The organism is Streptomyces sp. NPDC050988 (assembly GCF_044456225.1).
Classification (GTDB): Bacteria; Actinomycetota; Actinomycetes; order Streptomycetales; family Streptomycetaceae; genus Streptomyces.
Genome location: NZ_JBITFQ010000002.1, coordinates 340,478 through 398,148 on the forward strand (window position 1 = coordinate 340,478; position 57,671 = coordinate 398,148).

At 68.4% G+C, this 57,671-nt stretch carries 47 protein-coding genes and 2 pseudogenes (2 of these 49 running past the window's edge); 29 read left to right on the forward strand and 20 right to left on the reverse strand.

Annotated features, from left to right (window positions below; genetic code table 11):
- The 3 genes from ACIBEI_RS06355 to ACIBEI_RS06365 form a co-directional block, all read left to right on the forward strand.
- Nucleotides 1–694, forward strand: the 3' portion of a protein-coding gene (locus ACIBEI_RS06355) for an RNA polymerase sigma-70 factor (RefSeq protein ID WP_398885637.1). It extends 203 nt beyond the left edge of the window; the window shows 694 of its 897 coding nt (coding positions 204–897); the start codon falls outside the window, past its left edge; the stop codon is at nt 692–694.
- A gap of 281 nt (nt 695–975) precedes the next feature.
- Entirely contained in the window at nt 976–2,676 is a 1,701-nt protein-coding gene (locus ACIBEI_RS06360) for an L-aspartate oxidase (protein ID WP_398886311.1), read from the forward strand.
- A gap of 58 nt (nt 2,677–2,734) precedes the next feature.
- Nucleotides 2,735–3,475 carry an RNA polymerase subunit sigma gene (locus ACIBEI_RS06365; RefSeq protein WP_398885639.1) on the forward strand — a complete coding sequence of 247 codons (741 nt, stop codon included), beginning with the start codon at nt 2,735–2,737 and terminating at the stop codon, nt 3,473–3,475.
- 31 nt (nt 3,476–3,506) lie between these two features.
- On the opposite strand, the gene ACIBEI_RS06370 is transcribed toward ACIBEI_RS06365, so the two are convergent.
- Nucleotides 3,507–4,409, reverse strand: a complete 903-nt coding sequence (locus tag ACIBEI_RS06370; RefSeq protein WP_398885641.1) for a helix-turn-helix transcriptional regulator — start codon at nt 4,407–4,409, stop codon at nt 3,507–3,509.
- A 198-nt stretch (nt 4,410–4,607) separates the two neighbouring features.
- On the opposite strand from ACIBEI_RS06370, the gene ACIBEI_RS06375 reads away from it, so the two are divergent.
- A complete protein-coding gene (locus ACIBEI_RS06375) occupies nt 4,608–5,435 on the forward strand; it encodes an SDR family NAD(P)-dependent oxidoreductase (protein WP_398885643.1) in 828 nt (275 codons plus the stop codon).
- A gap of 117 nt (nt 5,436–5,552) precedes the next feature.
- On the opposite strand, the gene ACIBEI_RS06380 is transcribed toward ACIBEI_RS06375, so the two are convergent.
- From ACIBEI_RS06380 to ACIBEI_RS06395, 4 genes are all read right to left on the reverse strand, one after another.
- Complete coding sequence (locus ACIBEI_RS06380) at nt 5,553–6,011, reverse strand: SRPBCC family protein (protein ID WP_398885645.1); 459 nt, start codon at nt 6,009–6,011, stop codon at nt 5,553–5,555.
- 253 nt (nt 6,012–6,264) lie between these two features.
- Nucleotides 6,265–8,148, reverse strand: a complete 1,884-nt coding sequence (locus ACIBEI_RS06385; protein ID WP_398885647.1) for an ABC transporter ATP-binding protein — start codon at nt 8,146–8,148, stop codon at nt 6,265–6,267.
- Nucleotides 8,149–8,385: 237 nt separating this feature from the next.
- Nucleotides 8,386–9,516 carry an ABC transporter substrate-binding protein gene (locus ACIBEI_RS06390; protein WP_398885649.1) on the reverse strand — a complete coding sequence of 377 codons (1,131 nt, stop codon included), beginning with the start codon at nt 9,514–9,516 and terminating at the stop codon, nt 8,386–8,388.
- 83 nt (nt 9,517–9,599) lie between these two features.
- Entirely contained in the window at nt 9,600–10,187 is a 588-nt protein-coding gene (locus tag ACIBEI_RS06395; protein WP_398885651.1) for a helix-turn-helix domain-containing protein, read from the reverse strand.
- Nucleotides 10,188–10,320: 133 nt separating this feature from the next.
- Here ACIBEI_RS06395 and ACIBEI_RS06400 point away from each other — a divergent pair, with 133 nt between their 5' ends.
- Both ACIBEI_RS06400 and ACIBEI_RS06405 read left to right on the forward strand, forming a co-directional pair.
- Entirely contained in the window at nt 10,321–11,013 is a 693-nt protein-coding gene (locus ACIBEI_RS06400) for a class I SAM-dependent methyltransferase (RefSeq protein WP_398885653.1), read from the forward strand.
- A gap of 54 nt (nt 11,014–11,067) precedes the next feature.
- Nucleotides 11,068–11,577 carry a DinB family protein gene (locus tag ACIBEI_RS06405; RefSeq protein WP_398885655.1) on the forward strand — a complete coding sequence of 170 codons (510 nt, stop codon included), beginning with the start codon at nt 11,068–11,070 and terminating at the stop codon, nt 11,575–11,577.
- 26 nt (nt 11,578–11,603) lie between these two features.
- On the opposite strand, the gene ACIBEI_RS06410 is transcribed toward ACIBEI_RS06405, so the two are convergent.
- Nucleotides 11,604–11,927 (reverse strand): LysR substrate-binding domain-containing protein, encoded by a 324-nt coding sequence (locus tag ACIBEI_RS06410; protein WP_398886313.1) that lies wholly within the window; start codon nt 11,925–11,927, stop codon nt 11,604–11,606.
- Between the two features lie 130 nt (nt 11,928–12,057).
- Between ACIBEI_RS06410 and ACIBEI_RS06415 the strand changes: the two genes are divergently transcribed.
- Nucleotides 12,058–12,648 (forward strand): hypothetical protein, encoded by a 591-nt coding sequence (locus ACIBEI_RS06415; protein ID WP_398885657.1) that lies wholly within the window; start codon nt 12,058–12,060, stop codon nt 12,646–12,648.
- Between the two features lie 7 nt (nt 12,649–12,655).
- Here the strand turns inward: ACIBEI_RS06415 and ACIBEI_RS06420 are convergent, their stop codons facing one another.
- Together ACIBEI_RS06420 and ACIBEI_RS06425 are read right to left on the reverse strand one after the other, a co-directional pair.
- Nucleotides 12,656–12,967 (reverse strand): hypothetical protein, encoded by a 312-nt coding sequence (locus tag ACIBEI_RS06420; protein WP_200393642.1) that lies wholly within the window; start codon nt 12,965–12,967, stop codon nt 12,656–12,658.
- Nucleotides 12,964–13,149 (reverse strand): hypothetical protein, encoded by a 186-nt coding sequence (locus ACIBEI_RS06425; protein WP_143642668.1) that lies wholly within the window; start codon nt 13,147–13,149, stop codon nt 12,964–12,966. Before ACIBEI_RS06425 ends, ACIBEI_RS06420 begins: the two co-directional genes overlap by 4 nt.
- Before the next feature lie 179 nt (nt 13,150–13,328).
- On the opposite strand from ACIBEI_RS06425, the gene ACIBEI_RS06430 reads away from it, so the two are divergent.
- The 6 genes from ACIBEI_RS06430 (at nt 13,329) to ACIBEI_RS06455 (ending at nt 23,743) form a co-directional block, all read left to right on the forward strand.
- The gene (locus ACIBEI_RS06430; protein WP_398885660.1) at nt 13,329–14,333 is read left to right on the forward strand and encodes a LacI family DNA-binding transcriptional regulator; all 1,005 of its coding nucleotides are present in this window, start codon (nt 13,329–13,331) and stop codon (nt 14,331–14,333) included.
- A gap of 302 nt (nt 14,334–14,635) precedes the next feature.
- Entirely contained in the window at nt 14,636–15,970 is a 1,335-nt protein-coding gene (locus ACIBEI_RS06435) for an ABC transporter substrate-binding protein (protein WP_398885662.1), read from the forward strand.
- Between the two features lie 216 nt (nt 15,971–16,186).
- Complete coding sequence (locus tag ACIBEI_RS06440) at nt 16,187–17,044, forward strand: carbohydrate ABC transporter permease (protein ID WP_398886315.1); 858 nt, start codon at nt 16,187–16,189, stop codon at nt 17,042–17,044.
- A gap of 47 nt (nt 17,045–17,091) precedes the next feature.
- Complete coding sequence (locus ACIBEI_RS06445; protein ID WP_386666873.1) at nt 17,092–17,898, forward strand: carbohydrate ABC transporter permease; 807 nt, start codon at nt 17,092–17,094, stop codon at nt 17,896–17,898.
- Between the two features lie 59 nt (nt 17,899–17,957).
- Complete coding sequence (locus tag ACIBEI_RS06450; protein ID WP_398885664.1) at nt 17,958–20,693, forward strand: alpha-mannosidase; 2,736 nt, start codon at nt 17,958–17,960, stop codon at nt 20,691–20,693.
- A gap of 68 nt (nt 20,694–20,761) precedes the next feature.
- Nucleotides 20,762–23,743, forward strand: coding sequence for a glycoside hydrolase family 2 TIM barrel-domain containing protein (locus ACIBEI_RS06455; RefSeq protein ID WP_398885666.1), 2,982 nt, complete (start codon nt 20,762–20,764; stop codon nt 23,741–23,743).
- Nucleotides 23,744–23,868: 125 nt separating this feature from the next.
- On the opposite strand, the gene ACIBEI_RS06460 is transcribed toward ACIBEI_RS06455, so the two are convergent.
- Nucleotides 23,869–24,699 carry an alpha/beta fold hydrolase gene (locus ACIBEI_RS06460; protein ID WP_398885669.1) on the reverse strand — a complete coding sequence of 277 codons (831 nt, stop codon included), beginning with the start codon at nt 24,697–24,699 and terminating at the stop codon, nt 23,869–23,871.
- A gap of 899 nt (nt 24,700–25,598) precedes the next feature.
- Between ACIBEI_RS06460 and ACIBEI_RS06465 the strand changes: the two are divergent.
- A pseudogene (locus tag ACIBEI_RS06465) lies at nt 25,599–26,641 on the forward strand (alpha/beta fold hydrolase).
- An 11-nt stretch (nt 26,642–26,652) separates the two neighbouring features.
- On the opposite strand, the pseudogene ACIBEI_RS06470 reads toward ACIBEI_RS06465, so the two are convergent.
- The 3 genes and pseudogenes from ACIBEI_RS06470 to ACIBEI_RS06480 all read right to left on the reverse strand — a co-directional run.
- A pseudogene (locus tag ACIBEI_RS06470) lies at nt 26,653–26,814 on the reverse strand (IS5/IS1182 family transposase); the annotation flags it as partial.
- 95 nt (nt 26,815–26,909) lie between these two features.
- Nucleotides 26,910–27,332 (reverse strand): hypothetical protein, encoded by a 423-nt coding sequence (locus ACIBEI_RS06475; RefSeq protein ID WP_398885671.1) that lies wholly within the window; start codon nt 27,330–27,332, stop codon nt 26,910–26,912.
- 170 nt (nt 27,333–27,502) lie between these two features.
- A complete protein-coding gene (locus ACIBEI_RS06480; protein ID WP_398885673.1) occupies nt 27,503–29,638 on the reverse strand; it encodes a glycoside hydrolase family 36 protein in 2,136 nt (711 codons plus the stop codon).
- Between the two features lie 106 nt (nt 29,639–29,744).
- Here ACIBEI_RS06480 and ACIBEI_RS06485 point away from each other — a divergent pair, with 106 nt between their 5' ends.
- The 6 genes from ACIBEI_RS06485 to ACIBEI_RS06510 all read left to right on the forward strand — a co-directional run bounded on the left by ACIBEI_RS06485 (nt 29,745) and on the right by ACIBEI_RS06510 (nt 37,192).
- Nucleotides 29,745–30,791, forward strand: a complete 1,047-nt coding sequence (locus ACIBEI_RS06485) for a LacI family DNA-binding transcriptional regulator (RefSeq protein WP_398885675.1) — start codon at nt 29,745–29,747, stop codon at nt 30,789–30,791.
- 109 nt (nt 30,792–30,900) lie between these two features.
- Nucleotides 30,901–32,235, forward strand: coding sequence for an ABC transporter substrate-binding protein (locus ACIBEI_RS06490; RefSeq protein ID WP_398885677.1), 1,335 nt, complete (start codon nt 30,901–30,903; stop codon nt 32,233–32,235).
- Between the two features lie 54 nt (nt 32,236–32,289).
- A complete protein-coding gene (locus ACIBEI_RS06495) occupies nt 32,290–33,219 on the forward strand; it encodes a carbohydrate ABC transporter permease (RefSeq protein WP_398885680.1) in 930 nt (309 codons plus the stop codon).
- 62 nt (nt 33,220–33,281) lie between these two features.
- Nucleotides 33,282–34,106: a carbohydrate ABC transporter permease gene (locus ACIBEI_RS06500; RefSeq protein ID WP_398886318.1), complete on the forward strand. Its 825-nt coding sequence runs from the start codon at nt 33,282–33,284 to the stop codon at nt 34,104–34,106.
- Between the two features lie 100 nt (nt 34,107–34,206).
- Complete coding sequence (locus tag ACIBEI_RS06505; protein WP_398885682.1) at nt 34,207–36,678, forward strand: CBM35 domain-containing protein; 2,472 nt, start codon at nt 34,207–34,209, stop codon at nt 36,676–36,678.
- Nucleotides 36,679–36,931: 253 nt separating this feature from the next.
- Nucleotides 36,932–37,192, forward strand: a complete 261-nt coding sequence (locus ACIBEI_RS06510; RefSeq protein WP_398885684.1) for a hypothetical protein — start codon at nt 36,932–36,934, stop codon at nt 37,190–37,192.
- Between the two features lie 108 nt (nt 37,193–37,300).
- Here ACIBEI_RS06510 and ACIBEI_RS06515 read toward each other — a convergent pair whose 3' ends face one another.
- Nucleotides 37,301–38,473 (reverse strand): MFS transporter, encoded by a 1,173-nt coding sequence (locus ACIBEI_RS06515; protein WP_398885686.1) that lies wholly within the window; start codon nt 38,471–38,473, stop codon nt 37,301–37,303.
- A gap of 120 nt (nt 38,474–38,593) precedes the next feature.
- Between ACIBEI_RS06515 and ACIBEI_RS06520 the strand changes: the two genes are divergently transcribed.
- Nucleotides 38,594–39,361 carry an AraC family transcriptional regulator gene (locus tag ACIBEI_RS06520; protein ID WP_398886319.1) on the forward strand — a complete coding sequence of 256 codons (768 nt, stop codon included), beginning with the start codon at nt 38,594–38,596 and terminating at the stop codon, nt 39,359–39,361.
- A gap of 29 nt (nt 39,362–39,390) precedes the next feature.
- On the opposite strand, the gene ACIBEI_RS06525 is transcribed toward ACIBEI_RS06520, so the two are convergent.
- Nucleotides 39,391–39,966 carry a CGNR zinc finger domain-containing protein gene (locus ACIBEI_RS06525; RefSeq protein ID WP_398885688.1) on the reverse strand — a complete coding sequence of 192 codons (576 nt, stop codon included), beginning with the start codon at nt 39,964–39,966 and terminating at the stop codon, nt 39,391–39,393.
- A gap of 193 nt (nt 39,967–40,159) precedes the next feature.
- Between ACIBEI_RS06525 and ACIBEI_RS06530 the strand changes: the two genes are divergently transcribed.
- Both ACIBEI_RS06530 and ACIBEI_RS06535 read left to right on the forward strand, forming a co-directional pair.
- The gene (locus ACIBEI_RS06530) at nt 40,160–41,344 is read left to right on the forward strand and encodes an epoxide hydrolase (protein WP_398885690.1); all 1,185 of its coding nucleotides are present in this window, start codon (nt 40,160–40,162) and stop codon (nt 41,342–41,344) included.
- Between the two features lie 510 nt (nt 41,345–41,854).
- Nucleotides 41,855–42,235, forward strand: coding sequence for a hypothetical protein (locus tag ACIBEI_RS06535; protein ID WP_398885692.1), 381 nt, complete (start codon nt 41,855–41,857; stop codon nt 42,233–42,235).
- Nucleotides 42,236–42,578: 343 nt separating this feature from the next.
- On the opposite strand, the gene ACIBEI_RS06540 is transcribed toward ACIBEI_RS06535, so the two are convergent.
- Together ACIBEI_RS06540 and ACIBEI_RS06545 are read right to left on the reverse strand one after the other, a co-directional pair.
- A complete protein-coding gene (locus ACIBEI_RS06540) occupies nt 42,579–44,435 on the reverse strand; it encodes a right-handed parallel beta-helix repeat-containing protein (RefSeq protein ID WP_398885694.1) in 1,857 nt (618 codons plus the stop codon).
- Between the two features lie 109 nt (nt 44,436–44,544).
- On the reverse strand, nt 44,545–45,567 hold the full coding sequence (locus ACIBEI_RS06545; protein ID WP_398885696.1) for a LacI family DNA-binding transcriptional regulator: 1,023 nt from the start codon (nt 45,565–45,567) through the stop codon (nt 44,545–44,547).
- A gap of 199 nt (nt 45,568–45,766) precedes the next feature.
- Between ACIBEI_RS06545 and ACIBEI_RS06550 the strand changes: the two genes are divergently transcribed.
- The 4 genes from ACIBEI_RS06550 (at nt 45,767) to ACIBEI_RS06565 (ending at nt 51,273) form a co-directional block, all read left to right on the forward strand.
- Nucleotides 45,767–47,737, forward strand: coding sequence for a hypothetical protein (locus ACIBEI_RS06550; RefSeq protein WP_398885698.1), 1,971 nt, complete (start codon nt 45,767–45,769; stop codon nt 47,735–47,737).
- A gap of 295 nt (nt 47,738–48,032) precedes the next feature.
- Complete coding sequence (locus ACIBEI_RS06555) at nt 48,033–49,718, forward strand: ribonuclease J (protein ID WP_398885700.1); 1,686 nt, start codon at nt 48,033–48,035, stop codon at nt 49,716–49,718.
- A gap of 142 nt (nt 49,719–49,860) precedes the next feature.
- Nucleotides 49,861–50,637: a spermidine synthase gene (locus ACIBEI_RS06560; protein ID WP_398885702.1), complete on the forward strand. Its 777-nt coding sequence runs from the start codon at nt 49,861–49,863 to the stop codon at nt 50,635–50,637.
- A 147-nt stretch (nt 50,638–50,784) separates the two neighbouring features.
- Nucleotides 50,785–51,273: a polyketide cyclase gene (locus tag ACIBEI_RS06565; protein WP_398885704.1), complete on the forward strand. Its 489-nt coding sequence runs from the start codon at nt 50,785–50,787 to the stop codon at nt 51,271–51,273.
- 13 nt (nt 51,274–51,286) lie between these two features.
- On the opposite strand, the gene ACIBEI_RS06570 is transcribed toward ACIBEI_RS06565, so the two are convergent.
- The 3 genes from ACIBEI_RS06570 to ACIBEI_RS06580 form a co-directional block, all read right to left on the reverse strand.
- Nucleotides 51,287–52,270, reverse strand: coding sequence for a serine hydrolase domain-containing protein (locus ACIBEI_RS06570; RefSeq protein ID WP_398885706.1), 984 nt, complete (start codon nt 52,268–52,270; stop codon nt 51,287–51,289).
- 120 nt (nt 52,271–52,390) lie between these two features.
- Nucleotides 52,391–53,902 (reverse strand): sensor histidine kinase, encoded by a 1,512-nt coding sequence (locus ACIBEI_RS06575; protein WP_398885708.1) that lies wholly within the window; start codon nt 53,900–53,902, stop codon nt 52,391–52,393.
- Nucleotides 53,889–54,569 (reverse strand): response regulator transcription factor, encoded by a 681-nt coding sequence (locus ACIBEI_RS06580; RefSeq protein WP_398885710.1) that lies wholly within the window; start codon nt 54,567–54,569, stop codon nt 53,889–53,891. The genes ACIBEI_RS06575 and ACIBEI_RS06580 overlap by 14 nt, the downstream gene beginning before the upstream one ends.
- 128 nt (nt 54,570–54,697) lie before the next feature.
- Here ACIBEI_RS06580 and ACIBEI_RS06585 point away from each other — a divergent pair, with 128 nt between their 5' ends.
- Nucleotides 54,698–56,224, forward strand: a complete 1,527-nt coding sequence (locus ACIBEI_RS06585) for a hypothetical protein (RefSeq protein WP_398885712.1) — start codon at nt 54,698–54,700, stop codon at nt 56,222–56,224.
- 179 nt (nt 56,225–56,403) lie between these two features.
- On the opposite strand, the gene ACIBEI_RS06590 is transcribed toward ACIBEI_RS06585, so the two are convergent.
- On the reverse strand, nt 56,404–56,850 hold the full coding sequence (locus ACIBEI_RS06590) for a hypothetical protein (RefSeq protein ID WP_398885714.1): 447 nt from the start codon (nt 56,848–56,850) through the stop codon (nt 56,404–56,406).
- A 610-nt stretch (nt 56,851–57,460) separates the two neighbouring features.
- Between ACIBEI_RS06590 and ACIBEI_RS06595 the strand changes: the two genes are divergently transcribed.
- On the forward strand, nt 57,461–57,671 hold the 5' end (the start) of the coding sequence (locus tag ACIBEI_RS06595; RefSeq protein ID WP_398885716.1) for a LacI family DNA-binding transcriptional regulator. It continues 887 nt past the right edge of the window; only the first 211 of its 1,098 coding nucleotides appear in the window; it begins with the start codon at nt 57,461–57,463; its stop codon lies off the right edge, out of view.

The window sequence follows — 57,671 nt, forward strand, 5'->3', positions numbered from 1 at the left end:
CGCCCGGCTCGCGATCAACCTGGCGCAGTCCGCCCGGATGCGGCGCGAGGCATACGTGGGCCCGTGGCTCCCCGAGCCGGTCGACACCAGCCAGGACCCGAACGTGGGTGCGGAACGCGCCGAGGCGGTCGAGATGGCGGTCCTTCTCGTCCTCGAGAAGTTGAACCCGGTGGAGCGGGCCGCCTACGTCCTGCGGCAGGCGTTCGACTACCCCTACCCGCAGATCGCGGAGATCGTGGACACCAGTGAGGCCAACGCCCGGCAGTTGGTGAGCCGGGCGCGCAAGCACCTGGCCGCCGAACGGCGGGAGCCGGTCGACCGGGCGGAGCACCAGCGCCTGCTGAAGGTGTTTCTCACCGCGGCACAGACGGGTGATCTGGCCACGCTCGAACACGTCCTCTCCGAGGACGTCGTCAGCTACGCCGACGGGGGCGGCATCCGGGGCGCGTCGAAGATCCCGGTTGTGGGGCGTCAGCGTGTTTCCCGGTACCTCGAGGCGTTCGCCCCGCGCTTCTGGCCCGGGTCGGAGATCAGCTGGGTCGAGGCCAACGACCGGCCTGCGGTCCTGGTCTCCTCCGGCGGCAACCCGGTCGCACTGCTGTGCGTCGACGCGTCGCCCCGCGGCCTCGAACGCATCATGTGGGTGATGAATCCGGCCAAGCTGGCGCCCTATGTGGCCTCGCTGGCCGCCTGATCGTCGTCCGAGATCCGCAGGACCGGCTCGCGGTACGACCGCAGCCGGGGTGAACCATGACCCCTGCGCCTGCCCTCAAGCCACCTCGGCCGGTGCGAAAATAGTGGGGCGCGAGTGGCCAGGTCGGACTGGGCATGCCGCGCGGATGCGGCAGAAACGCCTGATCAGGTGCGGGAGTCATGGGCCCGATGTCACAAACGGCGGGATCAACCGGTCGTACTCAGTGACGAACCAAGTGATCGGAGCGGAACGTGGCTATCACCGAGCAACGCCTGTCCACCATGGTGTTGGTGATCGGAACGGGCGGAGCGGGACTACGGGCGTCCATCGAGCTGGCCGAGGCAGGCATGGACGTCCTGGCCGTCGGCAAGCGTCCCAAGGAGGACGCGCACACGGCCCTGGCGGCGGGGGGCATCAACGCGGCTCTGGCCACCATGGACCCCGAGGACAGCTGGCAGCAGCACGCCGCGGACACGCTCAAGGAGAGCTATCTCCTCGCCGATCCCCGCACCGTCGAGATCGTCACCCAGGGGGCCGCCCTGGGCATCGACGACCTGGAGCGCTACGGCATGGCTTTCGCCCGGGAGGAGGACGGCCGCATCTCCCAGCGCTTCTTCGGCGCGCACAAGTTCCGGCGCACCGCCTTCGCGGGTGACTACACCGGTCTGGAGATCCAGCGCACGCTGGTCAGGCGCGCGAGCCAGTTGCGGGTCCGCATGCTCGACAGCGTCTACATCACCCGGCTCCTGGTGCACGACGGTGCGGTGTTCGGCGCCTACGGCTTCGATCTCAACGACGGGACGCGCTACCTGATCCACGCCGACGCCGTCATTCTCGCGGCGGGCGGTCACACCCGAATCTGGCGACGTACGTCCTCGCGGCGCGACGAGAACACCGGAGACTCGTTCCGGCTGGCAGTGGAGGCCGGTGGCCGTCTGCGCGACCCCGAACTGGTGCAGTTCCACCCCTCGGGAATCATCGAGCCCGAGAACGCGGCCGGCACCCTGGTCAGCGAGGCTGCCCGCGGTGAGGGCGGCATCCTGCGCAACGCGCTCGGTGAGCGGTTCATGTCCCGGTACGACCCCGAGCGCATGGAACTGTCCACGCGTGACCGCGTCGCCCTCGCCTCCTACACGGAGATCCGGGAGGGCCGTGGCACGTCCAAGGGCGGTGTGTGGCTCGACGTGTCCCACCTGCCCCGACAGACGATCATGAGCCGCCTGCCGAGGGTGTACCAGACGCTGCTGGACCTGCAGATGCTGGACATCACCCGCGATCCGATCGAGATCGCGCCGACCGCTCACTACTCGATGGGCGGGGTGTGGGTCAGTCCCGACGACCACAGCACCGACGTACGCGGCCTGTACGCCATCGGCGAGGCCTCCAGTGGCCTGCACGGCGCCAATCGCCTCGGTGGCAACAGTCTGATCGAGCTGCTGGTCTTCGGCCGTATCGCAGGACAGGCCGCGGCCGCCTACTCGAAGGGGCTCACGGCACAGCCGCGGTCGGCGGCCGCGGAGGCCGAGGCCCGGCTCGAGATCGACGCCCTGCTCGCCGCGGACGGCCCCGAGAACGTGCGTGCCCTCCAGCGCGCCATCCGCAACACCATGACCGAGCACGCTGGTGTCGTCCGCGACGAGGAAGGACTGCGCGCCGGTCTGGTGGAGCTGGCCGAGATCGACGCGCGCATGGAGAACGTCGGGATCCACCCGGACATCGCCGGTTTCCAGGATCTCGCGCACGCCTTCGACCTCAAGTCCGCGGCCCTCGCCGCGCGCGCCACGATCGAAGCGGCGATCGAGCGCCGCGAGTCCCGGGGCTGCCACAACCGCAGCGACTACCCGGACATGGATCCGGCACTGCAGGTCAACCTCGTCTGGTCCCCGAAGACGGGAATCACGCGCGAGAGCATCGCACCCGTCCCGGACGAGATCGCGACAGTGATGGAAGAGGTGTCCACCGAAGGCAAGCTCGTGGAGTGACCGGCCCATCGGGGCGGTCGCCTGTTCCGTGCGGTGCCGTGCGAGTGGAGGACGCCGTATGAACGATGCAGGTGATTCGGTGTCGATCGCCGATCTGCTCGACGAACGGCGGCATCTCCTGGACGTCGCGCACGGGATGCTCGGCAGCCGCCGCGAGGCGGAGGATGTCATCGCCGAGACCTACCGGCGGTGGTACGAGCTGTCCAGCGCGACGCGGGCGCGGATCACGACCCCTCGGGCCTGGCTCGAGGAGGTCGTGGGCAGAATCTGCTGCCAGGCTCGGCCGAACCCGCCGGATTCGGTGTCCACGGCCGTGGACACCGCGGGACGGACAGGGCCGGAGTACGCCGAACCGGCCGACCGCGCGCTGCACAGTCTGCGGGCCATGCGCTCGCGTCCCACCACACCGCGGCAGCACGACGCCGTGGTCGGTACTGTCCGGCAGGCTTGCGTCACCGAGGACGCGCCTCTTCTGTCCTCTCTGCTGGCACGCGACGTGACGGCGTTCTTCGACGGCGGCGGCAAGGTGCGCGCGCCGACCGGGCCCGTCCACGGCAACCTGCACGTCGCCCGCAGCCTGCTGGCCCTGGTCGCCCTGCGCCCGCTCATCACCTTGCACACCCACTCGGTCAACGGCCGCACCGGAATCGTCGTGCGCTACGACCGTCAGGTCGCCGTCGTCATCAGCCTCGACATCGATGCTCGCCATGTCGTACAGGTCTGGGTCACCCTCAACCCGGACAAGCTCCGCTCCTGGAACCAGTCACGGAACAGGGGCGGCCCCGGTCACGGGAGTTGAGCGACTCCCGCCTTGGCGACGGCTGTCTGCGTCACCCGTACGGCGTTGCCCTCGGTGTCTGTGAGGTGTCGGGTGTCGAGCGAGCGGCGCGGGCATGGTCGGCGGCCCATGCGGAGAGCACCGTCAGGGCCTCGTCCGACGGTGATCCGGGGTCGGCGAGGAAGGTGAACAGGGTCTGGTCGGGGTCGCCGGGGAAGGTCAGTGCCTCGGTGCGGAGGGTGAGACGGCCGGCGATCGGGTGGTGGAGGGTCTTGGTGCCGTGGCTGGGCTCGACGACCTGCTGTCCGGCCCACCAGCGCAGGAAGCGGTCGCTCTTCATGGACAGCTCCCCCACCAGTTCGGCGGTCCGTGTGTCGTCGGGGTGGCGGGCGGCATCCATCCGCAGCGTCCCGACGAACATGGAGGCGGCCTTCTCCCAGTCCTGTGCGAAGAGCGACCGCGCGGCCTCGTCGAGGATGACCCAGCGCACGGCGTTCCGGTCCCGGACCGGCATCGCGCCGAAGTCGGCGAGCAGGGCGCGGGCCATCCGGTTGCTCGCCAGGATGTCGGTACGGCGCCCCAGTACGAAGGCCGGGGTGTCCCCGAGACGCGCGAGCAGCGCATGCACACCGGGACGTACCTTCTGCACGGTACGGGGTGTGCGGCGCCGGCTCGTGGCGGGCCGACGCGCCACCGCGTGCAGATAGCTGCGTTCCGCCGGATCGAGCTGCAGAGCGTCCGCGAGCGCGTCCAGGACGGCTTCCGAGGGCGTGATGGGCCTGCCCTGTTCCAGGCGCGTGTAGTAGTCCACGCTGACGCCCGCCAGCGCGGCCAGTTCCTCCCTGCGCAGCCCGGGGACCCTGCGCGGGGCCACGTCACGGATACCGAACTGCTGCGGATCCAGTGCCGCGCGCCGGGCGCGCAGGAAATCACCGAGTCCCTCGTTGCGCTCCATGACCCCATGGTCGCCGGTGCCGGCCCGCCGTGTCCCGGCAAAGGTGGCCCTGCGGATCCCAGGAAGGAGCGGGCCAATCCCGTGGCCGCCGTACGCCTGTCTCGGCGGCTGGCTGGAGAGCGGCACACCACAGCGGTGCTCCCGTCCCGTGCACCGGACCGTACGTCCGACGCACGGCCCACCACAGAAAGTCTCGCCATGCCTTCCACCTGGCTCATCACCGGCGCGACCTCCGGCTTCGGCCGCCTGGTCGCCGAACGCGCGCTCGCCGGCGGCGCCCACGTGATCGCGGTCGGCCGACGCAGCGACCGGCTCGCCGAACTCGCCGAGAGCGCCCCGCGCGGACGGGTCACCCCGGTCGCCCTCGACATCACCGCGCCCGATGCACAGGACGTCCTGGCCGAGGCCGTGCGTTCCGCGGGAGGCCTGGACGTCCTGCTGAACAACGCCGGCTACGGACTGTTCGGCTCCGTCGAACAGGTCGACGCGGATGCGGCGCGCGCGATCTTCGACACCAACGTGCTGGCCAACCTCGCCGTCCTGCGCGCCACACTCCACGCCCTGCGGGCCGCCCGAGGCCGGATTCTGCAGACCTCCTCGCTCATCGGCCAGTTAGCCTGGCCCTCCTCGGGCCTCTACTCGGCGTCCAAGGGTGCCGTGGAACTGATCAGCGAGGCCCTGGCCCACGAACTGGCCCCCACCGGCGTCAAGGTCACCATCGTCGAACCGGGCACCTACGCCACCGAGTTCTCCACCAGCCTCCAGGTCATCGCCCCGAACGACGTCTACCTGCCGACCGTCGGACAGTTCCTCACCGACTTCTCCGCGCTGCCGCCCGAGGCGTTCGGCGACCCCGCCACCGTCGCGGACGCCATCATGGCGGTCGCGGAACTGGACGAGCCGCCCCTGCGCCTGGCCGTCGGCGCGGACGCCGTCGAACACATCCGGGCCTCGCTCCGCTCCCGCCTGGCCGAACTCGACCGCTGGGAGTCCTTCCCGCGCGTACCGGTGGGCGAACGGGCCTGACCAACCCATACCACGGCACACGAGCCGGGCCCCTCTTGTTGCGGGCCCGGCGGTGTGCTGACGCGTGCGGCCGACGCCGACTGGAGCCAAGCAGCGGACAGGAGCCTCTGCTCGGCGTCAGCGCGGGCTGATCGCCGCTTCGGCCGCCGTCTTGATCCGGGAACCGAAACCGTCGGCGTCCTTGCGGGCGGCGGCCAGTGCCAGGCCGACGAGGAGCTTGCCCAGCCCGTGGCCTTCCAGGACGTTGAAGATACGGACCCGGGTCCTGCCGTCCGCCAGCGACTCCAGGTCGTAGCCGCCTTCGCGTGCCGTCACGCTGTTCTTCGTCACCTCGGCCCACCGGATCCTCACCGGGGCTTCGAGGGTGGTGATGCGGAACTCCCTGGCGGTCTTCATCCCTGCGTCCTTGACGGTGCTCCGGAAGACGGTGCCCTCGGCCGTGGGGGTGTCGGGAATCCGTTCGATCTTCAGTACCCGGGGGCTGAACTGCGGGTCGTTGCGTCCGTCGGCGAGGTAGGCGAACACCTCTTCCACGGGCCGATCGACCTCGACCGTCGCTTCGAACTGTCCTGACATCGGCACTCCTGATAGGTCGAGCCGCTCCGCGCCGACGCGCCCCTTCGGCAGACGTCCGCCGGACCGCCGTGCCGCGCGGGAACCACCTCGCCCACACGCAAGGGAACGTGAGGCTCGCGCCGTACCGCCCGTCCTGTCGTGGCGGCACCGCGACCCTACGGGACCACCGGGCATTTCGCGCGGTAAGCGGCACAACCACGAGCAGGAGGAAGCCGGCCCCGCCTCGGCTTGAAGGGGGCAACCGAGGGACCCCTCAGCGGTCCTGCGAGAGTGCGAGGAGTTCGGCGAAGGTGCCGCCGGCGTGTACGAGGTCCTCGTACACGCCCTGTTCCGTGATGCGGCCCTGCTCCATGACCACGATGTGGTCGGCCGTCCTGGTGTTCTCGAGTCGGTGGGTGACGACGATCGTGATGCGGTCGGGGGCGATGGTCCTGATCCTTTCGAAGATCCCGTGTTCACCCCTCGGGTCCATCTGGGAGGTCGGCTCGTCCAGGATCAGCAGCTGGGGGCGGCGGTACAGGGCCCTGGAACAGGCCAGGCGCTGCCACTGGCCGCCGGACAGTTCGGCTCCGCCGAAGACCTCGCGGGCGAGGAGCGTGTCGAGGGCGGCGGGGAGGCCTTCGACGGCCTCGCGCATGCCGACCGCGTCGACCGCTTCCCACACCTGCGCGTCGTCCAGGCTGCGGGGCTGGCCCAGTGTCACGTTCTCCCGGACCCGCAGTGGCCACTGGGCGAAGATCTGCGGTACCAGCCCGATGCAGTTCCAGACGGTGGCCGGGTCGACATGGGCGAGGTCCTTGCCGTTCCACGTGACGTGTCCTTTGTCCGCCAGGTAGATGCCAGTGATCAGACGTGTCAGCGTGCTCTTGCCGGAGCCGTTCACTCCGACGATGGCGAGGATCTCTCCCCTGCGCAGTGTCAGGGTTACGTCGTCGACGGCCGGCCTGTCCTTCCCGGGGTACGTGTACGTGACCTCGTCCAGCCGGATCTCGTCCACCGGCGCACCGACTGTCAGTTCACCGCGTTGGGGAGCCCGTTCGCCCGCGTCGTCGAGGAACGCCTGCATGTCGCTCAGGTAGAGGCTCGTGTGGAACACCGCGGCCCCGTTGATGACGACCTGGGACAGCGCGGCCAGGGTCGTCTGGACCGCGAGTACCGCCGTGGCCGCGATGGCGAGCGCGATCCGTCCGGTCACGGCCAGCCAGGCGAGGACCGCCCAGGTGACGAGGAGAAGACCGCCACCGGCGAGAGACGACAGCAGCGCGATGCGCAGTGTCCGGGGTGCGGCGGCCAGGGTGCGTTTGTCGACTCGCTCGGACAGCGCCCGGTTCCAGTACAGGAGGTAGTCCGTCATGCCGTTCGCGCGGACCTCGTCACCGTACTTGGGGGTCGTGGACCACCACCGCATCATGCCGCGGACATTGCGGTCGGCGACGTTGGCGTAGTGGATCTCGTAGTCGACGCGGGCGGTGAGCACCGCTCCGACGCCGGCCGGGAGCACGGCCAGGAGAAGCAACGGCAGCATCAGGGGATTCAGTACCGAAAGGACACCGCTGGCCGTGACCATCCTGACGAGTGCCGACATGAAGCGCTGTGCGTCCGTGACCATGACGTGCGTGCGGATCACCCCCATCTCGGCGGCTTCCTGCCGGTCCGCGAAGCCGTCGACCGCGTACGCCGCTGCCTCGACCCGGCAGACGGCCTCGACGAGGGCGGTGTCGGTCGCGGTCGTCAGCCTGGGGGTGATGCGCCGCTCGGCGTACGTGGACACGGCCCCCGACCCACGGGCGAGCGCACTCGCGCCCGCCACGACGAGGAGGGCCGGCAGGGCCGCGTACAGGCGGTCGGCGACGGCGTTGTCGCCGAGGATGGGGCTCATCGCCTTGGCCGTCGCGGTCAGTTGCACCGCGGCGGCCACGCCGGTGATCAACTGGCAGGCCAGGAGCAGGAGTACGGCTCGGCGGTCGATGGCCCAGGACATCTTGGCGATGCTGCGCAGGACGGAGGGGAGCTGTGCGCAGAGCTTGCGGAAGGTCACCTCGCCGAGCGGGTTCACGGAGTACTGCCCCGAGTACGTGATCTCGGCCGGCGGCGGTGGGGGTACGGAGTGCGCGTCGTTGGTAGCGGCTGACGTCAACTGGACATCTCCTGCACGGTCGTTGGGAACGAAGTGGCGCTACCGGGCTCAACGACGCCGACCGCGAATCGAACACACGTGTTTTGGACGGAGCGGATTCCGTGCGGGAGCGCGGAGGGCCAACGTGCCGGATGCATCCACCCTTGACGCACACGGGTCGCTCCGAGCGGCCCGATGGCCGAAACGCCGGTGCGGATACGGGTGTTGCGGGTGGGGCGGTCCGAACTCCGGGCTCTCTCAGCCGACGTGAAGGATCCTGAAGCGGTCGGGTTCCGCCGGGTCTCGGTCGACGACCTGGATCGGCGTTCCGGCCCATTGCCAGACGCTGATGCCCGGCATGCGGGAGAACTGGATCTGCCCGCGGGTGCCTTCGACCGCGGCGCGTGGCCAGGATTCGGCAGTGCTCGCCCGGTCCACGCCGTCGGTACGCAGCACATCGGCGAGGACGGCGACCGTGTCGTAGCCCTCGAAGGCGACGAAGGAGGGCGCTGCGGCCAACTGCTCGCGGAGAGCCGTCTCGACTCGTACGCCGAGTGGGGTGAGGCGTTCGGGCAGGTAGCGCAGGAACGGGATCGCGGCGCTGTCGTCGCCCAGCAGCGTCGCCCATTCGGCGAACTCCGGTTGCCCGGCCGGAGCGCCGATCATGATCTCGGCGAGGCGCTGGTCGCGGCGGACCGACTTGACGATCGACACTGCCGGTTCCGGGTGGCCGACCAGGAGAAGGAGTGCTGTAGCGCGGTTGTCGACGAGTTCGTCGCACACGACCGTGGCGTCGCAGCTGGCCGTGGCGTCGAACGCGCTCATGTCGAGTTCGGTGACGGTGCCGCCGCGTGGAGCGAGGTAGTCCCGCAGGATGCGGGTCCCAGCTGCCCAGTAGACACTCGGCTGGGCTGCTACGGCGATTCGGCTGTGGCCCGCGGCGAGGAGGAAGTCCGCGTAGACCTGCCATCCGCGGGACTGCGGCGGGGAAAGGCGCGCTACCCATTGCGTCGGCTGTTCGGTGAGCGCGTCGAGAACCGCCGACGAGCAGAGGAACGGCAGGCCGAGCGCGTCGGCCCTGGCTGCAGCCGCGCGAGCGACGACGCTGTGATACTCCCCCACCACCGCGGCCACTCCCAGGCGAGCCAACTCATCCACGGCCGCGGCGGCCCGCCGCGGATCAGCCGCGGTGTCCCGGACCACCAGCTCCAGTGGTCTTCCGACGATCCCGCCCGCGTCATTGACTTCACGAACGCCCAACTCGAGTCCGGCAAGCAGGTGTTGGCCCGCCTCGGCCCAGCCGGGCCGGGTCAACGGAACGAGAGCGCCGATCTGTACGGACGATCCGTCGGTCCGCTGCGCTCCGGGTTGCGATGGTGGCGTGGTCATGTGTCGGCGTCTCCCCGTGTGGCGGTGGGCCGGTGGCCGGCCCGGATCGCAGAGTGAATGTCTCAGTGGTCGGCAGCGGAAAGTCAGTGCCTGGACGGTGCCAGATGTGCGCGCTCTCCCTGCGGGCCGAAGAGGGCGAGCAGTTCCGCGGGCCGGCTGTCCGCGCTGCCGATCCAGTGCGGTGTGCGGGTGTCGAACTCCGCGGCCTCTCCGACGCCGAGCCTGAACTCCTGCTCGCCGAGCGCGAACCTGACGTGTCCGTTGAGGACGTAGAACCACTCATATCCCTCGTGGGTCTGCATCTTCATCGTGGGTGCCTGGCCGGCGGGCGGATGGATCACCTTGTAGGCCTGGATGCCGCCGGCCCGTCTGGTCAGTGGCACCATCACCAGCCCGGATCGCCGCACCGGTCGCAGGTGGACGCGCGGGTCGCCGGTGGGCGGCGCCGCGACCAGGTCGTCCAGCGGGACTCCATGCGCCCTGGCCAAGGGAAGCAACTGCTCCAGGGTGGGGCGGAGCTTGCCGTTCTCGAGGCGGGACAGTGTGCTCGCCGTGAGGCCGGTTTCGCTTGCCAGCGCGGCCAGCGTGGCGCTCCGCGCCCGGCGCAGGGCACGCAGTCGCGGCCCGACTCCGGCCAGAACGTCTCCAGCGGGGTTGCCCATGCTGTCCATGTCCCGATGATGCGGATCCGCAATTTTTCTTGCAAGGGCGAAATGGCGCTGGCGATGCTGTCCACACATCACCGGCGCCGAATGTGCGTATCGGATCGCGCTCGGTATGTCCGCCGACGAGGGGACGACTCAGATGGATTCCACCCGACACCGACAGCCCACCTCCGACGCCGCCGGCGACACGGCAGGCGACCAGGGCGCGGCGGACGACGACGCCGAGCTGTTCTGGGAGCGGCACTACCGCACCCCGCGCACCTGGGGTACGCGCGTCAACCCACTGCTCGCCGAGACCGCAACACCACTGGATCCCGGCGCGGCCCTGGATCTGGGCTGCGGCGCCGGCGGCGACGCCCTCTGGCTCGCCCAGCGGGGCTGGCACGTCACCGCCGTGGACATCTCCACCACCGCCGTCGAACGGGTGCGGGACCGTGCCCGCGATCTCGGCGTCGCGGACCGGGTCGTCACCGCACAGCACGATCTGGGCAGGAGCTTCCCGGCCGGCCGGTTCGATCTCGTCTCCGCCCAGTACTTCCACACCCCGCTCCCGTTGCTCCGCAGCCGAGTGCTGAGCAACGCCGCACGGGCTCTGCGACCCGGCGGTCTCCTGCTGATCGTCGACCACGGCTCCACCGCGCCCTGGTCATGGAACCAGGACCCCGACATCCACTTCCCCACACCCACCGAGACCGCCGCCGAGCTCGATCTCGACCCCGCGCTCTGGTCCGTCCTGCGCGCCGACATGCCCCGTCGCCGGGCCACCGGACCCGCTGGTGAGACGGCCACCGTCATCGACAACGTCCTGCTCGTCCAGCACACCGTCCGATGACCGCCCGAAACACACGACATGACGACCGACATCACGTCGGAACGGAGTGACTCGATGCCAGAAAATGACACGCAGCGTTCCCGGACTCGGGCCAAGGACACCGGACCGCCGCTGACCGGCGCCGACGAGAAGGCCACCCTGCGCGGCTTCCTCGACTATCTGCGGAACGCGGTCGCGGACAAGGTCGAGGGCGTGCCGGAACCGCAGGTCCGAACGGGCGGAGTGCCCTCGGGTACCAACCTCCTGGGGCTGGCCAAGCACCTGGCGTTCGTCGAGCGGTTCTACTTCCTCGGTGAGGATGTCGGCGACTGGCGTACGACCATGCGGCCGTCCGCGGAGGACACCGTGGACAGTGTGCTCGCCGACTACCGGGCGACCGTCGAGCGAGCGAACCAGGTCATCGACGCCTGTCCGGATCTGGCTCGTCCCGCGCCGCGACCCCCGCGCCGAGGGCAGGCACCATCGATGCGATGGGTCCTGGTGCACATGATCGAAGAGACCGGCCGGCACGCGGGCCACGCCGACATCCTCCGCGAGCGGATCGACGGATCCACCGGCCGCTGACCGGGCGGCTGCCTACCGGGCGGTGCCTACCGGGCGGAGTCCTGGATGGCTCGGATCAGCGCCGTGGTGGCCGGTGGGTCGGGGGGATCGCCGTAGGTGACGGTGTAGATCTGGCGGGGGAAGCCGGGGATCTCGGTGGTGTGGACGTCGGGCAGGCGGTGGGCGCGGAGTGCGAGTCCGGGCAGGGTGGTGACTCCGATACCGGCGGCGACGAGGGCCTGCACGACGACCATGTCGTCGCAGACTGACTCGATGCGTGGGCTGAAGCCATAGTACAGACAGACGGCCGTCAACTCGCCCTGGCACCGCTCGCAACCGCCGATCCAGGCGGAGTCGCGATGGTTCGCGATGCTGTCGTCCGGGCTCCTGCCCGGCCCTTCTTCATGACCGGCTCAGCGATCCCGGGCCGTCACACCCAGCCGCGCACCCGCACATGGGCGGAGACGGTCGCCTCGAATGCACTGTGCAGAGGAGAGCACCATGCAGCTTGATCGCCTGAAGACTTTCATCGACGACGTGGGACTCGTGGTGCGCGGCACCGACGACGAGCACGAGATCACGGCGCGGGTCGCCGAGCGGCTGTCCGCTCTGCTGGCCGACGGATACCGGCTTCCGCCGGAGGTCACGCGATCATCGCCCGTCCGGCATCTGACGTATCCGCTCTACATCGCTCCGGACGACAGCTGGTCGATGGCGTCCGTGGTCTGGGACGTGGGCCAGCGGACCAAGGTCCATTCGCACGAGACGTGGGGCGTCGCCGGCATCTACGCGGGCGTCGAACACGAGACCCGGTACCTCAAGCCGACGGCGTCCACCGCGAACGCACCCTTGGCGCCGGCCGGTGAAACTCGGTGGTCGCCGGGGCAGGTGACCGTCTGCTGCACCACCGACGACGATGTCCACGCCGTCACGGCCGTCGGCAGCGAACCCACCGTCGGGATCCACGTCTACGGCGGCAATATCGGCACGATCAGGCGGCGTTCGTACGACCCCGCCACCGGCGAAGCCGACTGGTTCGTCTCCGGCTGGGACAGCGCTCAGGACGTGTCCCGAGCGACGGCATCGAGCTGAGAACGGGCTACAGGTCGAGCACCGCCCGGAGCGCGTCGTCCACCAGGGCCTGCTGCGCGGGACCGATGTTGCCGAGGCAGGTGCCTGTCTCGAAGCGGACCGCGGAGAGCTGGAGCAGGTTGACGGCCACGACCGAGGCGTCGACCGGAGTCGCCAGGCGCACGCTCATCGCCGTATCGGGATGAGCCGCGGGGGCGTGCAGCACCAGGGCGACCACGGCCCCGTACCGGTCGGCGAGCCCGTCGAGGCTGGCGATCAGCACGGTCCGGTTGCCCTTGCCGGTGTCGACGTCCCACACATCGCCCTTGCGGATCGTCACAGAGTGTCGCCCTCACCATCGAGGTCGAGGCGCTCCAGGGAGGCGAGGCGACCGGCGGCATCGAGGGTCATCTGACGGCGTACGGCCTTGACGATGTACTCGTTGAGCGAAGCAGCGCCGGCCGCGGCATCGCGCAACGGCTTGTCCATGGAGTCCGGAATCCGAACGGTGATGGCAGTCATGCCACCAAATCTAGTGCCAGGACTGCCGTCACCGCACCCCTTCTCGCCGATGCCGGTCCCCGGAAGGCCTGACCGGGGTCGGCCGCTTCGCCCAAGGCCTGCCGTCCGGTCGAAGCCCCGTACGTGCATACTCAGGCTTTGCGCGCGCACCGGCGTTCGCGAGAAGCAGGAGGTGGGCGATGGTGTCGGCATCGGGGTCGGAGTCCCGGAAGGTCACGATCAACGACGTCGCCAGGTCCGCGGGGGTGTCCAGGCAGACCGTGTCGCGGGCGCTCAACGACAAGGACGAGATCGACAGCGACACCAAACAGCGCGTGCTGGACGCGGCTCGCGCACTCGGTTACCGGCCGAGCCGGTTCGCCCGGGGCCTAGTCCGCCAGGACACCATGACGATCGGGCTGGTCATCCCCGATCTGCTCAACCCGTACTTCACCGAAGTCGCGGCCTCCGCCCTGGAGGCCGCGAGGACCCACGGCTGGCATGTCGTCGTGTACGACACCGCCGACCGGGCGGAAGAGGAACTCGGCACGCTGCAGGTGATCAGTTCGCAGGTCGATGCGGTCATCGGCTACTTCAGCTGCTCCGACAGCGAACTCGAGTCGTTCACCCGAGGCATGCCGGTCGTGCTCATCGGTCGTGAGGGCAGGTCCACGCGGTTCACCTCGATCCGGATCGACGGTCGGGAGGGGGTCCACGCCGCGGTTACGCATCTGGTCGCGAAGGGGCACACACGGATCGGCATGGTCGACCACCAGGCCCGGGCCGAGCCGAGCATCCGGCACACGTGGTTCACGGCGGCCGCGGCGGCGCACGGGATCGACGGCGGCATGGTGGTCGGTGCGGATCAGACGGCCGACGGCGGGGGCGCGGCGCTCAGGGAGTTGCTCACCGCTCATCCCGATGTCACCGCGGTCTTCACGTTCAACGACATCATCGCGATCGGCGCTCTCCGGGAGGCCCGCCGGCTGGACAGGCGCGTGCCGCAGGATCTGGCGGTCGTCGGCTTCGACGGGCTTCAACTGGGAGCGCTCATGGAGCCCCCGCTCACCAGCGTCGCCCTCGACACCCGGCAGCTCGGCGTGCTCGCCATCGAGCAGGTCGCACGGCTGCTGTCGGACCCGCGCACACTCGCGGTCGAGGACCTGGTCGTGCATGCCGAACTGCGGCTGAGCGGGTCCGCGTAGCCCGCCGGAAACGCATCCGCCGCGCATGTCTTGACATTGAACGGCGCCCAAGCGCAGACTTCCGAGCACTTCGCATCGCACCTCGCGAGGTACCTCCGAGGACTCCCGTGAGCGGTCCCGTGAGCGTTCACGGGACCGCTCACAAGCACCCATTACCAGCGTTTTCCATCACCTCGCCACGGCGCTCGGCGCTTGAACCGACACCGTTGCGTCCTGTCCCTTCCACCCAGAGGGCATTCCGCCCGAGGGATCAGCATCGAGCCGCCTAGCACCGTCGCTAGCCGTTGTCTGGAACGGAAACTATGAGCAACGCAGTCACGCGCATCCGCCTCGCCGCCGTCGCCGCGGCAGCCGGCGTCCTCGTACTCGCCGGATGTTCGTCGTCCGACTCGTCGGACAGTTCATCCGCAGCATCCTGCGAGCCCTCGAAGGGCAAGGTCACCCTCCAGTACTGGAACACCGTCAACGGCATGGACAAGGTCGTCGACCTGTGGAACAAGGACCATCCCAACATCCAGGTCGAGTCGAAGAACATCTCCAACGACCAGTACGGCGCAATCGGCAACGCCCTCAAGGCCGGTAAGGCCCCGGACCTCGCCCAGGTCGGCTACGACCAGCTGCCCACCCTGCGCTCCCAGGACGCCTTCGTGGACGCCTCGGCCTGCAAGACGGCCGCCGGCACCAAGTCGGAGTTCGTGCCGTGGACCTGGTCGCAGACCAGCTTCGGCGGTGAAGGGGTGTACGCCCTTCCGCAGGACACGGGCCCGATGGCCATGTACGTGCGCACCGACATCTTCAAGAAGTACGACGTCCCGATTCCGACGACCTGGGACGAGTACACCAGCGCCGCGGAGAAGCTGCACAAGGCGAACCCGAAGCTCACCATGACGTTCTTCGACCCGAACAACGCCGAGTGGTTCAACGGGCTCCTCTGGCAGAACAACGCGAACATGTACAGCTACTCCGACGACAAGTGGCACGTCACCGTCGACTCGGACAAGAGCAAGCAGGTCGCCGAGTACTGGCAGAAGCTGATCGACGACAAGCTCGTGCGCACCGACCTCGCCAACGGGTCGACGCAGATGTTCGCCGCCTACCAGAACGACCAGATGGCCACCCAGCTCGGGGCGGCCTGGGGCTACACGGGCATCCGTGACAACCTGCCCGGCCAGGCCGGCAAGTGGTCGATCGTCCCGATGCCGACCTGGGGTGCGGGCGGCAACTCCGGTGACTGGGGCGGCTCGACCGTCGCGTTCATGAAGGGCGGCAAGCACCTCTACGAGGCGGCCGAGTTCAACACATGGCTCAACACCGACCCCGAGGCGCTCGCGCTGGCGAACGAGGTGGGCGGCCTGTACCCGGCGTCCACCGACGGACTGAAGCTCCCGGCGCTGACCAAGGGTGTGCCGTACTACAACAACGAGAAGATCTTCGACGTCTTCGCCGAGTCGTCCAAGAAGGTCGACACCGACTTCAGCTGGGGCCCCACCCAGAAGACGGTGAACCTGGCACTGCAGGACGCGATGGCCAAGGCGGTGGCCGGTGACGGCAAGCTGACCGGCGCGCTCGCGGCCGCCCAGGCCTCCGCGCTGAAGTCGATGGACGACCTGGCGATCCCGGCCACGGCGGGCAAGTGACCGCGGAATGACCGACATCGCACCGAAGCACCGCAGCGCCGCAGCACCGCAGCACCGCAGCGCCGGAGGGGCGGGGGGGGGGGGGGGGGGGGGGGGCCGCCGCCCCCCCCCCCCCCCCCCCCCCCCCCCCCCCCCCCCCCCCGCGGCGCCCCCCCCCCCCCGGGGGCGGCGGGGGGGGGGGGCGGGGCCCGCCCCCCCCCCCCCCGGGCCGGCACCATCGTCGCGTTCCTGACACCCTTCTTCCTGCCGTTCGTCCTCTTCTACCTGGTGCCCATCGGCTACGCGCTCTGGCAGAGCTTCCGCGTGGTACGCCGCTCCGGCGGGCAGTACGGCACCTCGTACACGACGTTCGGCGGCTTCGAGCAGTACGTCGAGGTGTTCCAGAACGAGGAGTTCTGGGCCAGCATCGGCCGTATCGGCCTGTTCGGCATCGTGCAGGTGCCCGTGATGCTGTTCACCGCGCTGGTCATGGCGCTGCTCCTCGACACCCACCTGCTGAAGCTCAAGGGGTTCTTCCGCACCGCCGCGTTCATGCCCTACGCGGTGCCCGGCGTCATCGCCGCGATCATGTGGTCGTATCTCTACTCGCCCCAACTGAGCCCGGTCGTCGACCTGTTGAACGGCATCGGCCTCAAGCCTGACTTCCTCGGCCCGGGTGCCGTGCTGTGGTCGGCGGCGAACGTGTCGACCTGGCTGTGGACCGGCTACAACATGCTGATCATGTTCTCGGCGCTGCAGTCCATCCCGCAGGAACTCTACGAGGCCGCGAGGATCGACGGGGCGAGCAACTGGGTCATCGCCTGGCGCATCAAGGTCCCGATCATCGCCCCGTCCATCGTCATGACCACGGTGTTCTCGATCATCGGCACACTCCAGCTGTACTCCGAGCCGGCCGTGCTGCGGCAGATCTCCTCGAACATCTCCAGCACGTTCACCCCGAACATGCTGGCGTACACCGTGGCCGTCGGGAACAACTACCAGCAGGCCGCCGCCATTTCGGTGGTCATCGCCGTCATCACGTTCGTCTTGAGCTTCGGGTTCATGCGACTGACCTCCAAGAGGGCGGGACTGTGAGCAATCGACCCCCTTCGCAGGAAAGCCGCGTGAGTCGTACGGCCGTCATGGCCCTGATGCTCGTGCTGGCGATCTACTTCATGCTGCCGCTGTACTTCCTGATCGTCGCGGCGACCAAACCGCAGGGCGATCTCGCCTCCACCAGCGGCCTGACGTTCTCGAACTTCCAGCTGTTCGAGAATCTGCACACCCTGTTCACCTTCAACGACGGCATCTTCGCCCGATGGATCCTCAACACCGTCGTCTACGCGGTGCTGGGCGCGGCCGTGGGCACCCTGATCTCGGCGCTGTGCGGCTACGCGCTCGCCAAGTTCCGCTTCCGCGGCCGGGAGTTCCTGTTCTCGGTGATTCTCGGCGGTGTGCTGGTCCCCAGTACCGCGCTGGCGCTGCCGCTGTTCCTGCTGTTCTCCGAGGTCGGGCTCGTCAACACCTACTTCGCGGTCTTCCTGCCCAGCATCGTCAGCCCGTTCGGCGTCTATCTCGCGAGGATCTTCGCGAACGCCGCCGTGCCGCAGGAACTCATCGAGTCCGCGCGCCTCGACGGTGCCGGCGAGTTCCGCACGTTCTTCTCGGTGTCGTTCAAGCTGATGTCGCCGGCGCTGGTGACCATCTTCCTGTTCCAGTTCGTCGGCATCTGGAACAACTTCTTCCTCCCGATGGTGATGCTCCAGAAGGAGGAGCTCTTCCCGATCACGCTCGGCCTCTTCACCTGGAACGGGCAGACCGCCCGCACCCCGCTCCTCCAGGAGTCCGTGATCATGGGCTCGCTGGTGTCGATCGTGCCCGTGATCATCCTGTTCATCGTCCTCCAGCGGTTCTGGCGCACCGGGCTCGCCGCCGGCTCCCTCAAGTGACCGCCCGCGCCCGCTTCTTGTCTCCGTACGCCCCGCCCGCACAGAAGGTTCCTCCCGCCATGAGCAACTCCGCCGTCTTCGTGCCCCATTTCCACTGGGACCGGGAGTGGTACGAGCCGTTCCAGGTCTTCCGGCACCGGCTGGTCGCCGCCCTCGACACCGTGCTGGAGACGGCCGAGGCGAACCCGGACTTCCGGTTCACCGTCGACGGGCAGATGGCCGCGATCGAGGACTACCTGGAGATGCGGCCGGAGAACCGCGACCGCCTCGTGGCCCTGGTCACCGAGGGACGGATCGCCATCGGCCCGTGGCTCATCCTGCTCGACGAGTTCCTCTGCTCCGGCGAGACCATCGTCCGCAACCTGCAGATGGGGTGGGCGGCCGCGGCGGACCTCGGCGGCGCGATGCCCATCGGCTATCTGCCGGACATGTTCGGCCACGTCGCGCAGATGCCGCAGATCCTGGCGCGCGCCGGCATCGAGCACGCGGCACTGTGGCGCGGTGTGCCGGGCTCCGTCGACGGTCACGCCTTCCGCTGGCGGGCACCAGACGGCTCCGAGGTGCGCACCGAGTTCCTCTTCGACGGCTACGACAACGGGCTCGACGTGTTGCTGGTGCCCGACCAGATCGGCCGTGCGCTGGGCGAGTACGCGGAGATGACGGCCGAACGGTGGGGCGGCGATCCGGTACTGGCGATGGCGGGCACGGACCACAACGCGCCCGACCCGCACCTCGCGGCCTGGCTGCGGCAGGCCGCCCGTGAAGGACGGGCCATCACCATCGCGACCCTCGACGAGTACCTGCGCAAGCATGTGCGCGACGAGGTGTCCGCCGTCGTCACCGGGGAGCTGCGCAGCCATGTGCGCGGCAACATCCTGCCGGGCGTACTCTCCGTGCGGCTCGGGCTCAAGCAGCGGATGGCAGTCGCCGAGCGCACGGTCGACCACGCCGAGCGCATGAACGCGCTGTGGTCCCGGCGCGACGACTCACCGTTCCTCTCCCTCGCCTGGCACAAGATCATCGAGTCGACCGCGCACGACTCGGTCGTCGGCTCCGGCACCGACGAGACCTGCGACCAGGTCGCCGCACGCCTGGCGGAGGCCGCGCAGACCGCGCGCGCCGTGCGGGACGCGGCACTCGCCGAACCGGCCGCCCTGGTGCCGAGCGACGGCTACCTGGTCGCCAACCCACTGCCGTTCGGGCGTACGGCGCTGGTCGAGGTGGATGTCGCCGCCCCGCCCGCCGGAACGGGGCCGGCCGCGATCGCCGCCGACGGCTCGACGCACCCCGTACAGCTGATCGCCGAGGCACCGACGGTCCTCAGCGACGAGCGCATGGACGCCTCCCAACTCGAACGCGTGCTGCGTCGTATCCACCGCCGCGAACTGTTCGGCCGGCTCATCGACCGCTACGAACTCACCCCCGGCCAGCTCGTCTTCCACCTCGCGGAGGTCCCCACCAGCGGGCCCTTCGACCTGCTGATCCTGCGCCGGGAGGTCGCCGCGGCGGCCGCCGCGCATCCGGGTGAGTGGCGGGTGCTGACAGTGGAGGAAGCCCGGGCCACCGCACTCGTACCCGTGCGGGTCCCCGCCTCCGGGCTGACCGCCTTCCGGGTCGAGCCGCGCGAGACCACCGCCGCCACGCCGGCCTCGTACGAGCCCGCGACGGCGACGGCGACGGACCGCACACTCTCCAACGGCCTGGTCGAGGTCACGGTCGCCGCCGACGGCACGCTGGGCATCACCGGCTCCGACGGGACCGTACTGAACGGCGTCGGCCGTCTTGTCGACGGCGGTGACCGCGGCGACAGCTACAACTACGCTCCCCCGGCGCACGACATCCTCGTCTCGGACCCGACGGAGATCACCGTCGACCTTCTCGAGGACGGCCCGCTGCGGTCACGGCTGCGAGTCACCCGCGTCTACCCGTGGCCCGCCGCGCTCTCCTCCGACCGCGATCTGCGCGACGAACGGATCGTGCCGACACCGGTGGAGACGCTCGTGGAAGTACGTACCGGTGAACCGTTCGTACGGGTCTCGACCTCGTTCCTGAACCAGTCCGCGGACCACCGGCTGCGCTTCCACGTGCCGCTGCCCGAGCCGGTGGCCACGTCCTCGTCCGCCGGCCAGTTCGCCGTCACCGAACGCGGTCTGACCGCCGAGGGCGGATGGGGCGAGTACCCGTTGCCGACCTTCCCGGCCAGTACGTTCGTGTCGGCGGGCCCCGCCACGGTCCTGCTCGACCACTCCAGCGAGTACGAACTCGTCGGCGACGGCACCGAACTCGCCCTCACCCTGCTGCGCGCGATCGGCTCGATCAGCGTCAACATCCATCCTCTCCGCGACGAACCCGCGGCGAGCGAGATCCCCGCGCCGGGTGCGCAGGACCTCGGCATGCGCGTCGAGAACCGCTTCGCCGTCGTGCCCTCGGCAACGGGCTGGCTCGGGGCGCACGCGGTCGCACTCGCCGAGGAGTTCCGCAACGACGTGCTCGTCACGCGCGGAACCGCCCCGGCCGGGGGCCAACTGCCGCCCGACACGGCCGGGTTGGGCGTCGAGGGCCAGGACGTTCTCGTGTCCGGCATCCGCCGCGTCGCCGACGACGAGTCCGGGGCCGGGATCGAAGTGCGGCTGGCCGCGATGAGCGACAGCGCGTCCACCGTCCGTGTGACGGGCACGTTCTCCGAGGCCACCACCGTGGACCTGCTCGGACGGCCGATCTCCCGCGCCCAGGCCCCGGACGAACTCGAACTGGCCCTCGGTCCATGGGAGATCCGCACGGTCGTACTCCGGTAGCGACCCGTCGTATCTGCCTCGTACGTGACACACAGTCGTATGTGACACACAGAAAGAGTTGTGACCTCTTGCCCAGCGAGTTCTCCCCCCATGTTTCGGACATCGCGCCAGGCCGTGGCGCACTGCGCCCGGCGCGCTCGTGGCTGCACTCCGACGCGCCCTCGCGTTCACTGAACGGGCCCTGGCGGTTCCGGCTGTCCCCCACGGCGTCGGTGGCCGAGGACTTCGCGGCCGACGGCTTCGTCGACGACGGCTGGGACAGCATCCCCGTGCCCTCCCACTGGGTGCTGGAGGGGGACGGGGCCTACGGCCGGCCGATCTACACGAACATCCAGTTCCCCTTCCCGATCGACCCGCCCCACGTCCCGGACGAGAACCCGACCGGCGACTACCGCCGCAACTTCGACGTCCCCGCCGACTGGTCGGACGCCGAACGCGTGGTGCTGCGCTTCGACGGTGTCGAGTCGCTGTTCCGGGTGTGGGTCAACGGCGTCGAGATCGGCAGTGCGAGCGGCAGCCGGCTCGCCCACGAATTCGACGTGACCTCGGCGGTGCGCACGGGCGACAACGTCGTCGCCGTACGGGTCCACCAGTGGTCGGCGGCCAGCTACGTCGAGGACCAGGACCAGTGGTGGCTGCCGGGCATCTTCCGCGATGTCACCCTGATCGCCCGGCCCGCCGGAGGCATCGAGGACGTCTGGCTGCGGACCGCCTTCGACGACGGGCGCGGCCGCGTCGAAGCGGAGATCACCGCCGACGCGGCCGCCTTCCCGGTCACCCTGCGCATCCCCGAACTCGGCGTCGAGCACGTGTGGCCCGCGCCGGCCGACGTGGCCCCCGTCGACGTCACCGGCGTACAGCCCTGGTCGGCCGAACAGCCCCGCCTTTACGACGCCACCGTGTCCACGGCCGCGGAGAGCATCGCGCTGCGGGTGGGTTTCCGCACGGTCGAGATCCGCGGCGACCAGTTCCTGGTCAACGGCAGCCGCGTCGTCTTCCACGGGGTGAACCGTCATGAGACGCATCCCGAGCGTGGGCGCGTCTTCGACGAGGAGCACGCCCGCGAGGACCTGGCGCGCATGAAGCGGTTCAACGTCAACGCCATCCGCACCAGCCACTACCCACCGCATCCCCGGCTGCTCGACCTGGCCGACGAACTCGGCTTCTGGGTGGTCCTCGAATGCGATCTGGAGACACACGGCTTCGAAAAGGTCGACTGGGTCGGCAATCCGAGTGATGACCCGGCCTGGCGCGAGGCCTGTCTGGACCGCATCCGGCGCACCGTCGAACGGGACAAGAACCATCCCAGCATCGTGATCTGGTCGCTCGGCAACGAATCGGGGACCGGCGGCAACCTGGCCGCCATGTCGGCGTGGGTCCACGCCCGCGACACCGGACGGCCCGTGCACTACGAAGGCGACTACACCGGCGAGTACACCGACATCTACTCGCGCATGTACGCCTCGGTGCCGGAGACCGAGCAGATCGGGGCCGACAGCGCACGCTCGGCTCTGCTGAACTGCACTCCCGCGCAGAGTGCCCGGCAGCGCACCAAGCCGTTCCTGCTGTGCGAGTACGCGCACGCGATGGGCAACGGGCCGGGCGCGTTCGACCAGTACGAGGCACTCGTGCGGCGGTATCCGCGGCTGCACGGCGGCTTCGTATGGGAGTGGCGCGATCACGGCATCCTCGCCGCGACCCCGGACGGGACGCCGTACTACGCCTACGGTGGCGACTTCCGAGAGGTCGTGCACGACGGCAACTTCGTGATGGACGGCATGCTGTTGAGCAACGACGTCCCCACCCCCAGCCTCCACGAGTACAAGGCGGTCGCGCAGCCCGTCGAGTTCGTCTTCGACGGCGAAAAGGTCGTGGTCACGAACCTGCGGCATTCGGCCGACACGTCGGACCTGCGCTTCCGCTGGCGCGTCGAGCACGACGGACTCCCCGTCGCCTCGGGGGACTTGGAGATCCCCGTCGTCGCCGCGGGCGGGTCTCAGCGGGCGTCACTGCCCCCCATCGCGGTCGCCCCCGACGCCGAGACGTGGCTCACGATCGACGCGACGCTGGCAGCGTCAACTCCTTGGGCAGCTGAAGGACATGTGATCGCCACGGCCCAACTGGACTGCTCGGCACGGCGTCCCGTGCCCGCGGTCCGGACACAGCCACAGGCCGATTGGCGAACGGGCGACGGAACTCTGTCGCTCGGAATCGCCGAGTTCGCCGGTGGATCCCTTGTCCGCCTCGCCGGCCGCGCTGTGACCGGCCCTCGGCTGGAGCTGTTCCGCGCGCCGACCGACAACGACGAAAGCCCGTCCGACGGGATCGCCGAGAGCGACAACAGCATCGCCGGGGTGTCCAGCGCCGATCTGTGGCGGCGCGACGGCCTCGACCGGCTGACCAACCGGCGCGTCTCCGTGGAGCACACCGCGGACGCGCTGCGCACCCTCGACAAGGTCTCCGCGGCGGACTCCGCGCTGAGCGTGATGGTGGAGTCCGTCTGGTCGCTGGTGGACGGCGAGCTGGAACTGCGCGTGGAGATCGAGCCCTCGCGCGGCTGGCAGACAGTGTGGCCCCGTATCGGCGTCGGCTTCGAACTGCCCGACGGCGTGGCTCCCGTCGACGGGGCCCAGTGGTTCGGTCTGGGCCCGCTGGAGACCTACCCCGACAGTCTCCGCGCGGCCCGCACCGGCCGCTTCTCCGCCACGGTCCACGACCTCTCGGTGGACTACGCACGTCCCCAGGAGACCGGACACCGCTCCGAACTGCGCCGGCTGACGCTGACGAGCGGCTCCACCGAAGTACTGCGCATCGAGGCCCTGCCCGACACCCGGGGGCGTCGCCCCGGCTTCACCCTCAGCCGCCACACACCCCAGCAGATCGCCCGAGCCGAGCGCCCCTTCGAGCTAGGCGCCTCGACGACGAGCCACCTGATCGTCGACGCGGCCCAGCACGGTCTCGGCTCACGGACCTGCGGACCCGATGTCTGGCCCGAGTTCGCGCTTCGGCCCGAGTCGCGCACGATCAGGCTGCGTATCTCGGCGGGATAGGGATCCGCGGATCCGCGCTGGTGCTGGTGCCTGCCGCGTGGTGCGCGGTCTGCAATCCGCAGACCGCGCGCCGCGGGCACCGGCGAACTCCCGGCGCCGCGCCGCACTTCTGCTTGTTGCAGTGTTCAGGTGCGGGCGAGGAAGTCGAGGAGCACCTCAGTGGTTTCCTGCGGATGGGTCAGCACACCCGCGTGAGCGGCCCCGGAAAGGGCAACGAACTCGCCCCGTGCAAGCACCTCGGCTGCGGCCTTCCCGGACCGCGCCGGGAAGTACAGATCGTGTTCGAACGCCGCGACCAGCACCGGCTGGTGGATGTCAGCGAGAGCGGACATGCGGTGCTCGTCCCGCAGCCACCGTCCGGAGGCCGCCAGCTGCCCGGCCGCTCCCTCGCGGGAGGCCCATACCGACTCCTGGGCGTCGAGCAACTCCAGCCAGGTGCGCACCTGTTCCTCGTCGTCGCGCAGTACCTCCGGCGGCAGTGAGCTCAGCAGGGTCTGCAGTTTCACGAACGCCGGAGGCAAGTGACCGGCAGCCGCGACCAGTTCGCTCTCCGCCAGCAAGACAGCGTCCAGCACTGCCGTCAGCGGCCCGGCGCCGGCCAGCAGCACCGCGGCACGCACCAGATCCGGACGGGTACGGGCCAGGAGTTCGGTGGTGAAGCTGCCGAGCGAGTAGCCGATGACCGTGACGTCGGTGAGTCGCAGTGCGTCCAGCAGGCCCGCCAGGTCGGCGGCGAGAGCCTCGACCGTGTATGGGCCGGGCGGTGCGTCGGAAGGTGCCACACCACGCGCTGCATAGGTCACCACCTCGAAGCCCGCGTCGGCCAACGCGCCGCGCAGACCGCACAGTTCCCATGCGACCGGCGGCATGCCGGTACCTCCCACCAGGACCACCGGCCGCCCGGCCCCACAACGCTCGTACGCGATCCGCACCCCGCCGACCGACACCGACTCCATGATCGCCCCCGCCCCGGATATCTGATTGGACGTCAGATACCCATCGTGCCACGACGCCGGGCCGAACGGTCAGCGGGTCAGCGGACCTTGACGAACACGGGGTTCGAGTAGAACGACAGGTCGTCCCAGGGGCTCTCCTGGCCGTCGGCGAGCGGCTCGGCTTCATCGGTGTTCGTGCCGCGCACGCGGGCTGCGGGCGTAGAGGTCGCCGTCCACGTCACGCAGGGTGTGGCGGATGGCGCACTCCTTCCCCTGCTTCCGCCAGTCGGGCGGGCCGAAGCGCGCAGGAGCATCGGAAGCTTCAAGAGCACCTTGAAGGCGCCCAGACGAACCTCCGCTTCTCGGAGAAACGGATCGCTGACCTCGAGTTCCAACTCCTCGAACGTGATCGCTTCTGAAGGGCAGCTTCATCAGTCAGCCCTCGCGCGGCAAGCCGGGCAGATCAGCTGCGCGTTCTGCCCCACGGTTCTGATCACGGCTGCGAGCGTGCAGCCCTCATCGCCGACACTCGCCTCCAGGCCCGCTGCTCACCTCCAGCAACGGACGGCGGATGGACACGGAGAACACGCCGGGGCGGATCGTGCGGGAGGTCGCTGAGCAGCACGCCGGGCGGACGGGCCGGCGGGCGAGCTGAGTGCCGACGGGGTGGCGCTGTCGCTGTCGCCGTGGAGGACGACGAGCAGGAGCAGGCCGCCGCCGGCACGGAGAAAGTGCACGTCACACGACTGGACCCCTGCTGTGGCGCGGACGGTCCGGCGCATCGAGCGTGGTCTGGGCGGGGCAACGACGCCCCGGCCGAGCTCATAGAACGGATCCCCATGCCCGTCACCGTGAAAGACCACCGGGTACCCCACAAGTCCACCGTCCCCGCGAATAAGGGCAAGGTCGTCGAACTCTTCGTGCGGGAGCGCGACGGCACGCCCCCCGGCCACCCCGACGAGCGCACGGCCGTCCTGATGCTCCACGGCCGGAGCGTTCCTGTACTCGCGGGCTGTGATCTCGATTTCAAGTCGTACAGCTGGGCCGATGCGCTGGCGAAGGCCGGTTACGACGTCTTCATGATGGACCTCCAGGGCTCGGGGCTGTCGCCGCGGCCGGAGATGGACGACCCTCGCAATGTCAATCCCGCCCAGCAGCACCTTCTGAAGCCGAGACCTCCAGGTTTCACGCCGGGCCCGCCGAACTATCCGTTCCAGTTGACCAACTCGAACAGCGACCGGGACGAGCTGAACACCGTCGTGGAGTGGATCATCCGCGAGCGCGGGGTGAAGAAGGTCGCCTTCATCGGCTGGTCCGCGGCCGCGTTCACGATGGGGCCGTACGCGGTCAAGAACCCGGGCAAGGTGTCGAGCCTGTTCCTGCTGGCGCCGATCTTCCCGCCCGAGGGCACGTCGAACGCCCCCAACCCGCTGCCGCAGCCCGGCTTCCCGATGTTCCTGAGCACGAAAGACGGAACCTGGAACGGGTGGACCAACGAGGTGCACTGCGATGGGCAGCGCGAAGACGAGATGCGCGACAAGGTGTGGGACGCGATCATGAAAAGCGATCCGGTGGGCAGCACGTGGGGGCCGGTCGGTGAAGGGCGCAATCGCATCAGAACCTCGTCCGGTGGGGCTGGAACAAGACCACCGCGGCGCAGGGCGGCGTCCTCGGCGGCACCGTGCCGGTCCTCATCGCGTACGGGGAGTACGACAGGCAGGTGAACACGTCGAGCGAGGATCCGGAATTCAACTTCTCGGTCCCCGCGCTCTACAACGCCATCGCCGGCGACCACAAGTTGATGGTCAAGCTGGACTGCGCCGGGCATTCGGTGGTGTGGGAGATGCAGCACAAGAACGTGCACAACCTCTCGAAGCACTGGCTCAAGCACCTGAAGGTCGACGGCAAGACCCAGGGCATCTTCGACATGAACACCAACGGCGACATCAGCCCGGCTCCGTAGTTCCTCGTCGGCCCGGCGGCGGTGCGGCATCACGAGTCCAGTGCCGGGATGCCGCCGTCGGCGATCGTCATGGTCTTGCCGACGGCGGCCTTGGCCCCGGATTCCACCCACGCCTTGCAGCCGTTGCGGTTGCCCGGCAGGGGCCGGCCGGCCACGACGATGAGTCCGGCATCCCGGTAGACGGGGCTGTCCAGGACGGCTCCGACGCCGTGATCACACCAGGCACGCCGAGATCACCACACCCGTGACCAGCGGTTACGGACAAACCTTAGGCGCAGCCCGGCGGTTCGTCCTCGGTCGGTACGAACTGCATCGTGGGCATCCCGGCGGCGTCGAAGTTGGCGGTGTCCGGGCCGATCAGAGTCATGTAGCCGGCGAGCCTCTGGGTGTGCTGCGAAGGCGGCTCACCCTTGACCTGCTCGGGCCCGGGGAACACGGAGTCGAGGACCCACCAACGGCTGCCGAAGTTCACCCACTTGATCCCGCAGTGCGTATAGATGTCGTACGGATAGGGCTTGTGCTGCTTGGGCTTGGCCGGTCCCTCCTGCCACTTGTCCTTCACGACGGTGCGGGCGGGCAGGGTGGGGCCGGTGTACCCCTCGTCCTCCGGATTGCCGGACGAGGACGAGCAGCCGGAGAGCAGCAGCCCGGCACTCAGGAGCACGACGACGGCTTGGCGCGGTACGTTCATGCATCTCAGACGCTGCGGGTACGTGTTCCGTTCGATCACCGCTGTCGTCCTGGTGGCCGAAGGGCAGTGAGTACGGAACCCAGCCCCCAAAAAAAATCCTGCCCCCCCAGGATCGTGTTCCTGGGGGGCGGGCACGGTGCTTGCCCTCTCCCGGCTCCCGGCCCGCGTCCCTATGCGCCCGAAGTGAGACGCACCAGCAGGACGGCGGGCGTGTGTGGCAGCGACACCCGCAGTCCGTCCCCCTCCCAGACCGCCGAGCCGGCTGTCGGCGCGGACGGGTGCAGGATCTCCGTATGGACCTGTCTGCCCTCCATGTGCCGCACCGGCAGATGGAGTTCGGTGTCCCCGTCGCGGCGCCAGACCGAGAGGTAGGACGTACCGTCACCGGGGACCCGCATGCCCAGGGCCAGCCATTCGTCCGTCCAGCCCGGGAGGCCGAGCGGCCAGAACGGCACGGCCTTCGCGAGGTCCCCGCGGATCGACTTGTACACGGCCACCGCGTCCCGTACGAGCCCGAGTTGGCGCTCCGACATCCGGTTCAGGTGGCCCGACAGATGGATGCGCCCGAGCAGCGCCCCGCCCAGGGTGAAGGTGATCAGGTCGTCGTCGAACTCGGGCTGGGGATAGGCCCAGACGGCGCCCTGCTCGGGCGGTACCGCCGTCGGCGCGGCGGCGGCGATCGGCGGGAAGCGCAGTGGGTCCTGCTGGTCGCTGGTGGACTGGAGCTGGGTGACGGCGAGCGTTGCCCCGTCCATCCTCATTCCGCCCGATGCGCAGTTTTCGATCACCAGCCCGGGGTACCGGTCCAGCACCTCGGACAACCAGTCCAGATACGCCTCGGCGTGGCCGAGCAGCCCGGCTCCCGGCGCGAAGTCCCCGGTGGCGCAGGTCCCCGGGTCGACCACGATGTTGTAGTCCAGTTTGAGGTAGCCGACCCCCCAGTCGCCGACGATGCGGTCCACCGTTCTGTCCAGGTGCGCACGGGCGGCGGGGTGTCGCAGATCCAGCTGGTGGCGGCCCTGTTCGGTGATGCGCCGGCCGTCGCGCTGGAAGAAGGCGTCCGGCGGCAGTGAGTCCGCGACGGAACTGCGCACGCCCACGACCTCCGGCTCCAGCCACAGCCCGGGCACCATGCCTCGCTCCCGGATCCGGTCGAGGACCTCGTGGATTCCGCCGCCGGGGAAGCGGCGCGGTGAATACAGCCACTCTCCGACGCTGTCCCACCAGCCCTCGGTGCCGTCGTCGTACCAGCCGGAGTCGATGCAGAAGTACTCCGACCCGGCCTCGGCGGCCGCGTCGATCAGCGGCAGCAGCTTCTCCGTCGTCGGGTCGCCCATCAGCGTGTTCATGTAGTCGTTGAAGACGACCGGCAGCGTGGTGTGGTCCGGGTGCGGGCGGCGGACGGCACGGCGGTACGAGGTCAGGGCGCCGAATGCGTCGTCCAGCCCGGATCCGAGGGCCAGTACGCCGTGCACGGTGGTGAATTCGGAGCCGGGGGCCAGTCGGACGCGCCACTGGTGCTCCGCATCCATGGGTCCGTTCAGCGCCAGACACGTACCGTGGTCGCGCTCGCCCAGATCCCAGCGCCAGCCCGCCGGGGATTCGATCTGCCACAACCAGGCCCGGTCGCCCCCGCGTTCGGTGAGGGCGCCCATCGGAAGGTGCCCGTCAGTGGGCCAACTGCCGCGTCCTGCCAGGGTCAGTGCTGCCCGGCTGTCGTGCTGATGGACGTCGACATGGATGTCGGCGACGGTCTCCCGCAGCGGCTCGGTGTACCAACGGCACTCCGCCAGCCAGTCGTTGCGGGCGCGGTGGACATCGAGGCCGTCGGGGGAAGGCAGGGCGCCGAGCAGGAGGCTGCTGACGGACTGGACGACGAAGGGTTCCTCCGCGTCGTTACGGAGGCGGACACGGGAGCGCAGCACGGGCAGTCCGACGGGTGAGGACAACTCGACGAACGCGGTCAACTCGGTCCCGGGGTCGTGGAGTTCGACGGTCAAGTACGTCCAGCCGCCGCCTTCCTGAGTGGTGTGTCCTCGGTACCGCAGGCGCGAACCGAGGGCCGTGCCGGTGAAGCGCGGGCCGGACCAACCGCTGCCGTGACCGAGGGCAGTGAGTTCCACAAGGTGGAGGGGGGCATCCGAGCCGGGCTCGGACACCGGATCGCCGGGGAGGGCCAGCCGGACCAGCCGCACGACCCCGTCGTCGCCGGTGGCGAACTCCGTCTCCAGCGCCCGGTGGCCCCAAGTGACTTTCTGGTCAGTGTCGTTGGGGGCCGTGCCCGCCGCGTCCGACGTAACGGTCAACGTCTTCCCCTCCCGCTGACCGCCGCTGACGGCGGTCTGAGTCTGCCGCGTGAATTCATGATTACGGTCTCTTGACGAGCCTCATGTGACCGGTCACAATCCTGGCATGAATGTGACCGGTCACACAAGGCGCTCGGTGAGCATCAGGGACGTCGCGACCGCGGCCGGCGTCTCGTACCAGACCGTCTCCCGAGTGATCAACGACCATCCCAGCGTCAAGCCGTCCACCCGGGAGCGGGTGCTCGCCGCCATCGACGAACTGGGGTTCAGGCGCAACTCCACCGCGCTCGCCCTCGCCAGCGGACGCAGCCGCGCCGTGACCGTGCTCACCTCCAACACCACGCACTACGGCTATGCCTCGGTCCTCCAGGGCATCGAGGAGGCGGCGCGGGCCGCCTCCTACACCGTGGGCATCGGGGTTCTCGAATCAGCCGACGGGGCCGGCGAGGCGGAGGTAGCCGCCCAGGTGCAGCGGTCGGCGGACGCCGGCGGCGGTCTGATCGTGATCGCATACGACCCGGCCGGTGTACGGGCCCTGGGTGCGGTGCCCGCCGATCTGCCGGTCGTCGGCGTGGTGGAGACCCCCGCGAGCCCGCCCGGCGACGACCGTCCCTGGGTGTGGGCCGACGACCGCGAGGCCGCCTACAAGGCGACCCGCCATCTGCTCTCCCTCGGCCACAGGACCGTGCACTACGTCGCCATCCCGTCCAGCACCCGGCGCACCAGCGCCCGTACCACCGGCTGGCAGCAGGCGCTCAAGGAGGCCGGGGCGCCGCAACCCCGCCCGCTGCAAGGGAGTTGGGGCCCGGCGGGCGGCCACGCGGCAGGCCTGAAACTCGCAGGGAACCCGGACGTCACCGCGATTCTGTGCGGCAACGACGACCTCGCGCTCGGGGTCATCCGCGCCCTCCACGAGACGGGCCGGGCGATCCCCGGCGACGTCAGCGTGGCCGGGTTCGACGACGCCCCGCACTCCGCCTATCTCACCCCGTCGCTGACGACCGTACGCCTGGACTTCACCGGGCTCGGGCGGTCCGCGTTCGCCCTGCTGCACGGCGTGCTGGAGGAGTCCGCGCAGATCGCCCCGCACCCCGTCTCCGTACCGGAACTGATCGTGCGGGAGAGCTCGGGGCCACCGCCCGGACGTGGGTGAACCCGATCCCGCTCCCCTTGCTTCGCTCCACCCGAACCGCCCGCTCGCACCTCCTCAGCCGGACCGTTTTCCGATCCGCCCACCTGAGCCCGTTCGCGAAAGGCACACCATGAAGAGAAGAGCCCTGCCTGCGCTGGCCTTCATATGCGCCGCCGCTCTGTCCGCCACCGCGTGCAGCGACCCCACCGCCGGCGACTCCGGTTCCTCCTCCGACTCGGGCGGCAAGCAGACGAAGGTCGACCCGACCGCGCGCCTGGACGGCGTGAAGTTGACCATGTGGACCGCGCAGAACACCATCAACGCGCCGAAGCAGGTCATCGACGCCTTCGAGAAGGCCACCGGCGCCAAGGTCGAGGCACAGGCCATCCCCGACCCGTACGAGCAGAACGTGCCGACCAAGCTCGCCTCCGGCGACAAGCCGGACCTCATGTTCTGGCAGCCGTCCATCTCCACGCTTCCCTTCATCCAGCCGAAGCAGAACCTCCTCACCCTCGACGGGGAGGAGTGGGTGTCGAAGCTGGGCGACACCGAGAAGTCGCTCGGCATGATCGACGGCAAGCGGTATGCGGCGATCGTCACCAGCCCCTCCATGCTCGGCGTCTACTACAACAAGGACGTGTTCAAGAAGGCCGGGCTCACCGAGAAGGACTTCCCCAAGTCGTACGACGAGCTGCTGGCACTCGGCGGCACCGTCACGGACAAGACCGACGCGGCCGGCTTCTACGAGGCAGGCGGCGACAAGTGGCCGCTGCAGTGGCAGACGCAGGTCCAGCTCACCGACCTCGACAAGCAGTGGTGGGCCGACCTCAACCAGAACAAGGAGAAGTGGACCGACCCGGTCGTCGTCGGCGCCATCAAGAAGTACAAGGAGAAGCTGCTCGACGCCGGTCTCGCGCAGAAGAACTACAAGACCGGCACCTTCACCGGGCAGGCCGACTCCCTCTGGAAGGGCGAGTCCGGCATGGTCCTCAACGTCACCTCCTTCCAGAGCCAGTTGCAGGCCAAGTACTCCACGGCCGAGATCGACAAGAAGATCGGCTGGTTCCCGATCGCCAACTCCTCCGCGACCGGGATGTACTCCCCCGACCAGACCAACGGCGTGGTCGCGTTCAAGACGGGTGACGAGAAGCGGCAGAACGCCGCCCGCCAGTTCATGGCCTTCTGGCTCGGGCCGGACTACCCCGACTACATCAAGGCGATGAAGATCCCCTCCGTGCAGCCGTCCGTACCGACCCCCGACGGCCTTCCCCAGGCGTCGAAGGACCAGGTCGCCGCGCTGCCCACGGCCATCGGTGTCTTCCAGGCCAAGGCGATCGTCGCGCCCGACACCCACCTGTACCTCGCCGACATGCTCTACGGGAAGAAGAGCCCGCAGCAGGTCGCGCAGGCGATCCAGGACCAGTTCGCGCAAGTGGCCAAGGCCCAGGGCGCGACCGGCTTCTAGCCCGATAGCGCGACCGACCCGAACCCGACCGACCCGACGGGCAAGGATTTCCCGATGGCGGACACGGCCATACGCACGCGTACGCAGAAACCGGCGCCCGCCAAGGGCCGGGGAAGGAAGGTGGGACGGCTGCCCCGCGCCGCCGTCCACCACCCCTGGTGGTTCGCGCTCCCCGCGATCGCCGTCTTCGCGGCCTTCTTCCTGGTGCCGAACCTGCTCAACTTCTACTACCCGTTCACCAATTGGTCCTCGTACCACCCGGACATCGCCTTCACCGGCCTCGACAACTTCAAGACCATCGCCGACGACGGCTCACTTCTGCGGGCGATCCGTACGACCCTGGTGTACGCCCTGCTGGCGGCGGTCTTCCAGAACGGCTTCGGGCTGGTGCTGGCGCTGCTGCTGGAGGCGGACTCCCGGTTCAACCGGTTCTTCCGCGCCGTCTTCTTCCTGCCGGTGCTCATCTCGGCGCTCGCCACCGGCTACGTCTTCCAGGCGCTGCTGAACCAGGACGGCGCCGTCAACGGACTCCTCGGCACCAACATCCCCTGGCTCGGCTCGACGACCTGGACACTGGTCCTGGTCACCGTCATCCACGGCTGGAAGTGGATGGGGCTGTCCATGCTGATCTATCTGGCCGGCCTCAAGGGCATCCCCGGCGAGATGCTGGAGGCCGCGAGGTGCGACGGCGCAGGGCCGTGGCGGACCTTCTGGTCGGTGCGCTGGCCGATGCTGGCACCCGCTCTCACCTTCAACGTCACCACGGCGCTGATCGGTTCGATGAACACCTTCGACATCGTGCAGGCCACGACGGGCGGCGGGCCCGCGGCCTCCACGGAGGTCTTCAACATCTACATGTTCCGCATCTTCGGACAGGGCCTGTACGCCCAGGCCTCCGCGATGAGCCTCGTCCTCTTCCTGGTCGTGGTCGCCGTCGCGATCCCCCTCGTCATCGGACTGCGCCGAAGGGAGCAACTGCTGTGAGCACCCACGCGAATACCCCGTCCGCCGCGCTTCCCGTATCCGCTGTGCGTCGCGCGTCCGGCGTGCATCCCGCCTGGCGTTACGGCCGTCCGGCGCTCGTCCTGCTGATCGCCGGGCTCGCCGTGGGCGTACCGCTGTGGCTGGTCGCCGTCACCTCCGCCAAGCCGCAGGCCGAAGCGATCACGCCCAACCTGGACCTGCCGGGGCAGTGGCAGCCGGGCAGCAACTACGAGGACGCCGTCAGCCAGGGCGAGATGCTGCGCGGCTTCCTCAACTCCCTGCTGGTCGTGGTGCCTTCGGTCGCCCTCGTACTGATCCTCGGGGCGGGCGCCGCCTGGGTCTTCGCGCGCCGCAAGTCGAAGCTTGTCTCGGCGGCGTACGCGCTCTGCATCAGCGGGCTGCTGCTGCCACCGGCCGTCATCACGATCGTCATGGAGCTGCGTCAGCTCGGCCTCGCGGGCACCCGGCCGGGAATGATCGCCGTCTACACCGGGATGTACCTCTCGACGTCGATCTTCTTCATGACCGGCTTCATCCGGGCCATCCCCGTGGAGCTGGAGGAGGCCGCGCGGATGGACGGCGCGACGCCTCTGCGGATCTTCCGGCAGATCATCCTGCCGCTGCTCAGGCCGGTCATCGCCACCGCGACGATCATGGTCATGCTCTACGCCTGGAGCGACATCTTCTACGCCTTCTTCGTCCTCGGCGGCGGAGAGAAGGCGACCCTGCCACTCAACCTCTACAAGGTCGCCAGCGCCCAGCTCTACCTCAACAACTGGCATCTCGTCTTCGCGTACGTCGTGGTGATGAGCCTGCCGATGGTCGCCATCTTCCTGGTGGCCCAGCGAAAGATCGTGTCCGGAATCACCAGTGGAGCCGTCAAATGACTGGAGGTCCAACAGCGTGAGCACCCCCACCCGTACGAGATCCCGCACCGGGTCCCGTACCAGAACCGCCCTTGTCGCAGCCGTACTTGGAGTCACCGCCATGGCAGGCACCCTCCCCGCGGCGGGGGCCGCGACCGCCGCAGCCGACCCGCAGCGCGTCACCGTCGACCTCGCCGCCTCCGAAGGCCCGGTGATGCACGGCGCCAACGGCACCCTGTACGGGCTCAGCGACGACGGCGTGCCCAGCGACGCCGCGCTGGCACCATTGAAGATCACCAGCGTCTCGCAGAAGCCGGAGGGCGGCGCCCAGCATCCCAACGGCGACGCGCTCACCGTCTCCAAGTCGTTCTTCCGCAACGGCGGCGGCGAGGTCCTGGTGATGATGCAGGACATCTACGCCAAGTGGCCGTACGAGGACCTCGGCATCGACGACTACCTCCCCAAGGTCGACAAGATCGTCAGCGAGGTGTCCGCCGACCCGAACAGCGACCGCTTCGTCTACATCCCGTTCAACGAGCCCGACCAGATCTGGTACAACCTCGGCACCTCCAACCAGGCGCAGTACGAGATCAACCGCGACCGGTTCTTCAAGGACTGGAAGACGGTCTACCAGCGGATCCGCGCGATCGACCCCGACGCCAGGATCGCCGGCCCGAACGAATCCGGCTATCACACACGCCTGTTGACCGACTTCCTCACCTTTGCCAAGCGGGAGAACGTCCTTCCCCAGATCATGACCTGGCACGAGCTGGACTCCAGCTCTCTGCGCAACTTCCAGGGGAACTACGACAGTTACCGCGCGATCGAGAAAAACCTCGGCATCGCGCCGCTGAAGATCAACATCGACGAGTACGCCAACCGGCGCGACCTCTCCGTGCCCGGGCAACTCGCCCAGTGGGTCTCGATGTTCGAGCGGAACAAGGTGTACGCCAACCAGGCCTACTGGGACGCGGCGGGCAACCTCGACGGCAACGTGGTGCGTTCCAACATCCCCAACGGTGGCTGGTGGTTCTTCCGTTGGTACGCCGGACTGACCGGCAACACCGTCAAGGTGACCCCGCCGCAGGCCAACACCATCGACACCCTCCAGGGGCTGGCCTCGTACGACAAGAAGCGGCGCCAGGCGCAGGTCCTGCTCGGCGGCTCGGCCGGTGACTCCGACGTCGTCGTCCAGAACGTCTCCCGGTCCGTCTTCGGCCGCACGGTCACCGCGACCGTCGCCGAGTCCGCATGGTCCGGCTACGAGGGTCAGCACGCGGCGCCGCGTGTCCTCACCCGTACGAAGGTCGAGGTCGCGGACGACGGTTCGGTGACCGTCCCGCTGCGCGGCATGCACAAGATGTCCGCCTACCGGATCGCCCTCACCCCCGGCGGCTCGGGCACCCCATCCACCGCTTCCGTCCCCTGGTCCGCTTCGTACGAGGCCGAGGACGCGGCCATCACCGGCGGCCAGGTCTACACCCAGGGCACGGTCAGCAACGCCAACGGCTACGCGGCCTCCGGGACGAAGGACGTCGGCTCACTCAACACCGCTTCCAGCAAGGTCGACTTCACGGTGGACGTGCCCGCGGCCGGCACCTACGACCTGGCGATCCTGTACGGCAACCAGTCCGGGACACCCGCCACGCAGAAGCTCTCGATCGACGGCGGGGATCCGGCCACGGTCTCCTATCCCTCCACCGAGAACTGGACCTACCGCGCCAAGAAGGACGTCGGCGTCGAACTCCCCGCCGGCCGACATGTGTTGACACTGGCCAAGGGCGACGCCGAGGTCACCCTCGACCGCATCGACCTGACCGCCCGTACCGGCGCCGCGCCTTCCGCGTCGTACGAGGCCACGCTGGCGGACATCAGCGGGAAGCCGTCGTACGACTACTCCTCGTCGGCCGGGGTCGGCACGGGTGCCCTGGTCCTGCGCTCCGGTGACAAGGCGGTCTTCGACGCCTACGCACCGCGCGACGGCTACTACACCGTGGTGTCGCGCGCCAACGCGGCGGTGAAGCTGGAGCTGCACGGTGAGAAGGTGACGGCGGCACCCGGCCGGGCCCTGCGGCTGTACCTCGTGGCGGGCAACAACCGCATCGCGATGACGGCCAAGGGCGCATCCGTCCGCTCCCTCGACGTCTCGGGCACCGGCTCGACGTCGGGCACCCTCTCCTACGAGGGCGCCTCGGCCACTCTCGCGGGCGGCGCCAAGCTCGTCGACTCCGCCCACGCCTCCGCCGGTTCCTACGTCGGCTGGCTCGGCAACAGCGCCTCCAGCACCGCCGAGTTCACGGTGGACGCGCCCAAGTCCGGCCGCCACATGCTCGTCGTCCACTACGCGCACAACGACCGGCGCGACAACGGCCACGCCTACAACACCGACATCATGTCCCGTACGGCGGACATCACGGTGGGCAGCGCCGCCCCCCGGAAGGTCACCTTCAAGAACACCTGGAGCTGGGACGACTACTGGACCGTGGGCGTCCCCGTCGACCTGAAGAAGGGCTCCAACAAGGTGACGTTCGGGAACGCGAGCGCATGGGCTCCCAACATCGACCGGATCGAACTGGGCCGAGTCGTCGGCTAGTCGGCCGACTCCACCCTGACGGCCGCCTTGTACTCGGGCTGGGCCGGATCTCGTCGGAGATCCGGCCCAGCGACACGACCCGAGCCGCGAGCCTGGAGAGTGCAGGGCGGGCCACCCATCATGGCGCCCGCGGCGGGCGCCCGCGGCACTGATCAGCCGGCTGTACTGACTGAGCACGTTGACGGAGGCCACGGACAGCTCTGGACGTCGTTGCGTTTGGCGTGGCGTTTGGCGGAATCGGTAGTCTCTGATCATGGAGAACCCGGTTGAGACCGCTTGCCGTATCTGCGGGTTGGATGACGGAGAGGTGCTCTACGAGCGCGGGCTCCCTCGGTACGTCATCTGCGAGTGCTGCTTCAACGAGTCCGGCATCGGTGATGACACCGTGACGCAGGTCCGTGAGTTGCGCGGTTACTGGGTCGGTCACGGTGCCCAGTGGCACAAGCCGCAGTTGAGGCCGGCCGACTGGGATCTGCTGAGCCAACTGTCCAACATCCCGCCGGAATGGCGCTGACCCGGGCGGCCGCCCGTCGCTTCACTCGGTGAGGCGGCAGTAGCAGACAGGGGTTGCTGCCGCCCCGGACCGCCAGGGGCTGTCCGCATGGACCAGTCCGCGCCGGTGCTATTTCGGTGCGAAGTCCGTGGGGTCGGTGAGGGGTGTGTCCTCGGCGGGCACCGGTTCGTCCAGGACGGGTTCGCGCAAGAAGGCGGAGAGCAGCATCGCGAGCACCGGCACGGTGGCGAGTACCGCGAGTGCGCCTCGGGGACCGTAGTGGGTTGCGATGACGCCCAGCAGCGGCATGAACAGTCCGCCGGCGCTCACCGCGAGGCCGAGAGTGACGCCGGCAGCGGTCCCGGGCCGGCTGGGCAGGTAGTCCTGGCCGAGCTTGATGAGGACGGCGAACGGGATGTTCGAGATCAGGCCGACCAGCAGCGCGAGTGGCAGCGCGACGTATTTGTCGTCGCAGATCAGCATGAGCCACAGGGCGGGCAGCATGGCCGCGTTGCCGATCTGCACGGTGCGCACCATGCCGATGCGGTCTGCCAGCCGCCCGCCGAGCAGCGTGCCGGCCACACCGCCGCCGAGTTCGAGTGTCAGGGCGAGACCACCGAGGCCGCTGCTCGCTTCCAGGTGGCGGATCCAGTACAGCGAGATGAAGGTGTTCAGTCCGGTCGAGATGGTGGACCGCACGACCTCGACGGCGGTCAGGGCCGCGAACCGGCCTGGCCGGTCCTTGCCCTGGCGCCGCACTTTCGTGACCGCCGTATCGGACGTGCGGTTGTGGTGGCGCAGCAGGACGAAGCCCATGAGGACGGCGGGCGGGATGAACAGCGCGGTCGCGCCCATGCCGAGGTTGTCCAGGGCCGGTGTGACCAGCGCCGGGGCGACGAAGAACCCCACGCTGCCGCCTGCGGCGAAGTAGCTCATCGCTGTGGCACTGCCCCCGGCCGCGCGGCGCGCATCGCGCCCCGCGGGCGGATGGAACATTGCGATCCCGAGACCCGCCATCAGCAGGAGGGCGAACACCAGCGGGTAGGAGGGTGTCAGTCCGGACAGGCCCGCCCCGATACCCGCCAGTCCGACCCCCAGCGGCGACATCCATCGCAGCCGGAACCGGTCGGCGAGCAGTCCGATCGGCACCTGCGGCAGTGCGCTGCCGAGCGTCGCGGCAAGTGCCAGCCCCGAAGCCTGCACGTAACTGAAGTCGCGCTGCAGCACGAAGTAGGGGACCGCGGCGGGTACGAGGCCCTGGTAGAAGTCGTCGACGGCATGGGCGCCGGCCCAGATCCGCATCCGACGCCAGTGCCCGGGTGGGCCACCCGCCTCAGGGGGAGTACTTGTTTCCTGGATCGTTGTCACACACTCACGATGGACAGGAACACCCCGGGCGCGCTTCCCGTATTCTGCCTGTCCATGTCGCAGATCCGCCACGAGCCCGTCGCACCGACCACTACACGGTTCCTCGGCGGCGGTGAGACCATCGACCGGCACCGCCACGACGACCACCAGCTGATCTACGTCAGCTCGGGTGTGCTTGCCATCACCACGGAACACGGCTCCTGGGTCGCCTCCAACGACCGTGCCGTGTGGATTCCGGCGAACACCTGGCACGAACACCGCTTCTACGGCCGGAGTCGCTTCCACACCGTCGGCTTCCCCGCCGACGGCAGGACGCCCCTGCTCGACGCCGAACGCCCCACGGTCATCGCCGTCGACACGCTGGTACGCGAATTGCTCATCGCGCTCACCAGCGCCACCCTCACGCAGACCGAGACCCGGCACATCGAAGCAGTGCTGCGCGACCGGCTACGCCGCGTGACAGCCCAGCCCGTCGCCCTGCCCGCACCCCGCGACCAACGACTGGCCGACGCCTGCCGCCTCGTCGAAGAAGACCTGTACCGGCCCTGCACCCTCGCCCAGCTCGCCGACCGCGTGCACACCAGCGAGCGCACCCTGTCCCGCCTCTACCGCGACGAGTTCGGCATGACCTTCCCTCAGTGGCGCACCCGTGTCCGGATCTTCACCGCGATGATCATGCTCGCCGAGGGCGCCACCGTCACTGACACCGCCCACGCCTGCGGATGGGCGACAACCAGCGCCTTCGTCCAGACCTTCGCCCTGGCGGTAGGCATGACCCCCGGTAACTACCGCGCGGGCATGGACAAACCACAGCAGGAATGACGGCCGAAGCGGCGCACCAAGAGCAACGACTACTTTGCCGATCCGGGGTTTTCCTGCTTGGACGCATTGAAGCGCGCCTTCTTCTGGCGATTCCCGCACGTGTTCATGTCACACCATCTGCGGGTGCGACTTTGGCTGGTGTCGAAGAAGGCCGCCTGGCAGGTTGGCGATGCGCACAAGGCCAATTTTCCGTCGCGTTCGCCTGCGATGACGCTGATCGCGTCGGCGGCGATGACGCCCAGGGCGTCCTCCACGGAGGAAGCCGAGCCAAGTCGCCATTGCCGATTGCCCTCGGGCGACAAGATGGCCGCGGCCCGGCCCTCAATGCTGCAGTCATTGATGACCTGGACAGCGGACACAGGCAGAGGGTCTCGGCGCGCGGCCGCTGTCGCGGCGGCGTGAATTGATTCCCTCAGCTGCCAAGCGCGTTCGAGCTGGGCGGTGGTGCAGGACTCCACGGCGAGGCCACTCACCACCAGCCAGTCGACGAGTCGGTTCGGCGTGGGGATGCGCTCCACGGCGTCGCCACGGCGCTCCGACAGGGTCCCCGTGAAGCTGGTCGCCAGCACCTTGCCGAGTCTGAAGTCAGGGAACCGAGCACTCATGGAACCACCTTAGCCGGTTGCACGGCGCCATCGAGACCTGTTAGAACCGTCTTAGACGGTTCCGGCACATCCCAGGCCGGTTCCACCGATGGCCAGGAGGTCTCATGTCCACGCACTGGTGCGTCACCGACGCTGCGGCCGCCATCGATCGTGGCGTCGTCACCACATCAGCTCACCCCGGCGGGGGCATCTCATGAACCGTCGGACCAGCGACGTGCAGGCATTCGAAGCCCACGCGACCGACGCCGACCTCGACGACCTGCGCGCGCGACTGGCCGCGGCACGGCTGCCGGAAGCCGAGACGGTCCACCGCGCCGCGCCCGGCCCGCGCCGATGGGATCAGGGCGTCCCTCTCACCGACCTCGTCGATGTCGTCAACTACTGGCGCACCGGGTACGACTGGCGGTCATTCGAAGAGCGCCTCAACCAGGTCGGCCAGTTCCGCACGACCATTGACGGTCTGGGAATCCACTTCCTGCACCGCCGATCCACCCGCGCAGACGCCACCCCTCTGCTCTTGACGCACGGCTGGCCGGGCAGCGTTGCCGAGTTCACCCAGGTCATGGACGAACTGGCAGATCCGAAAAACGCAGACGCGCCGGCGTTCCACGTCGTAGCCCCGTCGCTGCCAGGTTTTGGTTACAGCAGCAAGCCGGCCACCACCGGGTGGGGGATCGAAAAGATCGCGGCCGCTTGGGTGGAACTGATGGCAAGGCTCGGCTACAGCAGGTTCGTAGCCCACGGCGGCGATTGGGGAGGTGTGATCACCACGGTCCTCGGCGGCAGGTTCCCGGCGCACGTGCTCGGCATCCACACAACGACCGCGCAGGCACCACCCGGGCTGACCACGGTCGGGCTCACGGCGGCCGAGCGTAAATGGACCGAGGAGACCCGCGACTTCTGGGGCGGCCCCCGCGCGGCGTACGCCAAGCAGCAGGCGACCCGACCGCAGACCATCGGGTACTCCCTCGTCGACTCACCGGTCGGGCTTCTTGCCTGGATCCTCGACAAGTTCGCCGAGTGGACAGATACCGAAGACAGCCCGTTCGAGACGATTTCCATAGACAGGGTTCTTGACGACGTCACCCTGTATTGGCTGACGCGGACCGGCGCATCGGCGGCCCGCATCTACTACGAAAGCCACGATTCCCTCGACCCCGAACTTCGGGTCGACGTCCCGTCAGCGATCAGTGTGTATCCCCGCGACATCGAGAAGTGTCCGCGCACCTGGGCGCAGGAGCGGTACCGGCAGATCGTCCGATGGAATTCGCCCGAAACCGGGGGGCATTTCCCGTCGCTGGAGGTTCCCGAATATTTCGTCAAGGATCTCCAAGAAGGCCTCGCGGCAGTGCTGGCCGCCAGCCACGATATTTCGTGATGGGCTGCCGACGGAGTCGGGGACCCCGTTTCGTTGTCGGTGGCCGACGTCGGGCAGGCCGAGGGCCCGGGGGGTTGTCTCGGGTGGACGCGCCAGACGCGCCGGAGGAGGCTCCGCGCCTACGCCGCCCGCGCCCATCGCCACCCATGCGGCGAACAAGGCGGCGATTCCGAGGGCAAGAACCCGCCAAGCCCCAACGACCGGGCCACCTCCTGCATGCCCATGACACAAAAGCGTTGAGTGACCAGGAAAGAAACGACTGTCCCCTCCGGACCTTCAGCGGTGATCGATTATCTGGCGCCGACCCGCCGACGGTCGCGTGCCGGTTGCTGCCCCTTCAGGGAATCCCCCTGCTCAGATGCCCGCGACGCCGCTACCGGTCCAGGCATAGCGGAACGCCACCTCCCAGTCAGGTATTGGCCAGTACATGACTAACTGGGCCGACTAGTGCCGGTTAGCGTCTTTCACGCTGGATATCCCAGCAGATCGAGTTCAACAGGGGGATTTCTCATGCGTATGAGAGCCAAGGTCATAACGACCATCGCGGCAGGGCTGCTGGCCGCCGCGGGGTTGTCCGCACCCACCGCCGCGGCGGCAGCGCCCGCCGACCGGGAGTCCCGGACAGTGACGTCCGACCGGGCCGCCGCCAACACGTGGGTCTATACGTGGACCGGCGCGAACATCCGCAGCTGTGCGTCGACCCAGTGCAGCATCAACTACTCGGTCCCCGCCAACTACCAGCTCAGCGCCATATGCTGGGCACACGGCGAGTGGGTGAGCCAGCATGGCTACTCTCACGACAAGTGGGTCCTGCTCGGCTCGGGTTCGAGCTGGATCTGGGGCGGCCTGCTCAAGGGGAGCCAGACGGGCAACGTACCCAACCAGTGCTGAACTCCGTTTGAGTGACGAGTTCTCGCGCTGCTCGGGAGCCGAACCAGCAGGCGCTGAATAGGCACTTGCCACATCCGAAGTAAGCGACTCGTCGCATCATGAAGGCCACCAGCCGCGTCCGCACCTGACCAGGGCTCAGCTGGTGGCCTTGTTGCGTGCCCAGCGCGAATTCCCGGCGGCTCGGGCAGCGCGGGCAGTCACCCTCCCCGCCCTCGTCGCCCCGGCCGGGTCGGGAGTGGCCGGACGCCGCATGGTGGGCACGCGGCGACGTCAGCCTGCTCGCCGGTGGAGGAGTTCGGCACGGTCCTCTCCGTACCGCCGCAGGAGACTACGAGTAGTCAAGTCAGTCCGTGACCACCGACGTGTTCAGGCCCTTGTCGTAGCGATTGTGCGCGATCCGGATGCCTGAACTGCCGTGGAAGACGAACAACGGGGAGGCGTACGGCGGGTGCGACGGTCCGTCCAGACGCCGGACCGTGTTGCCGGTGAAGCCGAACCCGCCGACGCTCTTCGCGTTGACGATGGTGACGTCACCGATGTCGAACCAGTTGTGCTCGACCGAGATGTTGTGGTGCACCGGGGCCGCCGGGTCGATGACCTGGTTGGTCGGCTCCACGAAGATGACCGGGCCGCTGGGCCGTGTGAACGTGTTCCCGCGGATCGTGAGGTCGGAGACCGGACCGGACTCGTACCACTGGTAGGCGTCGGCGGAGACGTAGATGCTGGCCATGGACATCCCGTCGAACCGGTTGCCGGTGATCAGGACGGGTTTGCGGGTGGTGACCAGGATGCCGCGGGTCGGCACGTTGCGGAACACATTGCCGGAGATGACGACCGACGGCGTGGCCGTGATGTTCTCGACGACCGTGCCGCCGATCTCGACCCCGGTGGGAACGGGCCGGTCGAAGGTGACGGTCATCGTGGTCAGCGGCTTGTCGTGGTCCATCCCGCTCGGCCCGTCGACGGCGGTGACCTTCGCGTGCGCCGACGCCAGCGGGGTCATCGTCCGCTTGGTGGCGAACTCGACCTTGTCACCAGGGGCGAACTGCGGGAATCCGGCAGTCTGCGGGTGCTTGTAGGCGAGGGTGAGAGTGGACGGTCCGGGTTTCCCCACGACCTCGAGGTAGGTGCCGTGGATGTTGATCGGGTCGTCGTGCGGGCCGTCGAAGACGCTCCGAGTGATCGAGACCTTCCCCTTGACGCCGGACATCTGAACGAAGTCCGCAAAGGAGGACGTCGACCGGCCGGACCCCGGAGCGGGGGCGAAGTTCACCTTGTCGATGGAGATGTTCTCGCTGAACTGGCCCACCACGCCGAAGGATTGGAGGTAGTAGGCGTTCATCGAGCGCATCGTGACGTTCTTGGACTCCCAGATGAACGCCCCCGGCTCCGTCCGCTCGATGAGGCGCATCTGGTAGACGAGCCCGGCGTCCGCCGGCCGTGCCGCAGTGGTGTAGTCGATGCGGATCCGGCGTCCGCCGAGGTCGGTGACCGCGGCGACGTCGTTGAACAGCGGGTTGTCTCCGCGCCAGGTCCGTTGCGCCCTGGGGTCGTGGATCTGCGTGTACTCGAGTCCGTCGACACCTGACCAGTACGGCTGCCCGGTGGCCGGGCTCTTCTCACCGAGCCAGGTGATGTGCGTGCCGTTCACCCTGTACGGGCTGCCGACCGGGATCTTCAGGACGCGGTAGGCGTGTCCGTCGGTGACACCGGTGGTGGCGACGGTCGCGTCGATGACCTCGGGGGCCGCGTAGTCGAAGGAGAAGTTCTGGAAGGTCACGTTGGTCGAGCGGATCGACGCGAACGCCGTCTGCAGGCCGTGGTAGACGAGCTTGGCCCCGCCGCCGTCGATGGTGACGTCGCGCATGTCCTCGACGAGGAGCCCGATCTTCTTGTCCCGGTAACGCTGGTCGGCACCAACGGTGTTGGAGACGTACAGCTCACGCGTCTCGGCCCGCTCGGGGTAGATCTGGTAGGTGCCCTTCGAGAAGACGATCCTGACCGGCCGGTCGCCATCGATGCTCCTGGCGTGCCGAAGCGCCGCGACGACGGCGGGCGTCGAGTCCCTCCGACCGGTGGGATCGGCTCCGTGGTCGTCCACGTCGACCACCACAGGTCTCGTCTTCGGCGCTGCGGCGACAGGCCCCCCGCCACCTACGAGCAGCGCGAGCGCCACCCCGAGAAACACGAACCGAGACATAGCCCCTCCGGAGCATCCATGAGCACGAAACACCCGATGAATATGCAGAGTTGCCGCCAAGTTTCTGACCGGATCCCCGATTGGAGTGTCCATAGACCCGACCTCTAGGTCAATGGTCTGGACGAACAACGGGAACTGATGTCCTCACCGGCGCCGTGCTCGCGCGGATCACCAGTTCCGGGTCGAAGAGGAGTTCACCGATGGGGACGTCGCGGTTGCCGACCAGGGCAAGGATGCTGCGGCCCACCTCCGAGGCCAGGCGGTCGGCCGGCTGGCGGACCGTGGTGAGCGGAGGGTCGACGAAGTCCATGATCATGGAGCCGTCGTAGCCGACGACCGACACATCGTCCGGGACGTCGTACCCCTGACGGCGCGCGCCGCGGATCGCACCCAGGGCCATGTAGTCGCTGGCGGCGACGATCGCCGTGGCGCCGCGGCCGAGGAGCGAGGTCGCGGCGGACTGGCCGCCCTCGACGGTGTAGGACTGCCGGACCACCCACTGCTCTGGATCCTCGACACCGCGCTTGCCGAGCGAGGCGACGAAGCCACTGACGCGGCGGTCGGCCGGGCGGTTGCCGACCGGGCCCGATGCCATGCCGATACGGCGGTGGCCGAGCCGGTGAAGATGGTCGACGGCCAGTTCGGCGGCCAGCAGGTCGTCGGTGGAGAAGACCGGCGCCTCGCTCACGCCCTCGAACTGGCCGTTGATCCCGACGAAGGGGATTCTGCGGGAGCGCAGGAGCTCGTACGCCTGAGGGTCCGCGCCCTCGAGCGTGTTGCTGGCCGAGAGGAACACGACGGCCGCGACGCCCCGGTCGGCGAGGGAGGTCACGAAGTCCAACTCCTGTACTCCACCGGGGAAGCACGGGCACAGGACCGTCTTCAGACCGTGCGGCGCGAGGATGGACTCGATCCGTTCGGCGACATCGGCGAAGAACGGGTTGGAGACCAACTCGGTGACGACCGCGACGAGTTGACCCCGCATCTGCCGCTCGTACCCCAGGTCGGCCATCGCCTGCTCGACCGCCTCGCGGGTCCTGCGCGACACGCCCTGGCGCCGGTTGATGACGCGGCTGACAGTGGCCTCGCTCACCTGCGCCCGGACCGCGACCTCGGTGATGCCGACCTTCATACGGATCCCTCCGCCCCCTGATTTGCACTGTGTTGATGAAAGTTTTCAGTTCAGCCGTCCACGCAAGATAGCAGCGAGCCTGCGTGTCTTCCATGTTTCTTGTGCATGACCATTGAATCGCCTCTTGGGCCGCTGCTAGCTTTCCCGCCACTGCCCGCACGTTCGTCCGCTCGCCGCGACTGAAGACCCGGGAGACCCGATGAAGCCCTCAAGGCTCATGCTGCTCACCGCTGTTGCTCTGCTCCCGCCCATGGCGCCCGCACTGTCGGCCACGGCGGAGGCGGACGGCCCTTCAGTTCCCCGTCCTCAACTCGCCATCCCGGACCCGGGGTTCGAGAACGGCGGTACGGGCTGGACCTTCGGTGCGGGTACCGGGGTCGGCACCGGCAACTCCCACGGCGGCGCCCGCTTCCTGTACCTCGACGCCGGAGCTGGCAAGAGCGCCGAGCTGAACATCGTCGCGCCGCGGAACGGCAGTTACGACTTCTCCGCGTGGATCGGAAGCGCCGGTACCGGCGGTTCGTACACGGTCCGGCGCAACGGCGAGACCGTCGAGACGATCACTCTGCCGGAGCGCCGCGCGTACGCCCGTTACACCATCAGCCGCGTCGAGTTGAGAGCCGGCGACCGTCTGCAGATCGCCTTCGGCTCCGGCAGCGCCTGGGTCAACGCGGACGACCTGATGATCTCCCCCGCCGCGTCCGCCGACCCCAAGGTCACCTCGTCCGACCCCGAGGTCACCGAGATGTTCGGCTGGGCGAAGAGAAAGGCCAACAGCTGGGCGCAACTGCCCGGCACGACAGGCCCGGTCAACGTCGACGAGTACCAGACCGGCGGCACCGGCACCGCGCAGTACACGGCCACGTACTGGGCCGGATACGCCAACCGCAGCGCCTACTACTCCCGCGACATGACCCATCAGCTCGCCGGCGCCCACATCCTCGGCCTCGACGAGGCGAACAGGACGATGCTCCGCTCGTTCGCGGCGTCGTCCACCGCCGCGCACAAGTACTTCCCGGTGTGGGCCCTCAACTTCGACGCCAGGACCTATCTGAGCATCGACTACAAGAGCCCGGACAACTACGTGCGCGAGGTGCCCGCGGTCTTCGAACTCGTGGAGAAGGCAGGGCAGGCGTACCTCTGGACCGGCGACCAGAGGTACGTGGACGACCCGACGATGTGGAACTTCTACCGGCACTCCACCGAGGAGTTCATCGATCTGCACAACAGCGCCAAGCCCAACGGCAAGGTCAAGGTCGCCGAGGGCACGGGCAACGGCATCTTCGCCGGCGCCGCCAGCTACAACGAGCAGGACGGCGACGGCCTCGCCGAGGCCGGGGACGGCATCGCCTCCCAGTTCCAGGCCTATCTGGCGCTGGCCACACTCGCACGCGGCAAGGGCGACACCGCGCTGGCCAGGACGTACGACCGGCGTGCCGCCGAGTTGAAGGCGTACTTCAACGACGACTGGAGCGGCAGTGGGAGCGGCGCCGACATGGTCCGCGCGTACACCACGTCCGGCGCCCCGGTCACCGGCTGGGGCAAGGAGAACAGCGTGTTCGTGCCGATGAAGCAGATCCTCGATCCCGGCCCGCGCAACGACGCCTACCTCGACTACATCCAGGAGCAGGAGTTGGGGCCGGAGGGGTCGCCCAACATCGAGTCGACGACGTACCTGCCCGACATGTTCTTCAAGAACAACCGCAACGACACCGCCTGGACGTGGATGAAGAAGATCTACGGCCAGCGGGAACTCCAGCACGTCAACTCCAGCCAGGGCCCGAACGGTGACTACCCCGAGGTGTCGTTCACCCTGGTCAGCCAGACCGTCGAGGGCCTGATGGGCATCGCACCGAACGCGGCGGACCGCACGGTGACCACGCAGTCGCGGTTGCCGTCGGGCATGAAGTGGCTCCAGGCCGCGGACGTACCCATCGGCACGAGCACGATCACCGTGCGGCACGACGGCGCGACGAAGTCCACGCTGACGAACAACGCCCGCCACGGTGCCTACCGTTGGGAGGCGCGCTTCCCCGGGGTCCACAAGAGGATCGAGGTCAACGGTGTCGCGCAGCGCGTACGCACGAAGACGGTCGGCGGCGTGACGTACACGTACGCGACGCCGAAGGTGCGGGCGGGGGCGACGGTGGTGGTACGGGTGACGGACTGACGCGAGCGCTGGTTCGTGGTCCACGCCGAATCATGCGCGCCCCGCGGATGCGCGGGGCGCGCACAAGGTGAGTGGACGAGAGGCAACCGAGGCGGGCGATCGAGGCACCGGACACGAGATCTTCTGCGGCACACCCGGCGTACGGCTCACCCCCGGCAACCGCGGCCGCCTCCTCCGCGCGCTGTCTGGTCGGCTGCTGCAGCGGGCTCCGCTCCCCCGCCGACCGCGACGCGTGGAACCGGCTGGTTGGGCAGCCAGTGGATCACCTCGGCGGACTCTCCGGTAACGTCGGAATATGAGCCATCCACATCCTGAACTGAAAGCCGCCCCTCCCCTGCCTGAAGGAGGGCTGAGGGTCGTAGCCCTGGGCGGTCTGGGTGAGATCGGCCGCAATATGACCGTCTTCGAGCATGCCGGCAAGCTGCTCATCGTCGACTGCGGCGTGCTGTTCCCCGAAGAGACCCAGCCCGGCGTGGACGTGATCCTGCCGGACTTCACCTCCATCCGTGACCGCCTGGACGACATCGTGGCCGTCGTCCTCACCCACGGCCACGAGGACCACATCGGCGCCGTGCCGTATCTGCTGCGCGAGCGCTCCGACATCCCCGTCGTGGGCTCGAAGCTCACACTGGCGTTCCTGGAGGCCAAGCTCAAGGAGCACGGAATCCGGCCGCGCACGGTGCGCGTACGTGAGAGCGACCGGCGCACCTTCGGCCCCTTCGACCTCGAATTCGTGGCGGTCAACCACTCCATCCCGGACAGCCTCGCGGTCGCGATCCGCACCGGGGCCGGGCTGGTGCTGCACACCGGCGACTTCAAGATGGACCAGTTCCCGCTGGACGACCGCATCACCGACCTGCGCGCCTTCGCCCGCCTGGGCGAGGAAGGCGTCGATCTCTTCCTCACCGACTCCACCAATGCCGAGGTACCCGGCTTCACCACCTCCGAGCGCGAGCTGAACCCGGCGATCGAACAGGTGATGCGTACGGCCCCCCGCCGGGTGATCGTCTCCAGCTTCGCCAGCCATGTGCACCGTATCCAGCAGGTCCTGGACGCCGCGCACCAGCACGGCCGCAAGGTCGCCTTCGTGGGCCGCTCCATGGTCCGCAACATGGGCATCGCCCGCGACCTCGGGTACCTGAAGGTTCCCAGCGGCCTGGTCGTGAGCACCAAGGAAATGGAGAAGCTGGCCGACCACAAGATCACCCTGGTGTGCACCGGCTCGCAGGGCGAGCCGATGGCCGCTCTGTCCCGGATGGCCAACCGCGACCACGTGATCCGTATCGGCAAGGGCGACACCGTACTGCTCGCCAGCTCCCTGATCCCCGGCAACGAGAACGCCATCTACCGAGTGATCAACGGGCTGACCCGGTGGGGCGCCCATGTCGTCCACAAGGGCAACGCCAAGGTGCACGTCTCCGGGCACGCCAGCGCCGGTGAGCTCGTCTACTGCTACAACATCGTCAAGCCCCGCAATGTCATGCCCGTGCACGGCGAGTGGCGCCATCTACGGGCCAACGCCGACCTGGCCATCCGTACGGGGGTCGATCCCGAGCGTGTGGTCATCGCCGAGGACGGCGTCGTCGTCGACCTCGTGGACGGCCGTGCCTCGATCACCGGCAAGGTGCCCGCGGGCAACGTCTACGTGGACGGCATGGAGGTCGGCGGCGCCACCGAGGCGTCCCTGAAGGACCGCCTCACCCTCGCGGAGGAAGGCGTGGTCACCGTGGTGGCGATCGTCGACGCCGACACGGGCGCCCTCGCCGAGACCCCCGACTTCCTGGCCCGCGGATTCGTCCACGACGACACCACCTTCGAACCGGTCGTCCCTGTCATCGAGAAGACTCTGGCGACCGCAGCGCAGGAAGGCGTCGGCGACGCGCACCAGCTCGAACAGCTGATCGCCCGCGCCGTGGCGAACTGGGCCTTCCGTACCCACCGCCGCAGGCCTCTCATCATTCCGGTGATCATCGACGCCTGAGCGGGCCCGTTCCCCTCCTCTGCCCCTGCCCCTGCTTCGCCGGTAGGGGCAGGGACGGTTTCGCGCCTGCGTCCACACCTGCACAGAGCAGCGTTCCAGGCACCGACTTCCGGCACCGACGGTGCCTCAGAAAGGCAAACGGATGAGCGCGCGTTTCGAGGAGATCGACTGGCGCCCGACAGCCATGGGCGACATCAGCCTGCGGCGCCGACGCGACCCGGCATCAGGCAATGACGTGTACGAGGTGAAGCTCGGCGACGAGTTCTTGATGTCCAGCCTCTTCACAGCCGGCGAGATCGCGCTTGCGGAACTCGGACTGGCGAGACCGACGGACGCCGAACCGGACGCTGAACTGCGAGTCGGACCGGATGCCGAAGTGGATGCCGAACTGGACGTCGTCGTCGGTGGACTCGGACTTGGGTACACCGCCGAGGCTGCGCTGAACGACCCTCGGGTGCGCTCGCTGACCGTGGTCGAAACGCTCGCGGAAGTCATCGACTGGCATCAGCGGGGCCTGGTCCCGCTCGGTGCCCGGCTGGCTTCGGACCCCCGCTGCCGTCTGGTTCAAGGCGACTTCTTCGCGATGGCGGCCGATTCGCGCGGTCTGGACCCGAAGGAACCGGGCCGCCGTTTCCACGCCATCCTGCTGGATGTCGACCACTCGCCGCGCCATGTGCTCCACCCGCGCCACGCGGCGCTCTACCAGCCTGCCGGGCTCCGCGCTCTCACCGAACACCTCCACCCCGACGGGGTCTTCGCCCTGTGGTCGAACGACCCGCCGGACGAACAGTTCAGCTCCGTACTCAGAGAGGTCTTCCCGCAATCAGCGGCCCATGTCGTCGACTTCGACAATCCCCTGCAAGGCGGCACCTCGACCAACACCGTCTACGTGGCCAGGACAGGACCCGGCCGACCGTAGGCGAACGGTTCGGCACATGGGGCACGGATACGGTTTCGGCCCACGCGACCGATGAGTTCCGCCTCGCCGCGTCGTCTGCATCTTGGGAACGTCCCCCTTCCGCGCCTGCGGAAGGTTCGAGATGAGATGACAAGGAGCGTGCACACCATGGCCGCCGAGTACGTGAGCGCCACTCTGACCGTCACCGTGCCCGCCGCGAGGGTGTTCGCGGTGCTGGCGGACCCGACGACACATTCTGCGATCGATGGCACCGGATGGGTTCAGGAGCCTGCCGACCGGGCGCCGCTGACCGAGGTGGGGCAGATTTTCCGGATGGACATGTACCACGCCAACCATCCGAACGGTGACTACCAGGTGGTCAACAAGGTTCAGGTGCTCGACCCGCCACGCACCATCGGCTGGCTGACGGGTCAGCAGAAGGGCGACGGCGAGCTGGAGTTCGGCGGCTGGATCTGGCGATACGACCTTGCGCCGCTCGGTGCGTCCGAGACCCAGGTGACGCTCACGTACGACTGGTCGGCGGTGCCGCAGTACATCCGGGACCGTGGCATCCAGTTCCCGCCGTTCGGTCCTGACCATCTCACCAACTCGCTGCACCATCTGGCCGAGCTTGCCGCACCGACACCCCGGGCCTAGGCCTCCGGCGTCTTCAAGGCACGGGGGCACCGAGATCAGGGGCCGGGCCCGGTGATGGCGGGCAGCAGGTGGTCGCGAATGAACTCCCTTGGGTCGATCTCCTTGTTGATGCTGTCGTTGCTGGTGTTCTCGCTGGCACGAGCTGCCGTCCGCCCCACCTGCCGTCGCGCAGGTAGAGCAGGCCGAACTTGGCCATCTCCCGTGGCGTCAGGTAGACGTTGTACCCGCCGGAGAAGACGCCTTGCGGGTCACGGCCCCAATGCTCGGCCGTGATGCCCATCGGTCCGAGGAGATACTGGTGGGCGAACTGACAGGTGCTCATACGGGTGGCCTTCTGCAGCACGGCCGAGACGACGTGCGTATTGCCGCTGCTGTAGTTGTACGTCGTGCCAGGGGCGGACACGAGATCACGGCCGAGAATCGCGCGAACCCAGTTCGACGTCTTCTCGACCGTTCCTTCGGTCGAATCCTCTGTCCAGTCGAGACCTGACCTCATGGTCAGCATGTGCCGGATGGTGATCTTCTTCTTGTCCGGCGACGCATTGGCGAAGTACTCCGGCAAGTAGTCGATCACCGGGTCGTCCAGGCTGCGGATGTCGTCCTTCGCGACGGCGATGTGGACCAGCGCCTGCAAAATACTCTTCGACGCCGAGTGGACGTTGTTGCTCCGCTGTGCGCCACCACCGCGGTAGTACCGCTCGGCCACGAGACGGTCGTGCCGGACGACCAGCGCGCTCAACAACGACGCGTTGTTCCCGAGCTTGGCCAGCCCCCTGCGCAGGATGGTGGCATCCAACCCCTGCTCCTCCGGCGGGGTCGACGACCAGTCCTCACCGTCGTCCCGGGGATCCGTGTACGTCGGATTGCTCTCATAGAAAGTCCGGCCGTTACCTGCGATCCGGTCGCAATCGACGGTCGTCGCCTCCGCCGTTGCTGTCGACTTCGACGCCGGCGTTTCCGTACACCCGGTCAGCGCCAGGAGCGACAGCGTCGGCACGATCCAAATGATCCGGCGCAGACCTTGGTTTCGTAGCCTCATGGCTGACTTCGGTTTCCTTGATGCGAGAAGACGGTGCCGGCCTCGATCCTTCGTGGGGTCTGCGCGTGGGGAGGTGCGTCAATTCTCGGCTGGGGCGGGGGCTTGAGGGACGCGTAGCTGGAAACATGCCCCGAGGGTCCGTGGGGTGAGGGTGAGGGTGCCCTGGTGGCGGTGGGCCAGGTCGCGGGCGATGGCGAGGCCCAGGCCGGTACCGCCGTGGTCGCGGGAGCGGGCGTCGTCGAGCCGGACGAAGCGTTCGAAGATGCGCTCGGCGTCCTCGGTGGGCACGCCCGGTCCGTCGTCGTGCACCGTGAGGACGACCCAGGCGTCCTGGTTCCGGACGGTGATCTGGATGCGGTGTGCGGCGTGGCGGGCGGCGTTGTCGATGAGGTTGCGCAGTAGCCGTTCGTATTCGTCGGGGTTTCCGGGTGCGTGTGCGGGGGCGGTGCTGTCGCAGGTGAAGGTCAACGGCCGTTCGGTGAGGGGGTATTGCTCGGCCAGCCGGGAGGCGAGGGCTGTCAGGTCGACGCTGTCGGGGCCGGCTATGGAGGTGCGGGTGTCAAGGCGGGCGAGGAGCAGCAGGTCTTCGGCGAGACCCTGGAGGCGGCGGGTCTGCCGTGCGGCGGTGGTGACCGCGGCGGGCCAGTCGGTGCGTTCCGGGTAGGCGAGCGCGACCTCCAGGCTGGCCAGCAATGTGGTGAGGGGGCTGCGTAGTTCGTGGGCGGCGTCCGCGACGAAGCGGCGTTGCTGGGCGGCGGCGTTGTCGAGGCGCTGGAGGGTGGTGTTGATGGTGGTGGCCAGGGCGGTGATCTCGTGTCCCGTGGCGGGGACGGTGACGCGTTCGCGGGGGTCGCTCGCGGTCACCGAGGCGGTGAGGACGCGGATGGCTTCGACCGGCCGCAGCGCGATTCGGACGGCGAAGTAGGCGACGGCGGCGATCAGTACGAGGCTGACGAGCCCGGCCCGCAGCAGGAGGCGGTCGGTTGCCTCGGTGATTGCCTCGGCGATGTCCTCGGCCGCGTGCGGGAGCACGACCACATAGACCCGCAGCTGGGCGTCGGCGGCGACACCCAGAGCTGCGACTCTGGCACTGCTCAGTTCATCGGCCCTGACATCGTCGTACATGACCAGGTAGGTCCCACCGTCCTTGCCGAACCGGTCCCAGGGCTTGGAGTCGTGGCGCGCCGGTATGCGCATGGGACGAGTCGTATAGCCCGAGGCTGCCCCGTCATCCGGTGGGGCGGGCGACTCGGCCTTCGGTGGGGCGGGCAGCACATGGCGGGTGCCGGGATCGAACTCCTCCATGCCTCCGCCGTAGGCGACAGCGGCGCGGCGGTCGGTCGCGACGACCTCGTACGGCACAGTGCTTCGGCGAACGGGAACCGCACCCTCCTCCAGCTGATCGACGAGAGCCAAGAGCTGTTCCTGCGCCTGCCCTTCGGCGATCTGGGTGCTCTCGCGGTAGACGTCGCGGTGTACCCACCAGCCGATGCCGACCAGGATGACGGCGGCGGTCGAGGCGGCGGCCAGGGCCGTGCGGGCCCGTACCGAACGCGGCCACCAGCGGCGTCGCGGCTCAGTCGCGTTCACGGTCGTCCACCAGTCGGTAGCCGGTACCCCGTACGGTCTGCAGGGACTGCCGGTCGAACGCGGCGTCCACCTTCTTGCGGAGGGCGCTGACGCGTGCCTCCACCAGGTTGGGATCCAGGGCTTCGTCGGGCCACGCGTGATAGAGCAGATCCGATTTGGAGACCGCCTGGCCCGCCCGGCGGGCCAGCAGCTCCAGCACGGCGAACTCCCTGGGTGTGAGTTCCACCCGGGCCCCGGCCCGGCGGCAGACCCGGCCGGCGACATCCAGCGAGAGGTCGCCCACGGCAAGGACGGGCGGCGCGACCGTGGCCGCTCGTCTGACCAGGGCCCTCAGCCGTGCGACGAGCACCACGTAGGAGAAGGGTTTGGCCAGGTAGTCATCGGCTCCCGTGTCCAGGGCCTCTGCCTGATCCCAGTCACCGTCCTTGGCGGTGAGTACCAGGATGGGGGTCGCGTTGCCCTCGCGGCGCAACTGGGCGCAGACCTTGTAGCCGTTGAGCCCGGGCAGCATCAAGTCCAGTACGACAAGGGCGTATTCGCCGGTCCGGGCCATCCACAGTCCCTGCCGGCCGTCATGGGCGAGGTCGACGCTGTAGCCCTCGGCGGTCAGACCGGTGTGCAGGGTGTGGGCAAGGTCCACCTCGTCTTCGACCACCAGGATGCGCATGGGGTGCAGCCTCGCACAGCGCCGGCCCGCCTTCCTGATCGGCCGGTCAGGTTGGGTCAGCAGCCGGTCAACGAGGTCCGGGCACGCTGGCGGAACTTCTTCGCCACTGCTGAAAGGCCCTGCCGCCGATGGCCATTGATGAGTTCGAAATTGTCAATGATACGGAAAATACTCCTCAGGGGCGCTATCCGAGATTTTCCCTGCTCTCACGCCGAGGATTCCCCACTCCCTTGCTCTTGCCCGTTTTACTGTCCACCCTTCTCGGCATATGGAGAATTCGCAGAGATGGAACCCTGTGGCACGACGAGGCCGTGACTCTCGATTTGGCTTCCCGTAGCCTGCCGGACCTGTGGCAGACACTGGGCAACATAGACGCCGTACATGGAGCCTATTACCTTCTGATGCATGGACTGTTCGGCCTCTTCGGGACGGACCTCCTGGTGCTGCGCCTTCCCTCCGTTCTCGCCGGTGCGCTGGCAGCGGCAGGGGTCACGGCGATCGGGGTCCGATTGTCAGGGACGCGAGGCGGCATACTGGCAGGCCTTTCCTTCGCCGTGCTTCCAGATGTTCAGAGATATTCACAGGAGGGGCGCTCCTACTCACTGGTCTGCGCACTGGTGGCCTGGGCCACATATTTCCTTGTGAGTGCGACGCTCAGTTGCCGAGCCCCGGTAATTACTGGACGTAGAAGCTCGATGGCGCCGTGGATCACATATGGCGCTCTCATGCTGGCAGCGTGCATTCTGCATCAGTTCGCCGCTCTTGCCCTGCTAGCACACGCCTTCGCCCTGCCGGATTATGCGCGGCGCCCTTGGGCGTACACCACACTCTTCGTTGCGACAGGAGTCGCACCCCTTGCGGCTCTGGGAATGGCACAATCTGGGCAAGTCGCATGGATCGACGGTGTCACCCGTGGTGAATACCAGCACTTCGCGATCCTGGTTTCTTCCGCAATAGCGTTGTCCTACTTCACACCATCAGGGAACGCCGGCAAGGTCTCCCCTGAAGCGCCTTTCAGTCTACGGGCGATCGCCCTGCCGCTGTTCATATTGCCCACTGCGCTTCTCATGCTGATTTCCCTTTACAAGCCTTTCTATGTAGAGAGGTACGTGCTCTACGGCCTCGTCGGCCTGGCACTCCTTCTGGGGGCCGTGCTTGATCGCATGCTTGGACTAGGGCGCAACCTGCGATTGACCGCAGCGGTTGCTGTCGCGTTGGCAATCGCACTCCTCATACCCGAGTCCTTTAAGCTGCGGACACCGGAAAGCCGGTCGGACAATGTCACCGCGCTGGCCATAGTCCTGTCCAGGGAATACGCTCCTGGCGACGGAATCCTCTACCTGTCCGTGAAGAGGCGCGCATGGTCACTGGCCTACCCTTCGGTAAGCAGAGGGATGCCCGACCTCGCCCAGGAGCTCACTCCGGCCGCCTCGCACGACCTTTACGGCACGGAATTGCCTTCCCCTCAGATTCGCGCGCGCATGCGCAGCAGCGCACGAATTCTCGCAGTAACGGAACCCGAAGGAATTCAAGTCGAAGGCGGCGCGACAGAGGCAATGAAGGAGAGGATTCTGGAAGAACACTTCACCAAGGACGTCACCATACAAATCGACGGGGCGCGAGTGATTATTTACGAGGCCCGCACAACGGCATGAGACGTCGCAGGCGGAGCGGGCGGGCGGAGCGCGTTGATCGCCACGTGCCCGCCCTTGCCCGAACCGTTCACCTTAGGGCTGTCCCGCAAAGATCTTGGCTCCGAGCTGAGCTGAGCTGAAGCACGATAGGTGTCACAAAGGCGGGCTTGTTGTCACCGAGGTCGGCGGCCCCTCTCCCTTTACGGGGAGTCTTGACCGCTGAACCCGGAGTCGTGTCCCCCGGCGGGTCGATGTGGTCGGCGTTCCGGAAGCCGTGTGATCGCGGCGCTCACTGCCAGCCCGAGGGTGACACCGACAGCCGAGCCAACGCACTGCGCCCAGGCATCGTCGAGGGAGCCGGGCAGGACGGCTCTTGTGAGCCGGCTGGCAGCCAACAGGACTGTTATCGCGGCGAGTGTGGCCGCCCAGCGGTACCGCACCCCGTCGACGATGTCGCCATAAAAGAGGAGCAGCAGTGCCATGCCGAACTCTTCGTCCCAGCCGATCGCGGTGAGCCCGGCCCCGAAGGCAAGCGCGAACAGCCAGAGCCCCACCAACTGCCGGGCGAACGTGGGCGGCTGCCGACTTGCACCACGCGGGGGCCAGAAGAACCGTCTGATGTGCTGGACGATCGCGTACTTCTGCATGACTGGCGTCCCGATCCCCCGGCGTAGCCGACTTCTGCCGGCGCTCAGTAGTAGGACGCACAGGAGCAGGGCGCGGTTGTAGTGAAGTGTCGTCTCGGGGAGCCAGAGGCTGTCGTTCTTCGCTTCTGGTGACAGAAAGGCTGCCGAATGAGCATGTGTGACAAGCCGCGTGCCTTGCTTGTGCCGACCAGGCCGTTTCAACCAGTCCCGTACACCGGATCTTCTGCCTCCCCCGGCGAAGTCGGCGAGCGCCCCCGACGCCTGGCGCCACGGCGTCGCCTTCCGTGCCGCACGACAGGAGGACCGCCCGGGAGCTGCCCAACTGCCCCGGGTGTCACCCATGTTGACGCGGCGGCCGCGCTCCAGACGACCGCCGGGCCAACATCCAGGTCGCGAAGGCGGGCCGACCGCTAGGCGGCTCCTTCAACCACGGTCGGTACGGCTAGGGCGTCCGCCTGACAACGCCGCTCTGTTCCAGGGCAGTTCTGTCCCACCTCTTGACCCGCTCGGCAGGGAGGTGCAATCTCTCGTCAATGCGCATTAGGTAATACGCATTAACGCTGCCGTCACCGTCAGCGCCAGGCCCTGCCCCCCGGAGGAGAGAAGCACTGTGGAACCCAGGAAGCGGCCCGGACGTACGCCCGCTCCGGCCGGTCGTACGTCACGGCCGCGGCAGGCCGAGGTGGCGCGGCTCGCGGGGGTGTCGCAGGCGACCGTGTCCCTGGTGCTCTCCCCGAAGCCCGACGGCAAGGGGCGCATCATCTCCGAGGAGACCCGGCAGCGGGTCCTGGAGGCGGCCCGCAGCCTCGGCTACGTGCCCG

Bases quoted from the DNA above. Each gene is read 5' to 3' on its own strand.
- ACIBEI_RS06550 (WP_398885698.1), top strand. From the start codon at position 45,767: ATGAAGCCCTCAAGGCTCATGCTGCTCACCGCTGTTGCTCTGCTCCCG.
- ACIBEI_RS06540 (WP_398885694.1), bottom strand. From the start codon at position 44,435: ATGTCTCGGTTCGTGTTTCTCGGGGTGGCGCTCGCGCTGCTCGTAGGT.
- ACIBEI_RS06560 (WP_398885702.1), top strand. From the start codon at position 49,861: ATGAGCGCGCGTTTCGAGGAGATCGACTGGCGCCCGACAGCCATGGGC.
- ACIBEI_RS06495 (WP_398885680.1), top strand. From the start codon at position 32,290: ATGGCGGACACGGCCATACGCACGCGTACGCAGAAACCGGCGCCCGCC.
- ACIBEI_RS06475 (WP_398885671.1), bottom strand. From the start codon at position 27,332: ATGAACGTACCGCGCCAAGCCGTCGTCGTGCTCCTGAGTGCCGGGCTG.
- ACIBEI_RS06510 (WP_398885684.1), top strand. From the start codon at position 36,932: ATGGAGAACCCGGTTGAGACCGCTTGCCGTATCTGCGGGTTGGATGAC.
- ACIBEI_RS06425 (WP_143642668.1), bottom strand. From the start codon at position 13,149: ATGACTGCCATCACCGTTCGGATTCCGGACTCCATGGACAAGCCGTTG.
- ACIBEI_RS06515 (WP_398885686.1), bottom strand. From the start codon at position 38,473: ATGCGGATCTGGGCCGGCGCCCATGCCGTCGACGACTTCTACCAGGGC.
- ACIBEI_RS06360 (WP_398886311.1), top strand. From the start codon at position 976: ATGGTGTTGGTGATCGGAACGGGCGGAGCGGGACTACGGGCGTCCATC.
- ACIBEI_RS06390 (WP_398885649.1), bottom strand. From the start codon at position 9,516: ATGACCACGCCACCATCGCAACCCGGAGCGCAGCGGACCGACGGATCG.
- ACIBEI_RS06365 (WP_398885639.1), top strand. From the start codon at position 2,735: ATGAACGATGCAGGTGATTCGGTGTCGATCGCCGATCTGCTCGACGAA.
- ACIBEI_RS06580 (WP_398885710.1), bottom strand. From the start codon at position 54,569: ATGCGCATCCTGGTGGTCGAAGACGAGGTGGACCTTGCCCACACCCTG.
- ACIBEI_RS06435 (WP_398885662.1), top strand. From the start codon at position 14,636: ATGAGCAACGCAGTCACGCGCATCCGCCTCGCCGCCGTCGCCGCGGCA.
- ACIBEI_RS06545 (WP_398885696.1), bottom strand. From the start codon at position 45,567: ATGAAGGTCGGCATCACCGAGGTCGCGGTCCGGGCGCAGGTGAGCGAG.
- ACIBEI_RS06565 (WP_398885704.1), top strand. From the start codon at position 50,785: ATGGCCGCCGAGTACGTGAGCGCCACTCTGACCGTCACCGTGCCCGCC.
- ACIBEI_RS06430 (WP_398885660.1), top strand. From the start codon at position 13,329: ATGGTGTCGGCATCGGGGTCGGAGTCCCGGAAGGTCACGATCAACGAC.
- ACIBEI_RS06555 (WP_398885700.1), top strand. From the start codon at position 48,033: ATGAGCCATCCACATCCTGAACTGAAAGCCGCCCCTCCCCTGCCTGAA.
- ACIBEI_RS06380 (WP_398885645.1), bottom strand. From the start codon at position 6,011: ATGTCAGGACAGTTCGAAGCGACGGTCGAGGTCGATCGGCCCGTGGAA.
- ACIBEI_RS06375 (WP_398885643.1), top strand. From the start codon at position 4,608: ATGCCTTCCACCTGGCTCATCACCGGCGCGACCTCCGGCTTCGGCCGC.
- ACIBEI_RS06445 (WP_386666873.1), top strand. From the start codon at position 17,092: ATGGCCCTGATGCTCGTGCTGGCGATCTACTTCATGCTGCCGCTGTAC.
- ACIBEI_RS06400 (WP_398885653.1), top strand. From the start codon at position 10,321: ATGGATTCCACCCGACACCGACAGCCCACCTCCGACGCCGCCGGCGAC.
- ACIBEI_RS06450 (WP_398885664.1), top strand. From the start codon at position 17,958: ATGAGCAACTCCGCCGTCTTCGTGCCCCATTTCCACTGGGACCGGGAG.
- ACIBEI_RS06525 (WP_398885688.1), bottom strand. From the start codon at position 39,966: ATGAGTGCTCGGTTCCCTGACTTCAGACTCGGCAAGGTGCTGGCGACC.
- ACIBEI_RS06395 (WP_398885651.1), bottom strand. From the start codon at position 10,187: ATGGACAGCATGGGCAACCCCGCTGGAGACGTTCTGGCCGGAGTCGGG.
- ACIBEI_RS06485 (WP_398885675.1), top strand. From the start codon at position 29,745: ATGAATGTGACCGGTCACACAAGGCGCTCGGTGAGCATCAGGGACGTC.
- ACIBEI_RS06415 (WP_398885657.1), top strand. From the start codon at position 12,058: ATGCAGCTTGATCGCCTGAAGACTTTCATCGACGACGTGGGACTCGTG.
- ACIBEI_RS06535 (WP_398885692.1), top strand. From the start codon at position 41,855: ATGCGTATGAGAGCCAAGGTCATAACGACCATCGCGGCAGGGCTGCTG.
- ACIBEI_RS06505 (WP_398885682.1), top strand. From the start codon at position 34,207: ATGGCAGGCACCCTCCCCGCGGCGGGGGCCGCGACCGCCGCAGCCGAC.
- ACIBEI_RS06405 (WP_398885655.1), top strand. From the start codon at position 11,068: ATGCCAGAAAATGACACGCAGCGTTCCCGGACTCGGGCCAAGGACACC.
- ACIBEI_RS06460 (WP_398885669.1), bottom strand. From the start codon at position 24,699: ATGGAGTCGGTGTCGGTCGGCGGGGTGCGGATCGCGTACGAGCGTTGT.
- ACIBEI_RS06520 (WP_398886319.1), top strand. From the start codon at position 38,594: ATGTCGCAGATCCGCCACGAGCCCGTCGCACCGACCACTACACGGTTC.
- ACIBEI_RS06370 (WP_398885641.1), bottom strand. From the start codon at position 4,409: ATGGAGCGCAACGAGGGACTCGGTGATTTCCTGCGCGCCCGGCGCGCG.
- ACIBEI_RS06530 (WP_398885690.1), top strand. From the start codon at position 40,160: ATGAACCGTCGGACCAGCGACGTGCAGGCATTCGAAGCCCACGCGACC.
- ACIBEI_RS06590 (WP_398885714.1), bottom strand. From the start codon at position 56,850: ATGCAGAAGTACGCGATCGTCCAGCACATCAGACGGTTCTTCTGGCCC.
- ACIBEI_RS06490 (WP_398885677.1), top strand. From the start codon at position 30,901: ATGAAGAGAAGAGCCCTGCCTGCGCTGGCCTTCATATGCGCCGCCGCT.
- ACIBEI_RS06585 (WP_398885712.1), top strand. From the start codon at position 54,698: ATGGCCATTGATGAGTTCGAAATTGTCAATGATACGGAAAATACTCCT.